32 protein-coding genes and 4 tRNA genes (1 of these 36 cut by a window edge) are annotated in these 40803 nt (G+C 68.2%); 21 read left to right on the top strand and 15 right to left on the bottom strand.

The window, feature by feature from the left end; translation table 11 throughout:
• On the bottom strand, positions 1-163 hold the 5' portion of the coding sequence (locus AC1DGC_RS12615; protein ID WP_394164633.1) for an RNA polymerase sigma factor. Its footprint begins 383 nt before the window's first position; the window shows 163 of its 546 coding nt (coding positions 1-163); the start codon lies at positions 161-163; its stop codon lies beyond the left edge, outside the window.
• Between the two features lie 146 nt (positions 164-309).
• Between AC1DGC_RS12615 and AC1DGC_RS12620 the strand changes: the two genes are divergently transcribed.
• Together AC1DGC_RS12620 and AC1DGC_RS12625 are read left to right on the top strand one after the other, a co-directional pair.
• Positions 310-618 (top strand): NAD(P) transhydrogenase subunit alpha part 2, encoded by a 309-nt coding sequence (locus AC1DGC_RS12620; RefSeq protein WP_394164634.1) that lies wholly within the window; start codon positions 310-312, stop codon positions 616-618.
• Complete coding sequence (locus AC1DGC_RS12625; RefSeq protein ID WP_394164635.1) at positions 615-2069, top strand: NAD(P)(+) transhydrogenase (Re/Si-specific) subunit beta; 1455 nt, start codon at positions 615-617, stop codon at positions 2067-2069. The genes AC1DGC_RS12620 and AC1DGC_RS12625 overlap by 4 nt, the downstream gene beginning before the upstream one ends.
• Before the next feature lie 158 nt (positions 2070-2227).
• On the opposite strand, the gene AC1DGC_RS12630 is transcribed toward AC1DGC_RS12625, so the two are convergent.
• A complete protein-coding gene (locus tag AC1DGC_RS12630; RefSeq protein ID WP_478047987.1) occupies positions 2228-2647 on the bottom strand; it encodes a hypothetical protein in 420 nt (139 codons plus the stop codon).
• Positions 2648-2765: 118 nt separating this feature from the next.
• On the opposite strand from AC1DGC_RS12630, the gene sufT reads away from it, so the two are divergent.
• The 3 genes from sufT to AC1DGC_RS12645 all read left to right on the top strand — a co-directional run bounded on the left by sufT (position 2766) and on the right by AC1DGC_RS12645 (position 6670).
• Positions 2766-3317: a putative Fe-S cluster assembly protein SufT gene (sufT, locus tag AC1DGC_RS12635; RefSeq protein WP_259209034.1), complete on the top strand. Its 552-nt coding sequence runs from the start codon at positions 2766-2768 to the stop codon at positions 3315-3317.
• Positions 3318-3378: 61 nt separating this feature from the next.
• Complete coding sequence (locus AC1DGC_RS12640) at positions 3379-4476, top strand: branched-chain amino acid aminotransferase (RefSeq protein ID WP_259209032.1); 1098 nt, start codon at positions 3379-3381, stop codon at positions 4474-4476.
• A gap of 448 nt (positions 4477-4924) precedes the next feature.
• A complete protein-coding gene (locus tag AC1DGC_RS12645; RefSeq protein ID WP_259209031.1) occupies positions 4925-6670 on the top strand; it encodes a S8 family peptidase in 1746 nt (581 codons plus the stop codon).
• A 522-nt stretch (positions 6671-7192) separates the two neighbouring features.
• Here AC1DGC_RS12645 and AC1DGC_RS12650 read toward each other — a convergent pair.
• The 3 genes from AC1DGC_RS12650 to wrbA form a co-directional block, all read right to left on the bottom strand.
• Entirely contained in the window at positions 7193-7678 is a 486-nt protein-coding gene (locus AC1DGC_RS12650; protein WP_259209029.1) for an asparaginase domain-containing protein, read from the bottom strand.
• A gap of 103 nt (positions 7679-7781) precedes the next feature.
• A complete protein-coding gene (locus AC1DGC_RS12655) occupies positions 7782-8117 on the bottom strand; it encodes a DUF2069 domain-containing protein (RefSeq protein ID WP_259209024.1) in 336 nt (111 codons plus the stop codon).
• Positions 8114-8704, bottom strand: coding sequence for an NAD(P)H:quinone oxidoreductase (wrbA, locus tag AC1DGC_RS12660; protein ID WP_259209022.1), 591 nt, complete (start codon positions 8702-8704; stop codon positions 8114-8116). The genes AC1DGC_RS12655 and wrbA overlap by 4 nt, the downstream gene beginning before the upstream one ends.
• An 87-nt stretch (positions 8705-8791) precedes the next feature.
• Between wrbA and AC1DGC_RS12665 the strand changes: the two genes are divergently transcribed.
• Together AC1DGC_RS12665 and AC1DGC_RS12670 are read left to right on the top strand one after the other, a co-directional pair.
• On the top strand, positions 8792-10066 hold the full coding sequence (locus AC1DGC_RS12665; RefSeq protein WP_259209021.1) for a YihY family inner membrane protein: 1275 nt from the start codon (positions 8792-8794) through the stop codon (positions 10064-10066).
• Positions 10063-10638 (top strand): TlpA family protein disulfide reductase, encoded by a 576-nt coding sequence (locus AC1DGC_RS12670; protein ID WP_259209016.1) that lies wholly within the window; start codon positions 10063-10065, stop codon positions 10636-10638. The genes AC1DGC_RS12665 and AC1DGC_RS12670 overlap by 4 nt, the downstream gene beginning before the upstream one ends.
• A gap of 13 nt (positions 10639-10651) precedes the next feature.
• Here AC1DGC_RS12670 and ppk2 read toward each other — a convergent pair whose 3' ends face one another.
• The 4 genes from ppk2 to hemA are packed head-to-tail and all read right to left on the bottom strand — an operon-like array spanning position 10652 to position 15538.
• Positions 10652-11434, bottom strand: coding sequence for a polyphosphate kinase 2 (gene ppk2, locus AC1DGC_RS12675; RefSeq protein WP_259209304.1), 783 nt, complete (start codon positions 11432-11434; stop codon positions 10652-10654).
• Positions 11435-11485: 51 nt separating this feature from the next.
• The gene (locus tag AC1DGC_RS12680; RefSeq protein ID WP_478047988.1) at positions 11486-13189 is read right to left on the bottom strand and encodes an O-linked N-acetylglucosamine transferase, SPINDLY family protein; all 1704 of its coding nucleotides are present in this window, start codon (positions 13187-13189) and stop codon (positions 11486-11488) included.
• Positions 13190-13191: 2 nt separating this feature from the next.
• A complete protein-coding gene (gene prfA, locus AC1DGC_RS12685) occupies positions 13192-14277 on the bottom strand; it encodes a peptide chain release factor 1 (RefSeq protein ID WP_259209013.1) in 1086 nt (361 codons plus the stop codon).
• Positions 14255-15538, bottom strand: a complete 1284-nt coding sequence (hemA, locus tag AC1DGC_RS12690; protein ID WP_259209011.1) for a glutamyl-tRNA reductase — start codon at positions 15536-15538, stop codon at positions 14255-14257. Before hemA ends, prfA begins: the two co-directional genes overlap by 23 nt.
• Before the next feature lie 64 nt (positions 15539-15602).
• Here hemA and AC1DGC_RS12695 point away from each other — a divergent pair, with 64 nt between their 5' ends.
• From AC1DGC_RS12695 to ychF, 8 genes are all read left to right on the top strand, one after another.
• Positions 15603-17300, top strand: coding sequence for a tetratricopeptide repeat protein (locus AC1DGC_RS12695; protein WP_394164640.1), 1698 nt, complete (start codon positions 15603-15605; stop codon positions 17298-17300).
• Positions 17297-17959: a lipoprotein insertase outer membrane protein LolB gene (gene lolB, locus AC1DGC_RS12700; RefSeq protein WP_478047989.1), complete on the top strand. Its 663-nt coding sequence runs from the start codon at positions 17297-17299 to the stop codon at positions 17957-17959. The genes AC1DGC_RS12695 and lolB overlap by 4 nt, the downstream gene beginning before the upstream one ends.
• Entirely contained in the window at positions 17956-18825 is an 870-nt protein-coding gene (ispE, locus tag AC1DGC_RS12705) for a 4-(cytidine 5'-diphospho)-2-C-methyl-D-erythritol kinase (protein WP_478047990.1), read from the top strand. The genes lolB and ispE overlap by 4 nt, the downstream gene beginning before the upstream one ends.
• Before the next feature lie 9 nt (positions 18826-18834).
• A tRNA-Gln gene (locus AC1DGC_RS12710) sits at positions 18835-18911 on the top strand.
• 133 nt (positions 18912-19044) lie between these two features.
• Positions 19045-20004: a ribose-phosphate diphosphokinase gene (locus AC1DGC_RS12715; protein ID WP_038692467.1), complete on the top strand. Its 960-nt coding sequence runs from the start codon at positions 19045-19047 to the stop codon at positions 20002-20004.
• A gap of 107 nt (positions 20005-20111) precedes the next feature.
• Positions 20112-20726 carry a 50S ribosomal protein L25/general stress protein Ctc gene (locus tag AC1DGC_RS12720; protein ID WP_259208999.1) on the top strand — a complete coding sequence of 205 codons (615 nt, stop codon included), beginning with the start codon at positions 20112-20114 and terminating at the stop codon, positions 20724-20726.
• An 80-nt stretch (positions 20727-20806) separates the two neighbouring features.
• Entirely contained in the window at positions 20807-21385 is a 579-nt protein-coding gene (pth, locus tag AC1DGC_RS12725; protein ID WP_259208997.1) for an aminoacyl-tRNA hydrolase, read from the top strand.
• Between the two features lie 53 nt (positions 21386-21438).
• Positions 21439-22530 carry a redox-regulated ATPase YchF gene (gene ychF, locus AC1DGC_RS12730; protein ID WP_259208995.1) on the top strand — a complete coding sequence of 364 codons (1092 nt, stop codon included), beginning with the start codon at positions 21439-21441 and terminating at the stop codon, positions 22528-22530.
• 546 nt (positions 22531-23076) lie between these two features.
• Here ychF and AC1DGC_RS12735 read toward each other — a convergent pair.
• From AC1DGC_RS12735 to AC1DGC_RS12760, 6 genes are all read right to left on the bottom strand, one after another.
• A complete protein-coding gene (locus AC1DGC_RS12735; protein WP_478047991.1) occupies positions 23077-26262 on the bottom strand; it encodes an autotransporter outer membrane beta-barrel domain-containing protein in 3186 nt (1061 codons plus the stop codon).
• Between the two features lie 430 nt (positions 26263-26692).
• Positions 26693-27334 (bottom strand): response regulator, encoded by a 642-nt coding sequence (locus AC1DGC_RS12740; RefSeq protein ID WP_259208992.1) that lies wholly within the window; start codon positions 27332-27334, stop codon positions 26693-26695.
• A gap of 30 nt (positions 27335-27364) precedes the next feature.
• Positions 27365-30583 carry a hybrid sensor histidine kinase/response regulator gene (locus tag AC1DGC_RS12745; protein ID WP_478047992.1) on the bottom strand — a complete coding sequence of 1073 codons (3219 nt, stop codon included), beginning with the start codon at positions 30581-30583 and terminating at the stop codon, positions 27365-27367.
• A 140-nt stretch (positions 30584-30723) separates the two neighbouring features.
• Positions 30724-31962, bottom strand: coding sequence for an EAL domain-containing response regulator (locus tag AC1DGC_RS12750; protein ID WP_478047993.1), 1239 nt, complete (start codon positions 31960-31962; stop codon positions 30724-30726).
• On the bottom strand, positions 31959-34811 hold the full coding sequence (locus tag AC1DGC_RS12755) for a response regulator (protein WP_478047994.1): 2853 nt from the start codon (positions 34809-34811) through the stop codon (positions 31959-31961). The genes AC1DGC_RS12750 and AC1DGC_RS12755 overlap by 4 nt, the downstream gene beginning before the upstream one ends.
• 153 nt (positions 34812-34964) lie before the next feature.
• Complete coding sequence (locus AC1DGC_RS12760; protein WP_478047995.1) at positions 34965-37715, bottom strand: TonB-dependent receptor plug domain-containing protein; 2751 nt, start codon at positions 37713-37715, stop codon at positions 34965-34967.
• Between the two features lie 168 nt (positions 37716-37883).
• On the opposite strand from AC1DGC_RS12760, the gene AC1DGC_RS12765 reads away from it, so the two are divergent.
• The 6 genes from AC1DGC_RS12765 to AC1DGC_RS12790 all read left to right on the top strand — a co-directional run.
• On the top strand, positions 37884-38897 hold the full coding sequence (locus AC1DGC_RS12765) for a cyanophycinase (protein ID WP_449336104.1): 1014 nt from the start codon (positions 37884-37886) through the stop codon (positions 38895-38897).
• A gap of 125 nt (positions 38898-39022) precedes the next feature.
• A complete protein-coding gene (locus AC1DGC_RS12770) occupies positions 39023-40036 on the top strand; it encodes an isoaspartyl peptidase/L-asparaginase family protein (protein WP_259208983.1) in 1014 nt (337 codons plus the stop codon).
• Positions 40037-40174: 138 nt separating this feature from the next.
• Positions 40175-40260 (top strand) — tRNA-Tyr (locus AC1DGC_RS12775).
• Positions 40261-40288: 28 nt separating this feature from the next.
• Positions 40289-40362, top strand: a tRNA-Gly gene (locus AC1DGC_RS12780).
• 47 nt (positions 40363-40409) lie between these two features.
• A tRNA-Thr gene (locus tag AC1DGC_RS12785) sits at positions 40410-40485 on the top strand.
• Positions 40486-40525: 40 nt separating this feature from the next.
• Positions 40526-40803 (top strand): GTP-binding protein (locus AC1DGC_RS12790; RefSeq protein WP_478047996.1); only part of this gene is annotated, 278 nt, incomplete at its 3' end.

The following is a 40803-nucleotide window of genomic DNA, read 5'->3' on the forward strand; positions in this document are numbered from 1 at the left end:
AGGACAGCATGCGCAGCATGGCGTCCTGCACCGCGTCCAGCGCATCGTCGCGTTGGCGCAGGCCGGCCTCGGCGAAGCGGAAGGCGCGCGGGCCGATCCCGGCCAGGAACGCGTCCAGCGACACCGGCAACGCGGCGTCGGCCTGGTCGGGCAGTGTCTGCAAGGTAGGGCTCACCAGCACAGGGTAGCGCTCGCGCAGGGGGATACGGTGAGAACGCCCCGGTGGCCGATCGGTTGACCGGCCTGCAGAACGGTTCAGCGCATGGTTATGATGGGGGGACGGGATCACCGCCTGGGAGAGTGACTGCAATGAGCGACGGGTTCGTGGCGTTGTACATCTTCATGCTGGCTGCGATCGCCGGCCACGTGATCATTTCACGGGTGCCGGTGATCCTGCATACCCCCCTGATGTCCGGCTCCAACTTCATCCACGGCATCGTACTGATCGGGGCGATGGTAGTGCTGGGGCACGCGCAGACCCCGCTGGAGAAGATCATCGGCTTCATCGCCGTGGTGCTCGGCGCGGGCAACGCGGCCGGCGGCTACGTGGTGACCGAGCGCATGCTGGACATGTTCAAGCCCAGCGCCAAGCGCGAAGCCGGGGAGAAGTCGCCTTGAACGTGAGCACCGCGCAACTGCTGCAGTGGCTGGTGCAGGTGAGCTATCTGGTGGCCGCCACCCTGTTCCTGCTCGGCCTGCAGCGCATGGCCTCGCCGATGACCGCGCGCAGCGGCATCCGCTGGGCCGGGCTGGGCATGCTGATCGCCACGGTGGCCACGTTCTTCCTGCCCGAACTGCACAACATCCCGCTGATCCTGGCGGCGGTGGCGATCGGCACCGGCGTGGCGTGGTGGTCGGCCAAGCGCGTGGCGATCACCGACATGCCGCAGATGGTGGCCCTGTACAACGGCATGGGCGGCGGCTCGGCGGCGGCGATCGGTGCGGTCGAGCTGCTGCGCTTCTCGTTCCTGGCCAACCGCGATACCACCCATTGGAGCGAACAGGCGCTGGCCGACCTGGCCGCACGCCAGCCGTCGGCCACCGTGTTGGCCTTGGCGGTGATCGGCTCGGCGATCGGCGCGGTCTCGCTGTCCGGCTCGATCATCGCCTGGGCCAAGCTGGATGGTCGCCTGGACCGCCGCGTCACCTTCCCGGGACAACAGGCATTCAATCTGCTGGTCGCACTGGCGATGGTGGTGCTGGGGGTCTGGGCGGCGGTCACCCTGAGCCCGGTGGCGATCATCAGCTTCTTCGTGGTGGCGCTGGCGCTGGGCGTGCTGATGACGCTGCCGATCGGCGGCGCCGACATGCCGGTGGTGATCTCGCTGTACAACGCGTTCACCGGCCTGGCGGTGGCCTTCGAAGGCTACGTGCTGGGCAACGAGGCCTTGATCATCGCCGGCATGATGGTCGGCGCGGCCGGCATCCTGCTGACCCGGTTGATGGCCAAGGCGATGAACCGCCCGATCAGCGGCGTGCTGTTCTCCAACTTCGGCGGCGGCGGCGTGGCGCAGGAAATCAGCGGCGCGCAGAAGCCGATCGAGGCCAGCGACGTGGCCGCGATGCTGGCCTTCGCCGAGCGCGTGGTCATCGTGCCCGGCTACGGCATGGCGGTGGCCCAGGCCCAGCACAAGGTGTGGGAACTGGCCCAGCGCCTGCTCGACCGCGGCATCAAGGTGAAGTTCGCCATCCACCCGGTCGCCGGGCGCATGCCCGGGCACATGAACGTGCTGCTGGCCGAGGCTGGCGTGCCCTACGACCTGATCGCCGACATGGACGACATCAACCCGGAGTTCCCCAACACCGACGTGGTGCTGGTGATCGGCGCCAACGACGTGGTCAACCCGGTCGCACGCACCGACCCGGCCAGCCCGATCTACGGCATGCCGATCCTGGACGTGGTCAACGCCCGCAACGTGGTGGTGATCAAGCGCGGCAAGGGCACCGGTTTTGCCGGCATCGAGAATGCGCTGTTCTACGCCGATAACGCGCGCATGCTGTACGGCGATGGTGCCGGCGCGGCCAGCGCGCTGGTCAGTGAACTGAAGGCGCTCGACGGCGGTCATTGAGGTCGCCGCAGGACGGGCACTACCGACGACGTCTCCGACGCGTCGCCCCCTGGGTCAGGGGGCGACGCCGAAGGTGCGGGGGGGCTGGAGGGGCGAGGCCGCGGGGGGTATCCCTTTGCGCGGCACACCGAAGGATGGGGAGCGCCAACGCGCAAGCGTTACCGCGCCAGCCACCCGCCCACGACCAGGGCCACCAGCACCCACAGCGCCTCGGCGACCCCGTTGGCCAGCCCGAACAGGGTCCAGGCCATGAACGGGCCCATCCGCAACGCTGAATCCCACGGCGCCAGGCCCATCGAGCCGCCGACATAGGCCGACGCGATGCCCCAGTTGGCCGCCACCACCACCAGCAGGGTGCCGACCAGGGTCACCGAAACCCGCGCCGAGCCGGCAGGAAAGCGGCTCAGGCGCAGCATGAACACGATCTCCAGGGCCGCCAGGACTGCCATCCAGCCGGTCTGGCGGCCACTGAGGAGGGCAATGAACACCCAAGCCAGGGTGGCCGTGGCAACGCCAATCAGCAACATCGGGGGCCAGAGCCAGTGATGGCCGCGGGCAGGCACGGAGGTGGGCGTCATGCAATCTTCCTGTGAGAGGCCACAGGATACCGACTTGCGCGGTGACCGGCGCGTTGGCGGCCACTGGGCTAAAATGGTCGCCTTGCGGGAATTGGCCGCGACCCCCATATCGATCCACATGTACTCCCGTAGCAGTGAACCCGTCCACTTCGAACGCGACTGCGAGGCCGTCATGGTCCCGCAGGGCGAAACGGTCACGCTGCCCGCCGGCAGCTATGGCTACATCACCCAGGCCCTGGGTGGGAGCTATACCGTGTTCGTCGAAGGCAATCTGTTCCGCATCGCCGGCAAGGACGGCGACGCCATCGGCAAGGAACCGCCGCCGGCGCTGGAACTGCCCGACAACGCCTCCGATGAAGAAGTCGAAAAGCTGGTGTGGCAGCAGTTGCGCACCTGTTTCGATCCCGAGATCCCGGTCAACGTGGTCGAGCTGGGCCTGGTCTACGAGGTGGAGATCAAGCACCTGGATGCGGGCCAGCGCGAGATCGACGTGAAGATGACCCTGACCGCACCCGGCTGCGGCATGGGCGAAATCCTGGTCGACGACGTGCGCAGCAAGCTGGAAATGATCCCGACGGTGGCCGAGGCCGACGTCGAGCTGGTGTTCGACCCGCCGTGGAACCAGCACATGATGTCCGAAGCGGCCCGGCTCGAGACCGGCATGCTGTAATGGCCGGCTGCGGCACGCCGCCGCGGCCAGCGTTCCCCGTAACCAGAACAGGAAATATCCGGTGTCCCAGTCTTCCGTGAGCTTCAACACCACCCGTTCCGCCACGCCGCGCAGCAGCGAGGAGCGCGAGCGCATCCTGGCCGCGCCGGGCTTTGGGCTGCACTTCACCGACCACATGGTGGAAGTGCGCTGGGACAAGGACACCGGCTGGCACAACGCGACTGTGCGCCCGTACGGCCCGCTGCAGCTGGACCCGGCCGCCGCGGTGCTGCATTACGGCCAGGAAATCTTCGAAGGCATCAAGGCCTATCGCCACGCCGACGGCTCGATCTGGACCTTCCGCCCGGACGCCAACGGCCGTCGCCTGCAGCGTTCGGCGCAGCGCCTGGCGCTGCCGGAACTGCCGGTGGACATCTTCGTCGAATCGCTCAAGCAGTTGATCGCCGTGGACGCCAGCTGGGTGCCGTCGGCCGACGAATCCAGCCTTTACTTCCGTCCGTTCATGATCGGCGATGAAGCCTTCCTCGGCGTGCGCGGCGCGCACAAGGCCGGCTACTACGTGATCGCCAGCCCGGCGGGCCCGTACTTCGCCAAGGGCGTGGCCCCGGTGTCGATCTGGCTGTCCACCGAGTACGCGCGTGCGGCCAAGGGTGGCACCGGCGCGGCCAAGTGCGGTGGCAACTATGCCGCCTCGCTGCTGCCGCAGCAGAAGGCGCAGGCACAGGGCTGCTCGCAGGTGCTGTTCCTGGACCCGGTCGAGGGCAAGTACCTGGAAGAACTGGGCGGCATGAATGTGTTCCTGGTCTACAAGGACGGCACCCTGGTGACCCCGGCGCTGTCGGGCAGCATCCTGGAGGGCATCACCCGCGAGAGCATCCTGCAGTTGGCCCGCGACCGGGGCATGAAGGTCGAGGAGCGCAAGGTCACCATCGATGAGTGGAAGCAGGGCGTGGCCTCCGGCGACATCGCCGAAGTGTTCGCCTGCGGTACCGCCGCGGTGGTCACCCCGATCGGCCAGCTCAAGGGCGAGGGGTTCTCGGTGGGCGACCTCAATGCGCCGGCCGGCGAGGTGACGATGTCGCTGCGCAAGGAACTGACCGACATCCAGTACGGCCGCCTGCCGGACCGGCATGGCTGGTTGGTGCGCCTGGACGCGTAAGCGCTCCCGCGCCTCCGCGCCGCAGCAACGCAGAAACCCGCCTGGCGACAGGCGGGTTTTTTCATGCACGTCGGTCTGACGGTGGTGATGTCCAGCGGTGGCAACACCGTGAAGGCCCCGACGCGCAAGGGCTGTCCGGGAATTGACGGCAAAGACAGCCGAAAAAGACTTCGGATGACGCGTGTTGACCGGTTCGGAAACGCGAAGTTCCTTCACTTTCACAAACCTTCGACACGAGAAGTCTCAGATCCGACATTTCATGTCGCTGAAGTGCGGCTGAAACATTGTTGATCGCGCATCAAGCCACTAGCGTCGGCAGGGTCGGTTGATTTCAGGGGAACCGATCCACCCACCGGCTCCGATCCGCGCCATCGCCATCAACAGCCCCCGGATCGGGACTGGACATTCAGCCGCGTTCGCGGCACCCACTGTCTGAAAGGGAAATCCGATGTCTCATGATTCGCAACCCCGTTTGCGTCAACGTGCATTGGTTGTACTGGGCGCGTCCGTACTCTCGACCCTGCTGTTGGCCGCCCCGGCGTTCGCCGGCGATGTGCAGCTGAGCGGCCTGTCGTCGGCCCCGACGCACGAGCGCTTCATCGTCAAGTACAAGGACGGCGCCAGTCTGGTCGCCACGCCGACCGCGTTGGCCAGCTCGCTGAAGGCTGCTGCGGCGGCGGTGCCGGCTGCGCAGGGTCGCGCGCTGGGCCTGCAGAAGCTGCGCCAACTGGCCATCGGCCCGACCGTGGTCAAGGCGGACCGTCCGCTGGATGCCGCCGAAGCGGAGCTGCTGATGCGTCGCCTGGCCGCCGACCCGAACGTGGAATACGTTGAAGTCGATCAGCTGATGCACGCCACGCTGGTGCCCAACGACACGCGGTTGTCCGAGCAGTGGGGTTTCGGCACCAGCAATGCCTCGATCAACGTGCGTCCGGCCTGGGACAAGGCGACCGGTACCGGCGTGGTCCTGGCGGTGATCGATACCGGCATCACCAACCACCCCGATCTCAACGCCAACATTCTGCCCGGCTACGATTTCATCAGTGACGCGGCGATGGCGCGCGACGGCGGCGGCCGCGACAACAATCCCAACGATGAAGGCGACTGGTACGCCGCCAACGAGTGCGGTTCGGGCATCCCGGCGTCCAACTCGAGCTGGCACGGTACCCACGTGGCCGGCACCATCGCGGCGGTAACCAACAACAGCACCGGCGTGGCCGGTACCGCCTTCAATGCCAAGGTCGTGCCGGTGCGCGTGCTCGGCAAGTGCGGCGGCTACACCTCCGATATCGCCGATGCGATCGTGTGGGCCTCGGGCGGCACCGTCAGCGGCGTGCCGGCCAATGCAAACCCGGCCGAAGTGATCAACATGTCGCTCGGCGGCACTGGCACCTGCTCGACCACGTACCAGAATGCGATCAACGGCGCGGTCTCGCGTGGCACCACCGTGGTGGTGGCCGCCGGCAACAGCAACGCCAATGTGTCCACGTCGGTGCCGGCCAACTGCGCCAACGTGATCGCGGTCGCCGCGACCACCTCGGCCGGCGCGCGCGCCAGCTTCTCCAACTACGGTGCGGGCATCGATATCTCGGCGCCGGGCCAGGCGATCCTGTCCACCCTCAACAGCGGCACCACGGTGCCGGGCACGGCGTCCTACGCGTCCTACAACGGCACCTCGATGGCGGCGCCGCACGTGGCCGGCGTGGTCGCGCTGGTGCAGTCGGTGGCACCGACCGCGCTGACCCCGGCGGCGGTGGAAACGCTGCTCAAGAACACCGCACGGGCCTTGCCGGGCGCATGCAGCGGCGGTTGCGGTGCGGGCATCGTGGACGCGGATGCGGCGGTCACGGCGGCGCTGGGCGGGACCAACCCGAACCCGGGCACGGGCACCGTGCTGCAGAACAACGTGCCGGTCACCGGGCTGGGCGCGGCCAGCGGGGCGTCGCTGTCCTACACGGTCACGGTGCCGTCGGGCAGTTCGCAGCTGAAGGTGAGCATCGCCGGCGGCAGCGGTGATGCCGATCTGTACCTGCGCTCGGGCAGTGCCCCGACCGACAGCGCCTACAACTGCCGCCCGTACCTGAGCGGCAACAACGAGACCTGCACGATCACTTCACCGGCGGCCGGTACCTGGTACGTGCGGGTGAAGGGCTATTCGACCTTCTCCGGGGTCACCCTGACCGCGCAGTACTGAGCCCAGATCCCTCTCCAATGGGCACGCCCCGGTTTCGGCCGGGGCGTCTTTTTTTTTGGGGATTGGTTTTTTTAGAAGCTAAAAGCCGAAGCCGAAGCAGGATCAACGGCCGCGAGTTCGTGCCTGGTCTGGCTTGGGCGGGTACGGGTGGGTTGGCGGGACACGCCGCAAGTACGTCCGTGTAGGCTCGCATGCGCCATCCATGGCGCATGACGGTCCCGCCAACCCACCCGTACCCACCCTTTGACAGGGTGCTGGTGCGCAGTGAAAGAGCGGAAGCGGAAGCGGGAAGCGGGAAGCGGGAAGACGAAAGCGGCGGCGCCGGCGTTGTTTTGCCCGCATTGCTTCCACGGCTACCAGCCAACTGTCGAGGGTGGGGGTGTGTGAGATTGCGGACCGTCGTGCGCCATGGATGGCGCACGCGAGCTTCCACGGACGGATTTACGGCGTGTCCCGCACTCTCACACACCCCCGCCCAGCCCAGGACGCTCGAGGCGTGCGGCTTTTAGAAGCCGCAGCCGATCAGGCTTCTTCAAACCGGTTGGCGGCCACGTTCTTGCGCACGTGTTCGGGATTCCAGATGCGGCCGTTCATGGCGATGTACACGCCGCTGGCCAGCGACTGCACCGCGCCGATCGCGCAGCCGATGTTGAACTCCGCGTCCGAGCCGCGGAAACGCGCCGGGCTCAGTGCGCCGGTCATCACGATCGTTTTGTCGGCGATCGACTTCAGTACCTGCCCGGTCTGCACCATCGAGTCGGTGCCGTGGGTGACCAGTACGTGGCGGGTCGGCTGCGCGGCGATGGTCGCGCGGATCAGTTCGCGGTCGTCGTCGGTGATGTGCAGCGAGTCCTTGCGCAGGATCGGGATGACGTTGAAACGGAAGGTCACGCCCAGCTCGCGCAGGATCATCCCGATCTGCGGATCGCCGATCTGGTAGTCCGACTTGTCGTCGAAGTAGATCTTGTCGATCGTGCCACCGGTGGTGATGATCAGTAGTTCTTCCATTGCGGGCATCCTGGATAGCGGTCAGAACCGCGCGGGCAACCCGCGCCGGGATGCAGATGATACGACCGCCGGCGCCGCCCCGCAGCCGTAGCGACGCGTCGGTTCAGCGCTTGCCGAAGCGGCGGCGCAGGCCCGGCGTGCTCGCCACCCCGATCACCGCCAGGGCCAACAGCAGCTCGGCCCAGGCCCAGCCGGCGGTTTCCGGGTGGCTCCAGGCACTCATCACCCCGTGGCTGAACCAGAACAGCGCCAGCACCCCGGCCCAGAAGGCCGCCTTGCCGCGCCGCAGCCACACGCCCAGGGCAAGCAGCAGCGGCGGCAGCGTGAACACCAGTTGCGTGGCCAGCCAGTGCCTGTCGTGGGCGAACCACAGCGCATACACCGCGGCCAGCGCGATCAGCAGCAGGGCCAGCGCCGCATCCTGGGCGCGACCCTTCATGCCAGCCGCCGCGCGATGTCGGCCACACGCCGGCCCAATGCGCGCGCCAGGATCGCCTCGTCCTCGCTCGGCACCGGGTTGTCGTCGGCACCGGCCACATGGCTGGCGCCGTACGGCGTGCCCCCGGTGGTGGTGTGGCTCAGGGCCGGCTCGGTGAAGGGAATGCCCACGATCAGGCAGCCGTGGTGCAGCAGCGGCACCTGCATCGACAGCAGGGTCGATTCCTGCCCCCCGTGCAGCGATGCGGTGGAGGTGAAGACCGCCGCCGGCTTGCCGGCCAGGGTGCCATTGACCCATTCGGCGCCCAGCCCGTCCAGGAAATGCTTGACCGGCGCGGCCATGTTGCCGAAGCGGGTCGGGCTGCCGAGGATCAGCCCGTCGCATTCGGCAAGATCGCCGATCTCCACGTAGGGGGCGCCGTCCTCGGGCACGGGCGGGCGGGCAGTCTGCGTCACCGCCGCCACCGGCGGCACCGTACGCAAGCGCGCGCTCATGCCCGGCACCTCGCCGATGCCGCGCGCGATCTGGCGGGCCAGCCGGGCCACCGATCCGCCACGGCTGTAGTACAGCACCAGGATTTCCGCCATCGCGCCTTCATCTCATCATCGGGACCAGTGGCCAGTATGGCGATGCGATGCGGTCCCGCACACCCCTCTTCAGGTACCCTTGCGCCGATGGAACCCCTCGACACCGTCAATCTCTGGATGGAGCGCGTGCGCGACCGCGCCCGTGCCGCCAGCTTCGGTCGCTTCCTGTGGCGGCGCTTCCTCGACGACCGCCTGTTCCAGGCGGCCGCCTCGCTGGCCTACACCACCGTGTTCGCGCTGGTGCCGCTGGCCATCGTGGTGTTCGGCGTGCTGTCGGCCTTCCCGGTGTTCGACCGCTGGAGCGACCAGCTCAGCGACTACGTGTTCTCCAACTTCGTGCCCAATGCCGCGCGCGCAGCGGAGGGCTACCTGCGGCAGTTCTCGGCCAGCGCCGGCCAGCTCACCGCCGCCGGTTTCATCGCGCTGGTGGTCTCGCTGCTGATCACCCTCAACAGCGTGGAGCAGACCTTCAACCAGATCTGGCGGGTCAGTTCGGCGCGGCCCACGCTGACCCGCTTCCTGGTCTACTGGACCGTACTGACCCTGGGCGCCATGCTGGCGGCCGCCTCGCTGGCCGTATCGGCGCGGGTGTTCGCGCTGCCGCTGTTCGGTACCAGCGAAGGCCGCTGGCTGGCCAATTTCTCGCTGACCGTGGCGCCGTTCCTGATCGAGTTCGTGTGCATCATGCTGGTCTACCGGGTGGTGCCGCACCACGTGGTGAAGTGGCGCCATGCCATTCCCGGCGCGATCCTGGCCGCGGTCATGCTGGAACTGGTGAAGTGGGGCATGGGCGCTTACCTGGGCAGCTTCCAGTCCTACCAGAAGCTGTACGGCACGGTCGCCTTCGTGCCGATCCTGCTGCTGTGGATCTACCTGTGCTGGGTATCGGTGTTGCTGGGGGCCTCGCTGGCGTCCTCGATCGCCGCCTTCCGCTACCAGCCGGCCGACCTGCGCCTGCCCACCGGCTACGAGATCTACGGCCTGCTGCGCCTGATCGGGCGTTTCCAGCAGGCGCGCCGCGACGGGCGCAGCCTGGACGATGACGAGATCCTGCGGCTGGAGCCGATGCTGACCGACTCGCTGCTGCAGACCATGCTCTGCGACCTCGAAGCGATCCGCGTGGTACGCCGCGACGAACGCGGCGAGTGGCTGCTGGCGCGCGACCTGGACAAGCTCACCCTGGCCGACCTCTACGAAACCACGCAGATGCGCATCCCGATCCGCGAGGCCTACCTGCCGTACCGCGACGACAGCCTCGGCCAAGCCTCGGTGCTGGCGCTGGACGCCCTGCGGCTACCGCTGCGCGAACTGCTCAAGCGTCGCGTCAGCGACATCTACACCCTTCCCGGAGACACACCATGACCGCCAAGCCGCTGCTGCTGGCCGTGGGCCTGCTGGCCCTGGCCGCCTGCAACAAGCCCGCCACTCCTCCCCAGGCGGCTGCGCCGGCACCTGCCGCGGCCCCGGCAGTCGTCGCCGCGCCCCAGGCCCCGGCGGCGGCTGACGCCGCACCGACCGACCGCAAGACCGTCGAACGCCCGACCCTGACGCTGCCGGCGCTGGATGGCAGCACCTACGACCTGGCCGCGCATCGCGGCAAGTGGGTGGTGGTCAACTTCTGGGCGACCTGGTGCGCGCCGTGCCGCAAGGAAATGCCGGAACTGTCGGCCCTGCATGCGATGCGCAGCGAGATCGAGGTGGTCGGCCTGGCCTACGAGGACATCGAACCGGCCGAGATGAAGGCCTTCCTCGACAAGCGCCCGGTGACCTATCCGATCGTGATCGTGGACACCTACAACCCGCCGGAGGACTTCGCCATCCCGCGCGGCCTGCCGCTGACCTACCTGATCGCACCGGACGGCAAGGTCGCCAAGGAATTCCTCGGCCCGGTCACCGCGCACGACATCGAAACCCGGATCGCGCAGGGCGGCTGACGCCGCCCCGGGGTCATTCGGCCAGCGGATACGGCTCGATCGGTTTCAACGCATCGAAGTGTTCCTTGTGCAGCTTGCCCTTCAACGGCGGCAGCGCCAACTCCGGTTCGTCCACCCGCGTATCGGGCAGGCGGTCGAGCAGGTTGCGGATCAGTCCCAGCCGACCGCGCTTCTGGTCGTTGAAATCCACCAGCGTCCACGGCGCTTCGTCGCGGTGGGTGGCGCGCAGCATCGCCTCGCGCGCCTCGGTGTAGGCGCTGTACTTGCTGCGTGATTTCAGGTCCACCGGGGACAGCTTCCAGCCCTTGAGCGGGTCGACGTGGCGCTCGGCGAAGCGCTTTTCCTGTTGTGCCTGGTCCACGCTGAGCCAGTACTTGAACAGCAGGATGCCGTCATCGATCAGCAGCTTCTCGAACACCGGGGCCTGCGCCAGGAACGCGTGGTACTCGTTCTCGCTGCAGTACCCCATCACGTGTTCGACGCCGGCGCGGTTGTACCAGCTGCGGTCCATCAGCACGATCTCGCCGGCAGCCGGCAGGTGCGCCACGTAGCGCTGGAAATACCACTGGGTGCTCTCGCGGTCGGTCGGCTTGGGCAGCGCCACCACCCTGCACTGGCGCGGGTTGAGGTGTTCGGCGATGGCCTGGATGGCACCGCCCTTGCCGGCGGTGTCGCGGCCTTCGAACAGCACCAGCACGCGCTGGCCGGTGTGCTGGGCCCAGCGCGCCATGGCGATGAGTTCCAGCTGCATCGGCTCCAGCAGGGCCTGGTACTCCTTGCGTTTGAGCTTGCCCATCGGCGTGCCTCGGTCGTTCACGGGAAAGCCCGAGCCTAGCGCAGCGGTGGGTCAGGGCGTGTGTGCGCCCTGCCAGCCACGTTCGCGCGCCATCGCCTCGACCGCGTCGGTGAGGTCGCTGGCAAAGCCGGCCATGTCGAACAGCCCGCTGTCCACACGGCGCTGGGCCAGTTCCGCGCGCAGTGCCCGTAGCGCCGGCGGGTCGTTGCCGAGTGCGATGGCGGTGGCGACGAACGACGCGTCATCGGCAACGTTCAACCGCGCCAGGCCGAGGTGATGGTTGAGGCTGCCGGCGACGCGCGAGGCAAAGGTCGCCCCCGGGCAGGTCAGCACCGGGCAGCCGGCCCACACCGCATCCGATGCAGTGGTGTGGGCGTTGTAGGGGTGGGTGTCCAGGAACAGGTCGGCATGCTGGTAGCGCGCGAGGTACGCCGGGTGCGGGGCCTTGGGCATGAACACCAGCCGTGCCGGATCCAGCCGGGCCTGGCGCGCCGCACCGCGCAGGCGCGCATCGGCGTTGCCCGGGCCGGACAGCAACCACAGCACGCTGCCGGGCACGCCGTGCAGCACCGCGAACAGGCGCTGCACGCTGCGTGGATTGAGCTTGTAACTGTTGTTGAAGCAGCACAGCACCACGCCGCTGGCCGGCAGCCCGCAGGCCTCGCGCGAGGCCGGCGGTTGCAGCACGCGGGTGGTGTCCGAGGGCTGGAACGCACGCGGCAGCCGGCGCACGGTCTCGCTGAAGCCGGCCTCCAGCGCGGGTGGCAGGACGAACGCGTCCGCCAGCACGTGGTCCATCCATGCCGCGCCGGAGGTGCCGGGATAGGCCAGCCAGTTCACCTGCACCGGCGCCGGGCGCATCGCCAGCACCTGCGGGGTGCCGCCGCCGCCCCAGCCGCGCAGGTCGAACAGCACATCGATGCCGGCGGCGCGGATGCCCTCGGCGATGCGCTGGTGCGGTTGCGCGCTGACGTCATGCCACTGGGTGGCGGCCGCGTGCAGGCGGCTGCGGATGTCGCTGCCATCATCGCCATTGAGGGCGAACAGGTGCAGGTCCAGGGTGCCCAGCGCGCGCAGCTGCTCGAACAACGCCACGGTCAGCAGCCCGGTCGGATGGGCACCGAAGCCGTTGGACAGGAAGCCCACGCGCAGGCGGCCCTGGGGGCGCACCGTGGCGGCGGGCAGCGGCCGCACGCCGACGGCGATGGCGGCCGCGCGTTGCCGCGCGCAGGCCAGCTGTTCGGCCGCGCTGCTGTCTTCGCTGAGGAAGGCGAACGGCTCGACGGCCGCCTGGCCGCGGGCGACGGCCTGCCGCACCTGCGCCGACAGCCGCGCGATATCCCGCCAGTCGCACAGCCGGCGCTGCCAGTTGAGCAGCTGCGCGGTGATGTAGGGCTCGGCCGGCAGCAGCGTGTGCGCGTGGCGATACGCGTCGGCGGCCGCTTCGGGCTGGCCGGCGTCTTCCAGCGCATGGCCCAGCCACAGCGCGATACCCGGATGTTGCGGGGCCAGGTCGGCGGCCTGGCGCAGCGCGGTGGCGGCCTCGGCATGGCGGCCCTGCATCCAGCGCGCGCGGCCCAGCCGGGCCAGCGCTTCGGGGTGCTGCGGGCGCAGTTGCAAGGCGCGCGCGGCCGCCTGCTCGCCGGCCAGCACATCGCCGGCTTCCAGTTCCGCGTCGGCCAGCATCACCCAGGCGATGAAGTCGGCTGGCTGGCGTTGCACCGCCAGTCGCAGCTGCTGCCGATCCGGCTCCATGCTCAGGTGCCTGCCGCCAACTGCGCCAGTTCGTCGGCCTGGTGTTCGTGGATCAGCCGTTCGACCAGAGTGTCCAGCTCGCCGGCGATGATGTTGGGCAGGTCGTACAGGGTGAGGCCCTCCACGCGGTGGTCGGTGATCCGGCCCTGCGGGAAGCTGTAGGTGCGGATGCGCTGGCTGCGGTCGCCACTGCCCACCTGCAGGCGGCGGCTCTCGGCGGTGGCGGCGGCCTGCTTGCCACGCTCGGCATCCAGCAGCTGCGCCTTCAGGCGCTTCATCGCCTTGTCGCGGTTGGCGTGCTGGCTGCGTTCGGTCTGGCATTCCACCACCACCCCCGACGGCACGTGGGTGATGCGGATCGCCGATTCGGTCTTGTTGACGTGCTGGCCACCGGCGCCGGAGGAGCGGAACGTATCCACCTTCAGGTCGGCCGGGTTGATGACGATTTCATCGACCTCGTCGGCCTCGGGGATGATCGCCACGGTGGCCGCCGAGGTATGGATGCGGCCCTGCGACTCGGTGGCGGGCACGCGCTGCACGCGGTGCGTGCCCGACTCGAACTTCAGCTTGGAATAGGCACCACGGCCGACCACCCGGGCCACGATTTCCTTGTAGCCGCCGTGTTCGCCGGGGCTGTCCGACTCGACCTCCACCTTCCAGCCCTGGCGCTCGGCGTAGCGGGCATACATGCGGAACAGGTCGCCGGCGAAGATCGCCGCTTCGTCGCCGCCGGTGCCGGCGCGCACTTCCAGGAACAGGTTGCCGTCGTCGCGCGGATCGCGCGGCACCAGCAGCAGGGCCAGCTCCTGGTCCAGGTGCTGCAATCGCTGCTGGGCGGCGGTGATTTCCTCTTCGGCCAGCTCGCGCAGGTCCGGATCGTTGCGCATGGCTTCGGCGGCGGCCAGGTCGGCCAGCGCACGGGCTTCATCGGCCAGCGCGGTGGCGATCGGCTGCAGCTGCGCGAATTCGCGCGAGAACGCGCGAAAACGGTCGTTGTCGCCGACCACGGCAGGGTCGGCAAGCAGGCGTTCGAGTTCTTCGCGGCGTTCGGCCAGCGCTTCCAGCTTACGGCGCAGGGTCGGCGTCATCAGTCTTCACGGCAGGATGTTGGTAACCCGGCTTGGCCGGGAACAGGCGCTCGGCGGCGCGGGTCAATTCAGTATCGCCGGTCAGCGCGGCCGCGCGCAGCGCGGCGGTAGGCGGGTGCAGCAGCCGGTTGGTCAGGCCGTGCGCGAGCAGCTCCAGCACTTCCTCCGGCGATTTGCCGTGGGCCAGTTGCTGCCGGGCCTTGTCCAGCATTTCCACGCGGGTGGCTTCGCCATAGGCGCGCAGCTGCCGCAACGGGGCCTGGTGCGCGCTGGCCTGCAGCGTTTCCACGAAACGGGCCACCTGCAGCTCGATGATCGCTTCGGCCTCGGCGGCGGCCTCGCGGCGGCTGCGGCGGTTGTCCTCGACCGCGCGCTCCAGGTCGTCCACGGTGTACAGGAAGGCGTCCTGCAGCTCGCCGACGCCCGCCTCGATGTCACGCGGCACGGCCAGGTCGAACAGCAGCATCGGCTTGTGCTTGCGGGTCTTCAGCGCGGCCGCGACATGCGCCCGGGCGATGACCGGCTCGCGTGCCGCGGTGGCGGAGAACACCACGTCGGCCTCGCCCAGGTGGCGCTCCAGCTCGGTCAGCGGCAATGCCACGCCGCCATGGCGGCTGGCCAGGTCCTGCGCATGGGCGAGGGTGCGGTTGGCCACCAGCAGGCGGCGCACCTTGCCTTCGCTCAGGTGCCGGGCGGCCAGCTCGATGGTCTCGCCGGCGCCCACCAGCAGCACCGTGGAGTCTTCCAGGCGGGCGAAGGAGTTCTGCGCCAGGCGCACCGCGGTGGAGGCCACCGACACCGGGTTGGCGCCCACCCGGGTATCGGTGCGGGCGCGCTTGGCCACCGAGAAGGTCTGCTGGAACAGCCGGTCCAGGCGTTGACCGAGCAGGCCGTGGTCGCGCGCGGTCGCCCACGCGTCCTTGACCTGGCCCAGGATCTGCGGCTCGCCCAGCACCATGGAATCCAGCCCGGTGGCCACCCGGAACAGGTGGCGCACCGCGTCGGCGTCGGCGTGCTGGTAGAGGTAGCCGTGCAGCCCGCCGGCATGGGACTCCAACCACTGCGCCAAGGCCTCGCCCGATTCGGCCACCGCGTACAGCTCGGTGCGGTTGCAGGTGGACAGCAGCACCGCCTCGGCTACCTGCGGCGTATCGCGCAACGACGCCAATGCCTGGGGCAGGGCGTCGCCGCCAAAGGAGGCGCGTTCGCGCAGTTCCACTGGCGCGGTCTGGTGATTCAGTCCGAGCACCCACAGGGTCATTGTTCAGTTGCTTGCGATAAGCTGCTGGCCATTCAAGTCGTCATTTTAAGGCCAGAAGCCCCCGATGCCCGCATTGATTCGCATCTCCAGCGTTCTGTTGCTGTCCCTGTCCGCGGCCAGCGCCCTGGCGGCCCCCGCCACGACGCCCGTCGCGCCTGCCCCCGGCAAGGCCAAGGTGGCCGAAACCGCGCCCCTCACCCCGGTGATGGCGGGCGAGTTCGCCCTGCAGGCCGGCAAGCTCGGTGACGCCGCGCGCTGGTACCTGGAGGCAGCCGAGGCCGGCACCGACGATGCCGGGCTGGCCGAGCGCGCCACCCGCATCGCCATGCTGGCCAACGATGACACCCGTGCCGCGCGCGCGCTGGCCCTGTGGGAGAAACGCGCCCCGCGTACGCTGGCCATGCGCAGCGCGGCCGCCGCGCTGGACATGCGCCAGGCCGATGTGAAGGCTGCGCGCGCCGAACTGGGCGTGATGCTCAAGGACCCGGACCCGCGCGGCTGGAAGTTCGCCATCGCCGCGCTGATCGGGGGCGGTCGCGATCCCGCCATCCCGGCGCAGGTGCTGGGCGGGCTGGTGGACGACAACGCCATCCCCGACCAACTCGAGGTCTGGCAGGAGCTGGGCCGGCTGGCCATGCGCATGGACCGGCCCGACCTGGCCAAGCGCATGGTCGATGAAGTCGTCAAACGCTTCCCCAATGAGCCGCGCGTAGCGCTGTTGAATGCCAGCCAGCTGGCCCAGGCCGGCAAGGAAGACGAGGCCCGCGCCCTGCTGGTGGGTGTGGAGCCCAAGAGCCGCCAGGACCCGGAACTGCGCAATGCACTGGCCATCGCCTACGACAGCATGGGCGATGCCCGTTCGGCCGCGCGCGTGCTGGCGGTCGGCCCGCAGGACGTGCAGACCTGGGGCATGCGCGCCTCGCTGCTGGCCAAGCAGAAGGACGATGTCGCGCTGCTGGCCCTGTATACCGAACTGTCCAAACAGGCGGCCAAGCCGGACCCGGCCCAGCGCCTGCTGCTCGGCAAGATCGCCGAATACCTCAAGCGCCCGGCCGAGGCGGTGGACTGGTATCACAGCGTGCCCGGCGGCGAGGAGCTGGATGAGGCGCGCCTGCGCGCGGCCAACGCCCAGTACGATGCCGGTCGCCCGGACAAGGCCTTCGCCGAAGTGCATGCGATCCAGTCCGATGCCAGCGTCGACGACGAAGCGCGCCGCGACGCTTACCTGCTGGAGGCCGAGCTGCGCCAGCGCGGTGATGACCTGCCGGGTGAACTGGACGCGCTCGCACGCGGCCTGGCCGCCTACCCGGATGAGAGCGCCCTGCTGTATGCCCGCGCGCTGGCCTGGGAACGGCGCGACGACGTCCCGCGCGCCGAGGCCGACCTGCGCAAGATCCTGGTGACCGAGCCGGAAAACGTGGCCGCCTTGAATGCGCTGGGCTACACCCTGGCCGACCGCACCCAGCGTTACCAGGAAGCCCTGGAACTGATCGACCGCGCCCGCGTCGCCGAGCCGGACAACGCGGCCATCGTCGACAGCTACGGCTGGGTGCTTTACCGGCTGGGCCGCAATGAAGAAGCGCTGGTACAACTGCGCCGTGCCTGGACCTTGGCCAAGGATGCCGAGATCGCCGCGCATGTCGGCGAAGTCCTGTGGGTGCTGGGACGCAAGGACGAGGCGCGGCGCTTCTTCGACGAGGCACGCAAGCTGGATCCTGACAACCGCGCCCTGCAGCGCGTGATCGAGAAGCACGGCGTATGAAGGTGACCCTGTTCAAGGCCGGCACCGCGCTGGCGATGGCCCTGGCGTTGGCTGGCTGCGTGTCGCTGGACGAGCGCAAGGCACCGGCCGCGCCGGCGGTGGTCAGCACCGTGTCGGCCGCGGCGGAGCGGGCGGAAGCTGCCCGCGTGGCCGCCGTTCGCGCGCAGTCGCAGTGGGCGTTCCAGGGCCGGGTCGCGGTCAACAAGGGCCGCAATGGCGGCAATGGCCGGATCGACTGGCAGCAGCAGGACCGCCAGTACGAGGTCGAGCTGAGCGCACCGGTAACCCGGCAAAGCTGGAAGCTCACCGGCGACAGCCACCACGAGGGCGGGCGCCTGGAAGGCATGGAGGGCGGCACCCGCGAGGGCGAGGACGCCCAGCAGCTCCTGCTCGAGGCCACCGGCTGGGACATCCCGGTCAACCAGTTGCCCGACTGGGTGCGCGGCCTGGTCGCCGGCGACACCGCCGCGGCCGCGCGCATCGAGCGCGACGGCGAGGGCCGCCCGCGCCGGGTCGAGCAGATGGGCTGGCAGGTCCAGTACCTGGACTGGTTCCCGGCCGAGGGCGATCGCCCGGTGCTGCCGCGCCGGATCGAGGCGGTCAACGGGGATGCCAAGGTGCGCCTGGTGGTCGACAGCTGGGTGCTGGGCCGCCCATGAGTGGCACGGACCTGAACGCGGGCTGGTCGACATGGCCGGCCCCGGCCAAGCTGAACCTGTTCCTGCACATCACCGGCCGGCGCGCCGACGGTTACCACCAGCTGCAGACCGTGTTCCGGCTGCTGGACTGGGGCGACCGGATCGGCCTGCGGGTGCGGGAGGATGGCGTCATTCACCGCGACGGACCGTCCGTGGCGGGCGTGGACGCGGCCGACGACCTGGCCGTACGTGCCGCCGTGCTGTTGAAAAATGCCACCAATGTCGCCCAAGGCGCTGACATCCGCGTCGAAAAGGTGATTCCGGCTGGAGGTGGGTTCGGCGGCGGTTCCTCCGACGCCGCGACCGTCCTGGTTGGTCTCAACACGCTGTGGAACGCCGGTCTGGACGTGGATGCGCTGGCGGCATTGGGCCTGCAACTGGGCGCGGACGTGCCGGTGTTCGTACGCGGCCACAATGCCTGGGCCGAAGGCGTGGGCGAGCAGCTCACGGCAATCGCGCTGGCGCCGGCCTGGTTCGTGCTCGCCGATCCGGGCGTGCACGTGCCCACCCCGCGACTTTTTGCAGATCCGGATTTGACGCGAGACGCCCCAGTGGCGAAAATAGCGGACTTCGCTTCCGGGTCTTTGCTCGGGAATGCGTTCGAGCCGGTACTGCGCCGCCGCGAGCCTGCCGTAGAGGCAGTGCTTGCAACGTTGAGCAGGATCGGCCGGGCACGACTCACCGGGTCGGGAAGCGGTTGTTTCGTCGAGTTCGCCACGCGCGCTGCTGCAGAGCAGGGCCTGGCGCGGTTGCCGAAGGAACTGCGGGCATGGGTGGCTGCGGGCGTGGAGCGTTCGCCGTTGCTCGATGTACTCGAGCGTTATTGATTTTGATGCAGGGGCGTCGCCAAGAGGCCCAAGGCACCAGGTTTTGATCCTGGCATTCGGAGGTTCGAATCCTCCCGCCCCTGCCACTAGCGGATGTCAGCCGCGTTCCCATGCGCATGCCTGCGCGGGCACGGCCGATGTCTCGCGGTGTTGTCACCGCAGACACTCCAGGGTGCCGGCGGCCGAGTTCTCCAATCGCTCCCGCCCGAGACCGTCATGATGCAAGATCACCCCAACCTGCTGGTATTTTCCGGCAACGCCAACAAGCGCCTTGCGCAGAGCATCTGCAAGGAACTGGGGGTGCGGCCTGGCAAGGCGTTGGTGTCGCGCTTCTCCGATGGTGAAGTGCAGGTCGAGATCGAAGAAAACGTCCGCAAGCAGGACGTGTTCGTGATCCAGCCGACCTGCGCGCCCAGCGCGGAAAACCTGATGGAGCTGCTGGTGCTGATCGATGCGCTCAAGCGCGCCTCGGTCAACAGCGTCACCGCGGTGGTGCCGTATTTCGGCTACTCGCGCCAGGATCGCCGCATGCGCTCCTCGCGCGTGCCGATCACCGCCAAGGTGGCCGCCAAGATGTTCAGCGCCGTCGGCGCCGACCGGGTACTGACGGTGGACCTGCATGCCGACCAGATCCAGGGCTTCTTCGACATGCCGGTGGACAACGTGTATGCCTCGCCGCTGCTGCTCGCCGATATCTGGCGCGCTTACGGCACCGAGAACCTGATCGTGGTGTCGCCGGACGTGGGTGGCGTGGTGCGTGCGCGTGCGGTGGCCAAGCGCCTGGACGATGCCGACCTGGCGATCATCGACAAGCGCCGGCCGCGCGCCAACGTCTCCACCGTGATGAACATCATCGGTGACGTCGAAGGCAAGACCTGCGTGATGGTCGATGACATCGTCGACACCGCCGGCACCCTGTGTGCGGCTGCCGCAGCGCTGAAGGCGCGCGGCGCCCTCAAGGTGGCCGCGTACTGCACCCACGCCGTGCTCTCGGGCCCGGCGGTGGACAACATCAACAACTCCCAGCTCGACGAGCTGGTGGTGACCGACACCATCCCGCTGCGTGAAGAGGCGCGGGTGTGCAGCAAGATCCGCCAGCTCAGCGTGGCGGAAATGCTGGCCGAGACGATGCGCCGCATCGCCTTCGGCGAGTCGGTCAGCTCGCTGTACGTGGATTGATTTTTTCCGGCCACCGGCAACGGTGACCGGGTCCCGGGTACGTCTGGTCGCGGACGTGCCCTCAATCGCCAAGCCCTCCGGCAAGGCATCAACTGGTAGTAAATACAATGTCCAAGACCCATGAAATCAAGGTCACCGCTCGTGACGTGCAGGGCAAGGGTGCGAGCCGCCGCCTGCGTCACGCCGGCGTGATCCCGGCCGTCGTGTACGGCGGCGAAGCCGCGCCGATCAACATCAACCTGGACCACAACCAGATCTGGCTGGCCCAGCAGAACGAGTGGTTCTACTCGTCCATCCTGGACCTGAACCTGGACGGCCAGGTCACCAAGGTGCTGCTGCGTGACATGCAGCGCCATCCGTTCAAGCAGCTGATCATCCACCTGGATTTCCTGCGCGTGAACGAGAACGAGGCCCTGACCGCCAACGTCCCGCTGCACTTCGTCAACGAAGACACCTCGCCGGCTGGCAAGGCTGCCGACGTCGTGGTCACCCACGAACTGAAGGAAGTGACCGTTTCCTGCCTGCCGAAGGACCTGCCGGAGTCGATCGACGTCGACCTGGGCGAGCTGAAGGCTGGCGACGTGATCTACCTGTCGGACATCAAGCTGCCGAAGGGCGTTGAAATCCCGGCCCTGGCCCAGGGCAAGGACCATGACGACGCGATCGTCACCGCCAAGCACGGCAAGGAAGACGCTGCCGACGAAGCACCGGCTGCCGAGTAAGCGATTGCGGCGCCTGTCCCCCGGGGCAGGCGCCGTTTCTGTATGTGCCGGCACAGGGCCGGTACCGACGAAGAAGAGTGATGACAGGATTGCGATTGATCGTTGGTCTGGGCAACCCCGGACCCGAGCACGCCCAGACCCGGCACAATGCCGGGTTTCGTTTCATTGACGCCCTGGTCGCACAGGCCGGCGCGCGCTGGAGCGTGGACAGCAAGCTGTTCGGTGAGACCGCCAAGGTCGATATCGCCGGGCAGGCGGTGTGGCTGCTCAAGCCCGCCACCTTCATGAATCTCAGTGGCAAGTCGGTCACTGCCGCGCAGCGTTTCTGGAAGATCGAGCCGGAAGAAACCTTGCTGGCGCACGACGAACTGGACCTGCCGCCCGGCGTGGCACGGCTCAAGTTCGACGGCGGCCACGGCGGCCAGAACGGCCTGCGCGACACCATCCGCCTGCTGGGCCATGGCAGGTTCCACCGCCTGCGCATCGGCATCGGCCATCCCGGTCACAAGGACCGCGTGGTGCCGTGGGTGCTGGGCCGCGCGAGCAAGGATGACGATGTGCTGATCGGCCAGGCCATCGACGATGCGATCGACGTGCTGCCACTGGCAGTGGGCGGCGATTACAGTGAGGCGATGAAGCGCCTGCACACCCCGAAATAACCACGGTGTACCGACCCACGGTCGGTACCTACCACCCCCAGAGGCTGTCAAAGATGGGTATCAAATGCGGCATCGTCGGTCTGCCCAACGTCGGCAAATCGACCCTGTTCAACGCGCTGACCAAGGCGGGCATCGCCGCGGCCAACTTCCCGTTCTGCACGATTGAACCGAACGTCGGCATCGTGCCGGTGCCGGATCCGCGCCTGAACGAGCTGGCCGCGATCATCAACCCGCAGAAGGTCATCCCGACCGCGGTGGAGTTCGTCGACATCGCCGGCCTCGTTGCCGGTGCCGCCAGCGGTGAAGGCCTGGGCAACAAGTTCCTGGCCCACATCCGCGAAGTGGATGCGATCACCCACGTGGTGCGCTGCTTCGAGAACGCCGACGTCATCCACGTCAACAACAAGGTCGACCCGATCTCGGATATCGACACCATCGATACCGAGCTGGCCCTGGCCGATCTGGACAGCGTCGAGAAGGCGTTGAACCGCGCCGAACGCGCCGCCAAGGGCGGCGACAAGGAAGCGGCCGCACGCAAGCCGGTGCTGGCCAAGCTGCAGGCCGCCCTGGCCGACGGCAAGGCCGGCCGCAGTGCCGGCCTGGACGAGGAAGAGAAGGCCCTGGTCCGCGACCTGTTCCTGCTCACCCTCAAGCCGGTGATGTACATCGCCAACGTGCTGGAAGACGGCTTCGAGAACAACCCGCACCTGGACGCCGTGCGCGCCCGCGCTGCCACCGAAGGCGCGCAGGTGGTGCCGGTGTCGGCGGCGATCGAGGAAGAGCTGTCCCAGCTCGACGACGAAGACCGCGACACCTTCCTGGCCGACCTCGGCCTGTCCGAGCCGGGCTTGAACCGCGTGATCTACGCCGCGTACCAGCTGCTGGGCCTGCAGACCTACTTCACCGCTGGCGTGAAGGAAGTCCGTGCCTGGACCGTGCGCAAGGGCGCCACCGCCCCGCAGGCCGCCGCGGTGATCCACACCGACTTCGAGAAGGGCTTCATCCGCGCCGAAACCATCGCGTACGACGACTTCATCAAGTACAAGGGCGAAGCCGGTGCCAAGGAAGCCGGGCGCCTGCGCCTGGAAGGCAAGGAATACCGCGTCCAGGAAGGCGACATCCTGCACTTCCGCTTCAACGTCTGATCGCATCGCCTGTTGATGCCCGCAACGCCCCGCCTCGAGCGGGGCGTTTGCGTTTGTGGCGCGCGATCCCCTGCGCTGGATAAAAAATCACCACTGCGGAAAACGCCCGGCAGGTGGGACTCTGCGCCACTTGTCCACAACAAATGCCCATCGCTCTCCACGCCCCATGTGGAAAACCCCGCCCGGTAGTGCCGACCGTTGGCCGGCAACCACGCGATGCTCCGCCGCAGACGAACTGGACAATAATTGACCAGACGTGGAAACCCTTGCCACGTACCGCTTACGCACGGTTGTCCACAACAAACCCCCATCGCTTTGCACGCGTGCTGTGGAAAACCGCATCCACGCCTGGACAAAAAAACGCCACGCCCCGAAAACGTTGGCGTGGCTGGCTTGCACCGACTTGTCCACATCAAACCCCCACGGCTTTCCACGCGCGATGTGGAAAAGCCGGTCGGGGGCGTTCGGCGTTGTGCCGCGCCGACCTTGGGCCGGCACCACCGGTGGCGCCCGCTGCCGGCCACATGGCCGGAAGCGGGCACGTCCTCACCAGCGGTAGGAAACGCCCAGTTGCGCGCTGGTATCGCGGTAACCCTGGCTGCCGGTCTGATGACCCAACTCGCCCCAGCCGCGCCAGCCACCGGCAAGGTTTACCTGCACGCCTGCCTTGGCCTCGTAGATGTCATCGGGCAGGTCGCGGCGGATCGACACGCCGTCCACCGCGATTGCCGACGCAGTGCCGCCGGACCACCAGTTGATCGCGACGAACGGATGCACATTGCCCTGCCGCTGGGTCAGCGCACGGGTATACAGGCGCGCCCCCAGCCGGGTGCTGGTGCCGCCGGCGCGACGGCTTTCCACCCGCGTGCCATTGGCTTCGATGACCTGGTCGGCGTCGTAATGGTTGTGGACGACCTGCAACTGCGGTTCCAGGTACAGGCCCCGATCGACGTTGCGCTGCAGCGGCAGGACGTAGCCCGCTTCCACCGAGCCACTCCAGTTGCGCGAACGATAGCGTTCCTCGGCCAGCCCCTCACCCTGCACCCGGTTGCGGAAGCGGCTGTACTGCACCCAGCTGTCCACATACGCGCCGCGCTGCATGTCGGCATCCTGCAGCCAGGTACCGTACGCGCCGACGCTGCTACCGGTGACCACGCCGCGCGCGGTGTACCCGGTCACCGTCGATACGGCATCACTGCTGGCGCGCCCGTGGCCTCCCATCAGCCCCAGTTGCAGCTGGCCGCCCGCATTGGCGGCAAGGTCGTGGCCAACGCCGACCATCAGGTTGTCGACGCGGCTGTCCACGCGGATCTGCTCGCCGCCGGCGTGGCGGTCCAGGTGGCCGCTGCGTACACGTGCCCACGCCAGCGCGCCGCGCGACCCAGCGGCGTCGACACGGGTACCCGGATCGCCGGCACGGTCGTGCAGGCTGTGCTGGAACATGCGCAGGGCGGCCGACTGGTTGGCCAGATAGATGGCCGGCTCCGGGCGTTCGACCTTGGGGCCCGGATCCACCGGATCAAGCGGATCGACCGGATCGACCGGTGGATCCACCGGCGCCACATATTCCGAGCGCAGGTACCAGTTGCCGTCATCCGGCGTGCGCACCCCGCCCTTGTAGAGGAAGTAGTCGTAGGCACCGGCCACGGCGCGGCCCTGCAGTGCGAACTGCGCGTCGGACTGCCCGGCCACGCTGATCAGGCGGATACCTTCGCTGGTGAGCGCCCCGGCGCCACCGGCATTGTCCACCCGCACGGTCGCGGTGCCGCTGCTGTTGCCCTGGATCACCAGCGCATCGCCCGCCGAGCCGTCATCGCCCAGCTGGCGATTCATCACCCACGTGCCGCCATTGCCGACGTAGTCGCCGGTGATGGTCAGGGTCTTGAAGTCGCCCTGCGTGGGTGCGACGAACGCAATGGTGCCCCCGTGCTGCAGCGTACCCACGGTGGAGTCGCCGCGCAGGTTCCAGCGGCTGCTGTCATCCAGCGACAGCGACGCCACGTGGAAGCCGCTGTCGCCGCGCAATGCGCCGGTCAGCACGCTGGCGTTGGCCAGCGTCATCTCCATGTTGGCGGTGGCGCTGTCCACCACGACATCGCCGGTCAGGCGGCTGTTGTCGGCGTTGAAAAGAATGTCGGAGGTCGCCACCGAGCTGCCATCGGTGAACACGGTATCGCTGACCCGCAACAGCCGGCCATCGTCCACGCTGCCGGCCTGTCGCGCGACCACGTCGGTGTTGACGAGCGTCAGCGCGTGATTGCTGCCCTGCAGCCACAGCGCGGGACCGTCTTCGGTCTGCAGCTGGCTGTTGTTGAAGGTCAGGCGGTCCCAGTGCGGGCCGAACACGGTGATGTAGGAGCGGTAGGCACCGCTGCCTGCGCCCTTGGCATGGATGCTCAGGGTGTCCGCAGTGAGCTGTGCGGTGTTCATCTGCACGATACCGAACGCCGCATTGCCCAGCACGGTGATGTGGCCGCCCTCGAGCTGCGCGTCGGCCGTGCTGCCACCCAGGAACACGCCGCCACCGCCGTTGCCGTAGGTGGTGATGTCCAAGCCCTTGGCGCGGATGCGCGAATACGCCGTGGGCGGATTGCTGCCCGACGCACGCAGGCCGTAGACGCCGTCACCGTGTGTGTCGATGCTGCCGCCGGTCATTGTCGCGGTGCCGCCCCAGACGTCCACGCCATGGCCGTAGCCGTTGGTGCCATAGGTGCTGATCACCGTATCGGTCAGATCGGCCAACGAGGCGGCGCTGGACAACCACAGCCCCGACTGGCCATCGCGCACGGTGAAATGTGCGCCGTTGGCGGTGAGCCTGCCCCAGTCGTTGACGTTGACGCCGTAGCCGCCGGTGGTCTCGAACGTTCCGCCGGTTATCTCGGCCGATGCGTAAATCCCCTTGGTCCGGTTGCCGACCAGGCGGACGCTGCCGCCGTTGGTGGTGGCGCTGCCGCCGTTGATGCGCAGCAGGCCACCTTCGCTGATGTCGAAGTAGCCGTTGACCACGTCCACATCGGTCAGGGACAGCACGCTGCCGGTGCCGCTGGACGACAGGCGGCCGCTGTAACCGTTGTTGCCCGGGGCAAAACCGAGCTGCAGCGATTCCATCGCCAGCAGCGCGCCGCCTTCGGCATACACCGCGCTGTTGCCACCGTTGTTGATCTCGGTGCCGGTGACGTGCAGCTCGCTGCCGCTGCCGGTGGCGTACAGCGCATGCCCGCCGCTGCTGACGCGGCCGCCGGTCAGCCAGACCTTGCCGCCGCTGGTGGCATTGACCGTGCCGTAACCGGAGCCGTTGCGATATGCATCGATGACCAGGTTGTTGGCGCGGATCACGCTGCCCGCGCCGCTGGCATTCAAGGCATAGCCTACGCTGGCGCTACCGTCGCCCAGTTGGATGTGGCCGCCCTCGATCTGCACGCTGCCGCCGGCCAGGGCACCGATTCCGCTGCCATTGCCGGTCACGCGCAGGTCCAGGTCGGTGGCGTGCAGCGTGGCGTCCCGACCCGTTACGGTCACCGCGTAGCTGCTGCCGGTGTGCAGCACGCTGTCGCCGCTGGCCAGGTCGAGCGACTCGCCTGCGTTGACCGTGATCGGCGCGGTGTAGTCCAGCGCGCTGGCAGGCAGGGCCGCCAGCAGTGCCGCGCCGAGCGCGATCCGGGTCGGCAGTCCGGCGCGGACCGCGGGCGTCGTCACGGACACCGTGCCACGCTGCCGTGCAAGTTCGGACACCACCTTGCAGCGTCCATTCACGGGGTCCCGCACCAACCGGTAGATTCTGTTCATCCTGCTTCTTCTCGTCGCAAGGCAGCCGTCCGGCGTGGGCCAGACGGATCTGCAGACCATGTCGATCGCCGTCGGCGACCACCGTCGCGGCGTCAACGGCACAGGCCGGCAACGCCGCATGGCGACAAGGCGCGGGGGAGGGGGCAGATGGCAGCGCCATCGCCGCGACACGCGGGGGCGTGCATCTGGGGCGTCCTTGAAGCCATACCGGCGCGACCACTGCGCTGCCGGTATGCACAGGCTAGGCAGTGGCCGCCACGGGCGACATCAGGCGATCCCTAAAATGGGCGGCGGCCGGCGGCTGGTTGGCCCGGCAGTCAGTGAACGCGGCAGGCGGCCGCGGTGCCCGCCGGCCCCGGGCAGGCCCTGCGCCTGCTCAGTTGAACAGGTCCGAGGACAGGCAGAAGGTGATCAGCTCCTGGTCGGTCTTGACGCCGAGCTTGCGCATCGCGTTGACCTTCTGGGTGCTGACGGTCTTGCCGCTGCGGTTCAGGCGCCTGGCGATGTCGCCCACGCTCTGGCCGTTGGCGAACAGCCGGATCACCTCGAACTCGCGCGGGGACAGCAGCGAGGCCGAAGAGGCGTCGCCGGCCTCGGGCAGGGCCTCCTCGCGGGGCAGGTCCGGCGAGCGGTACACGCGCTGGGCCAGCAACGCGGACAGGGCCACGTTGAGTTCCTTGAGGTCCCCGCTCTTGCGCACCACGCCGCTGGCGCCGGCCCGGTACATCTCGGCGATGATCGACGGATTGGAGACCATGGTCAGAATCAACACCTGCACATCGGGGAAGTTGCGCAGCAGGTAGGAGATCAGCTTGATGCCATCGCCGAGGGCGTCATCGCCGGGCATGTTGTAGTCGGTGATGACGATGTCCGGTGCCAGCGTCTGCATCAACTCGACCAGCGCCGCCGGGCTCTGCGCCTGGCCGACCACCTCCAGGCGCGAGTCGCCGTCGATGACATCGCGGATGCCGGCCAGCACGATCGGGTGGTCATCGGCAATGACGATCTTGGTCTTCATGCGTGTTCTCGGCACCGGCAGGAGCAAAACTCAGGGAACATCGGTGGCCTCCGGCGGCGAGCGTTCCAGCCGCACCAGCGCCCGTTCCAGTTCAACCAGGAAGGCCTCCGCTGCCGCGCTGCACGCCGTTACCGTTGCGCCGGCGGCGATTCTATCTTCGATCACCTGGGCGACGTCGACCAGGCGTTGCGCCGAGACCATCACCAACGCCCCGCGGATGCGATGCAGCATCTGCCGCACCTCGTTGGCCTGGTTGCGCTCAACGGCCGCCGACAGACCCTGCAGGTCGTTGCGCATGGTGGTCAGGAACAGCGCGCGCAGGTGGTCGGAGACGACAAGCGTATCGACCGGCACATCGCGGGGCGGTGAAAGGTCCACCGCGATCGGGGCGATCGGTCCGGCCAACCCACTGAGCTGGCGGTACAGCGCCTGCAGCGAGATTGGCTTGACCAGGCAACTGTCCATGCCGGCGCTGCGACAGCGCTCGCGCTCTTCCGGTGCGGCATTGGCGGTGGCGCCGATGATCGGCACGCGCACGCCGTCCGCACGCAGCAGGCGGGTGAGGGCATAGCCATCGATGTGCGGCATGTTGACGTCGGTAAGCACCGCGTCGAAGCGGCGTTGTGCCCAGTAGCCCAGTGCTTCGTCGCCATCGCTGGCCACCACCGCATGGCAGCCCAGCTGTTCCAGCTGTTCGCGCAGGATCATCTGGTTGATCGGGTTGTCCTCGGCGACCAGAACGTGCAGCCCGAGCCGACGGAACTGCGGCGCCGCGGTCGGCGCCTGCCGAGGCGCATCGCCCCCCATCGCCATCAGCAGTGCGTCCACCATGGCATCCAGGTTGTGCATGGACACTTCCCAGCGCCCGTCGATCCGCTCGGGATGGTCACCACCATCGGTCCTGGCCACCACGTGCGGCCCGCTCCAGCCCGGGTCGTGTTCGTCCAGCAGCACGTCCAGCAAGGGGGTATGCGTGCTGAAGTTCTGCGCCGATTCGCTGTGGTAGACCTGTGCGGCGGCGCCACGCTGACGCAGGCGCTCGCACAGGTTGTCGGCCAGTTCGCGCGATGGCGAGCGCACGTAGACCACGTCGTGCCCGTCGAAGCCCGGACGCTGCTCGGCGAGGGCGGGGCTTTCGTCCAGCGGCAGGTCGAAGCTGAAACTGCTGCCCAGCCCGCTGTCGCTGACCACCCGCAGTTCACCGCCCATCAACTCCACCAGGTGCGCGCTGATCGCCAGCCCCAGGCCAGTGCCGCGCATGGCATCGGTGCCCGGATTGGCCTGGTAGAACGGCTCGAACAGCCGCGCCTGGTGTTCCTGCTGGATGCCGATGCCGGTGTCGGCCACCTGCCAGCTCAGCCGCGGCAATGCCCCTGTCGCGTCCACCGCACGCAGGCGCACGACGATACGGCCGGCGTCGGTGAACTTGATCGCGTTGCTGATCAGGTTGTTGAGCACCTGCCGGATGCGCGCGGCATCGCCGATCACCAGTGCTGGCACATTGCCGTCGATGCAGGCATACAGCTGCAGGCGCTTGCGCGTGGCCGAACCGGCATACGAGCGCAGTACTTCCTCGGTCAATCCGGCCGGACAGAACGCGACCGGTTCCAGGACCAGCTGCCCGGCCTCGGCCTTGGATACGTCCAGGATGTCGCTGATCAACTGCATCAGCGTGGAGGAAGAGCGCTGGATGGTGCCCACGTATTCCTGCTGGCGGCTGTCCAGCGGGGTCAGTCCGAGCAGCTCCAGCGTGCCCAGCACACCGTACAGCGGCGTGCGGATTTCATGGCTCATGGTGGCCAGGAACAGACTCTTGGCCCGGTTTGCCTGGTCGGCGGCCACGCGCGCCTGCTGCAGCACCCGCTCGGCGTCGTGCTGGGCGGTGAGGTCGATGAACAGGCACAGCATCACCGGCTCGCGGCGGTAGCGTGCAGCGGTGACGGTCACCAGGAGGTGGCGTCCGTCGGGCGTGGTGTAGGGCCGCGTGGCCGGACGCTGGGTCTCCGCGTCGGCCCACGCATCGTCGCGCCAGCCGCCATGCCAGCCGGGTGCGTCGGGCGACTCGCCCAGCCAGTTGCGCGCCAGGGCATTCTCCAGGATCACCTGGCCGTCGCGCTGGCGCAGCAGACACAGACCGATGGGGGCCGCGTCCAGCACGGTGCGGCTGAACGCTTCGCTCTCCAGCAGACGCTCATGATTCTCGCGCAGCGGGACCAGCACCGAGCGCCGATAGCTGCGCAGCACCAGCACGCCCCCGAGCGCCAGCAGCAGCGCGGCGATCACGCTGCCGATCAGCGGCCCGCGGGGATGGCTGAGAAGACGGGCCCAGCGCACCTGGTACACGGCCTGCCAGCCGTCGCTGGTTCGCATGCGGTAGACCACGCCGTCACGGGTGAAGCTGCGCTGCGCGCCGCTGCCCTCCAGGTGTGGGCCGTGCACCGGTCGACCGTTCGGGTCGATGATGGACAACTGGTCGTAGATCGTCTCGCCCAGCAGCTGACGACGGTCGTCCAGGCGCGTCAGGTCCAGCAGGCAGGCGATCGCCGGCATGGCCCGGGCGTCCGTATCGCCCCATGCGCCGATGTCCTGCGGTGCCTGCGCGATCGACAGCAGGCGGTTGTTGCCATCGCCGGGATCGCGCTGGAACCAGCGCACATCGCCACGCTGCAGCGAGACACTGGCTGCCACCGCGTGGATGTAGTGCAGGAGCGCCTGCATCGATGCCGAGGCGGGCCGCACCGGATCGATGTCGTCCACCGTGAGCGGCACCAGCAATCCCGCCGTGCCCTCGCCGCTGACCAGCAGGCAGCGCGGCGAGGGATACAGCGATTCCGCCCAGAACGCGCCGTAGAACCCCGAGAATCGCCCGCCCAGCGCCGATGCCGTGGGCGGTGGCGGCGTCTGGTCGTGCAGTACCGAGAACGGGATATAGGCCCGTGCCGGATTGGCGGCCTCCACGCTGCCCGACAGTGGCTGGCCGTGGACGGTTCCCGGTGGACCGCCGGGCAGCGCTGCGCGCTCGTGATCATGGGCGCGCCAGCGCCGCATGAAGCGCTCCTGTTCCTGCAGCGCGCCATCCAGGCGGCGGAAGTGGAACTCGATCTTGTCCTGTTCTTCGCGCAGCAACTGCAGCGTGGTCGACAGCACCAGCCCGGCCTGGATCGTGGCCAGGACGATCACGCCGATCAGCAGCGCATGGACGCGCAGCGAACGGCGGGCGAGCTGGCGGATGGGTGCGGCCTCGGGCATGGAATCCCCTTCTGGTGGTGGCAGCGTAGCGCGGGGGCAGCGCGATGCTGCATGCCCCCGCGATCGTCGACCGCTGCGTCCGGATGCGCAAGGATGCGGGGCCGCGCTGGATGGCGTGGTGAATGCCGGCCGGCGACGGCTCAGCGCGTGGCGCGGGTTTCCGGGTGGCCCAGGTCGGTGTGCCGGTGCGCGGCCTTTTCCTGGTCCAGCAATGCACCAAAGGTTTCGGCGGGAATCGCACGCGAAATCAGGAACCCCTGGACCTGGTTGCAGCCCAGCCTGCGCAGGGTGGCCAGCTCGGCATCGGTCTCCACCCCCTCGGCGACGATGTTCAGGCCCAGCTTGCTGCCCAGCGCGATCACCGTGGCCAGCGCGCTGTGCAGCGCCGGGTCGCGCGCGCAGCCGCGCACCAGCGCACGGTCGATCTTGACCTCGGTGAAGGGGGTGCTGACCAGGTTGTGCACCGAGCTCAGGCCCTGACCGAAATCGTCCTGGGCCAGCCCGAAGCCCTTCATGCGCAACCGGCAGGCGCCAGCGTAGTAGTCGCTGACGTGGTGGGTGGTGCTGCTTTCCATCAGCTCGAAGCACAGATCGGCAGGAACACCGCCATGCGTGAGGGTCAGCTCCAGCAGTTCATCGGGCAGGCTGCTGCGCTCCAGCAGGTGCGGCGGCAGGTTGATCGACACCGGGATACGGAAGCCCTGTTCGCGCCAACGCGCCTGTGCCTGCACGCTGGCCTTGAGGATATGCCGCAGCAGCGCCGGCTCCAGTCCATGCTGTTGGATCAGCGGCAGGAAGCGACCGGCCTGCAGCGTGCCGTGCTCGGGATGACGCCAGCGCACCAGCGCCTCGGCGGCCACCACCAGGCCCGAGTCCAGCGACTTCTTCGGCTGGAACCAGGCGGTGATCTGGCCCCCGCTGATCGCCTCGCACAGGCGCTCGCGGCTGGCCACGATCGGCGCCTCGGCCGCTGTGCTCGCCGGCGCGGCGTCGGCGCTCGCCAGTTCAAGCTGGGCCAGCAGTTCGCCGACGTCGGCGGGGGCGACGGGCTTGGGCAGGATACCGAGCACGGTGATGCCCAGCGATTCGGCCATGAGGCGTGCCGAGGCCATCATCCGTTGCGACGCCGAACTGACCAGCGCCAGCATCGGCCGATGCTCCTGCGCGGCCAGCGCCTGGATGAACTGGATGCCATCCACGCCCGGCATCATCAGGTCGGTCACGACCAGGTCGTAGCGGCGCCAGTGGCACATCTCCACCGCATGCGCCGCATCACCGCAGGTGTCGGTGGCGATGCCGGGCGCGGCATTGAACATGTTGGCCAGGAAGCCGCGCTGGAACGGCTGGTCTTCCAGGATCAGTACACGGTGGTTGCTCACGTCGGGGCTCCTGCGGTCAATCCGCCCAGCGCATGGCGGAGGGTGCCGATGTCGATCGGCTTCACCAGGTAATCGGTCATGCCGCCGGCCAGGCAGCGCTCGCGTTCTTCGGGGGTGGCATTGGCGGTGGCGCCGATCACCGGCATCGCATGGCCCTGCTGACGCAGGTGCCGGGCCAGCGCGTGGCCGCCCAGGCCGGGCATGTTGATGTCGGTCAGCACCACATCGAACACCTCGGCAGTGCAGCGGGCCAGCGCTTCATGCCCGTCGCAGGCGGTGACCACGCTGCAGCCCAGCGTCTCCAGCTGTTCCTTCAGGATCAGCCGGTTGATCGGGTTGTCCTCGGCCACCAGTACGTGCAGCCCCAGGTACGCGCGCGGGGCACGCGTTGCCAGGGCCGGTGGTGCCTGGTTGCCCTGCTGCAGGCGGAACACCGCATCGGCGATGGCCCGGATGCTGAGCGTGGTGACCGTCAACTGGTCCGGCTGCGTCGGGTCCTCGCAGACCGGGTCGCCGGCATCAGCCAGTGCGACCACCCGCGGGCCGGGCCATTCAATCGGCGTCATGTCGCGCGGATCGCTGTCCACCAGGATCGCGCCCGGCTCTCTGGGCACCGGCAGGTCGGCATTGTAGCGGCGCGCGCTGGCGCCCCAGCGCTGCAGCCATTGGCACGCGCTGTCGGTGAGCTCGGCCAGGGCGGCGCGCACGTAGACGGGCGGGTGGGGGAGCAGGTGCGGGCCATCGGTACACGCGTCGGTATCGGCCAACACGCCTGCGTCGACGCCCAGCGGCAGGATCACGGTGAAGCTGCTGCCGAGCCCGGGCTCGCTGACCAGGCGCATCTCGCCGTTCATCAGCCGCACCAGATGGTCGCTGATCGACAGCCCCAGTCCGGTGCCGTCGGCGCGACCATGGCCGCTGGCCTGTCGGAAGGGCTCGAACAGCCGCGCATGCTCGGCGGCGGCGATCCCGATGCCGGTATCGGTGACCTGCCAGCTGACCGTGGCGGTGCCGCCTTCGCACGCGAGCAGCTTCACCCGCAGCACGATGCGGCCGCTGTCGGTGAACTTGATCGCGTTGCTGAGCAGGTTGCCCAGTACCTGGCGGATGCGGTCGGCATCGCCGGCCACCTGCGCGGGCAGGCGCGGATCGGTGCAGACCACGATCTGCAGCTGCTTGCGGGCGGCAGCGGCCGCATAGGCGCGCAGCGTGGTTTCGGCCAGGTCCAGCGGCGAAAAGGTGGAACTGGCCAGGGTGAGCTGGCCCGACTCGATCTTGGAGACATCCAGGATGTCGCTGATCAGTTGCAGCAGCACCGACGAGGAGTGCTGGATCGTCTTGAGATACTGCGCCTGGCGTGGATCCAGGGCGGTGTTGCCCAGCAGTTCAAGCGTGCCGAGCACGCCGTACAACGGCGTGCGGATCTCATGGCTCATGGTCGCCACGAACGCGCTCTTGGCCTGGCTGGCCTCGTCGGCGGCCTGCTTGGCCGCCGACAGTGCCGCCTGGATCTGGCGGTGCCGGCTGATGTCGTTGAACACGCACAGCAGCACGTCGTCGCCGTGGTACCGCGTGGATGCGTACAGCACCTGCAATTGACGGCCATCGGCGGTGGTGAAGTCGACCGCGCGGCGGCCGCGCGCAGTGCATTGGGCAAGGGCACCGGTGCGACGCCACGCCCCGGTCCAGTCGCCGGTGCCGGTATCGCGGCCCAGCCAGTCCCGCGCGAGCTGGTTTTCCAGCATCACCCGGGCATCGTGGCAGCGCAGCACGCACATGCCCACCGGCGCCATTTCGATCACCGTGCTGCCAAAATCGACGCTCTCCAGCAGCTGAAGGTGCTGGCGATGGGCCGGCTGGATGAGTTGGCGGTCGATACGTCGGATCAGCAGCCGCAACGCCGCGATCGCGGCAAGGCATACCAGCAGCGACACCGTGATGTGCACGGCCATGTCGCGCAGCAGCAGCGACGAGGGAAGGTGGTAGACAAGCCGCCAGCCGTCCTGGCCGATGCTCTTGACCAGGGCCAGCCCCTTGGGCAGCCCGTGTGCCCAGACGAAGGCGAAGGCATCCGCGTGCTGGCCGCGCAGCCAGGTCATGGGCGGATCGGTGGCCGATGGGCTGGACAGCACCGGCTGTCCGCGCTGGTCCAGCAGCAGGAACTCGCCGATGCCCTTGCCGTTGACCGTGCGTGCCACCGCCGCCGGATCCAGCGCCAACACCAGCCAATGGGCCGGGTCAGGGCCGTCCTCGGCTGCGCGATACAGGTAGACGCCGCCCTCCGGCCGGCGTGAGGGCAGCCAGTACACCTCGGTACCGGGTGCGGCGCGGGCGGCGTGTGTGCGCAGCGCTGGCGCGGTCAGTTCGTCCGGCGGCGGTGTCGCCGGCGTGTGCCGACCCTGCAGCCACTGCCGCGGCGCCTGCGGATCGTTGCTCACGTGGATCAGGCGCGCGCCGAAGTCGGCCAGGGTCTGCTCGGCGCGCGCGGACAGCAGCAGACTGAGCTGCCGGCCGTCGTGGCCCATCCCCAGCGGCAGCCGCCGTATCTCGCTGTCTTCGCCATCATCCGGCCGGGCAGGGGCGGTCGCGGCCCGCGGCGATTCCACCACCGAATCCACCAGGTAGTTCAACAGCGCTTCCCGATGGTCGAAATACACCTGCGCACGGTAGGCGGCAGCGTTCATGTCGCGGCGATGCACCGACACATCCTCGCTCAGCTGTGCCAGCAGGTAGAACCCGGCCGTGCCCAGCAGGCAGAACAGCACGCACAGCGACAACCAGCGCAGCAGCACGTTGGCCGCCACAACCGGGGCGTCAAGGGTGGAACGTCGGGGCAGGAGACGATGCATGCGCGCATGCTAGGAAGCGCGGCTGCCCGGGCACATCAGCCGATCCCTAAAACCGGCGCTGTCGGGATCGCCCCACGGACGCCGTTCAGCTGGATGAAAACGGACGGGACCGCACAGTGGCGGGCCCGTCCGGTGCTGCGTGCAGGGAGCCGCTTACAGCGCGCTGCCACCAAACTTGTGCGTGTACTGCAGGTTCACCGTCCGGCCCACGGTATCGAACCAGGACACGTCGTAGTACGGGTACGACGTATACGTCACGTCCTTGGGCGGCATCTTGTTGGCCACGTTCACCACCGACAACGACAGGCGCGAGTGGTCGTCGAACCGGTACTGCAGCGACACGTTGTAGCGGTACGTGGCGCCGATCCAGGGGCTGTCGCCGCTGTCCGGGTCGAAGCTCTGGTCGTAGCTGTCGTAGGTCGGCAGCCTGCCCAGCCGCGAGCCGTACACGGTGGCCGACCAGGCCTCTTTCTCCCAGGTGATGCTCGCACTGGTCTTGGTGCGCGGGATGTCGAAGCCGCTGTTGACCGCGAACTGGTCTTCGACCACATCGCCCTCGAACTGCTGGAAGTCGTGCGTCTTCACCCAGGTGTGGTTGCCACTCAGGATGAAGTCGCCAACCCCGGTGCTCAGCCGGTAACGCAGGCCCACATCGATGCCACGGGTGGTCTCGCGCGCGATGTTGATCGGGTTGACGTGCACCCCGTACAGGCGGCCATCGCTGGTGCGGCTGACGCGGCTGATCGCATCGACACAGGTCGGCGAGTTGGCATCGGCGTTGCCCAGCCGGCACGCCGCTTCATCGCGCAGGATGGTGCCCACGTCCATGTCCTGCACCTGGTCGCGCATGTCGATGTCGAACCAGTCCACCGACAGGTCCAGCCCGATCGCCGGCGACCAGACGAAGCCGGCACTCCAGGACGTGCTGGTCTCCGGATCGAGCTTGCGGTTGCCTTCGCGCGTGCGGATCAGGTTTTCCTCGTAATCCGAGCAGTCCTCGGCCTGGTCCAGCTGGCAGGTGTAGTAGTCGTTGTTGCTGGTCTCGTCGTTGCCCGGGCCGGCATACACGTAGTGCAGGTCCGGCGCGCGGAACGCGGTGCCGTAGGAACCGCGCACCAGCAGGGTGTCGATCGGGCGCCATTCGATGCCGCCGCTCCAGGTCGCCTTGCCGATGCTGTTGCCCGAATAGCGGTACTGGTCGTAGCGACCGGCCACGCTCACGTTGAGGGTGTCGTGCAGCGGCAGGCGCAGTTCGGCGGCGGTGGCCCAGCGGTTGCGGCTGCCGTGGCCGTCCGAATCCTTCCAGCTGTAGTAGTAGTACTCGGTCGCCAGCGGATCGGGATTGAGCGCGTAGGACTGGTTGCCGAACTCGGCAGTGGCGGCGAAGCCGGCCTTGCCGCCGGGCAGCGAGAACAGCTCGCCGTTGGTCAGGGTCAGCGCGGCGGTATCGGTGCGCGACTTCGGGGTGTAGGTGGTCTTCGCGGCGATCGCATCGTATTCGCTGCGGCTCAGCGGCCGGTACAGGCGCGCCGGGTCGGCATTGAAGACCGGGAACACGTTGTCGTCGTCATCGGTGTACTCGCCCAGCTGCTCGCCCAGGAACAGCGCGTTGGCCTTGGCGGCGATGATCTGCGGCCAGCGGATCGACGACTGGTACTGCGAGTGGCTCAGCGACGCCTCGTAGTCCCAGTTCGCGTCCAGGCTGCCCTTGAAGCCGGTGGTGACGCTGAAGGTCTTCTGCGTGCTGCGGATCATGCCGTTGCGCAGCCCGCCCATCTCTTCCGGCGAGAACTGGCGCTGCCAGAACTCCACCTGGTCGGTGGCCTGGTTGTAGAAATAGCCGTCCTCGTTGCCGTCGGCGGCCATCCGGCCCCACTGGGTCACATCGCGCATCAGCGCGATGTCGTGGTAGCCCATCTGCACATCGGCGAACCAGCTGGCGCCGTTGTCGAAGGCATAGTTCAGGGAGGCGTAGCCGTTCACGCCACGGCGCTTGCTGAGGATCGTGCCGTAGCCGATCGACGTGTCGCTGCCGCAGTAGAAGCCGTAGCGCGCGCGCTCGGCATAGCCGGTGCTGCCGCGGTTCTGGCCGGCCAGCGCGTCGCAGGTGGCCTGGCCCGGGTCGAGGTAGTCGTCGTTGTAGTCGGTGCGCAGGTAGGCGCGCCGCGCCGCGCGGGCGCTCTCGGTCGGTGCGTCCAGGGTGGAGTCCTGCTGGCCGCGCTCATACGCCCACAGCGGGGTCTGCGACTGCAGTTCCAGGCTGTACACCGCGCTGAAGCGGCCGGCGTCGAAGCCACTGGCCAGGCTGATATCGAAGGAATCGGCGCCGCCTTCGGTGGCCGTGCCCATGCGCACGTCCACGGTGGTGCCATCGACATGCTTCTTCAGGATGAAGTTGACCACGCCGGCGATCGCATCCGAGCCATAGATCGCCGAGGCGCTGCCGGTCAGCACTTCGATCCGCTCGATCATCCCGATCGGGATGTTGGAGACATCGGTGAAGTTGCTGCGGCCCTGGAACGGCATCGGGAAGTCGGCGATGCGGCGGCCGTTGACCAGCACCAGGGTGTGGTTCGGGCCCAGCCCGCGCAGGTCCACCTGCTGCGCACCCGGGGAGAAGTCGGCGCCGCTGGAGGACTGCTGGCTCTGGGTCTCACCGCCGTTCTGGGTCATCGAGCGCAACACGTCCGGCACGCTGGTGAAGCCGCTGGCCTGGATCTGCTCGGCGGTGATCACCGTGACCGGGGCCGGGCCTTCCACCTGCGCGCGCGGAATCCGCGAGCCGGTGACCTGCACCGTGTCCAGCTGCTGCACTCCGGAAGCGGCCGGAGACTGTGCGCCTGCGGTCGCGGCCACACCCATCAACGCCAGCTGGATCGACCACGCCATCGCCTGTTTACGCATGAGAATTCTCGAGAAGAAAGAGTCGGCCTCGAGGGAGGCCCGTCCCCCATTCACATTTCGCGAATGGACGGCGCGCATTTAACGCCTTTTTTACGGGGTTGACCACTGCCATGTTCTCTGGCAAAGAGTGAAAGCGGTTCCACCCCGATTTCATTCAGGGAGATCTACGTGCACAAGGCTTTCCGCCGGTTCGGCCGGACCCTCGGCCTGCTGCTCACAGCCGCGCTGCTGCCCGTCCACGCCCAGTCCCTGCAGGACCCCGGCTTCCGCTATTACGAGGTCGGCGACCTGGACGCCGCGCCGGCCCCGCACACCGAGCCGGCGATGATGCTGATGGGCGGTGGCGAGTGGGTGCCCGCCGCCTTCCAGTGGTGGCTGCAGCGTGCCGGGCATGGCCGCGTGGTGATCCTGCGCGCCTCCGGTGCCGACGACCTGCAGGACCGCCTGTACCGCGACATCGGCGGGGCCGCGTCGGTGCAGACCCTGGTGTTCGACAGTCGCCGCGCCGCCGAGGACCCGGCGGTGCTGCGGGTGGTGGCCGCGGCCGATGCGATCTTCATCGCCGGTGGCGACCAGTCGCGCTACATCCGCTTCTGGAAGGGCACCGCGCTCAACGACGCGCTCAACGCGCACGTGCGCGCCGGCCGGCCGATCGCCGGCACCAGCGCCGGCCTGGCCATCCTGGGCGGTTACAGCTACGGCGCCCTGGACGGTGGCAGCGTCACCTCCGAACGCGCGCTGCGCGACCCGATGGGCAGCGCGGTCACCCTGGACAACGATTTCCTGGCCATGCCCTACCTGGCCAACGTCATCACCGACACCCACTTCGGCAAGCGCGATCGGCTGGGCCGGCTGATCGTGTTCGTCGCCCGCGCCGCCCAGCAGGCCGGCCGCGTGGACATGGTCGGCATCGGCGTGGACGAGGACACCGCGCTATGCGTGGAGGCCGATGGCCGCGGGCGCGTGCTCAGCAATGACGAGGGCTACGCCTGGCTGGTCATGCCGCGGCATACCGCCGAGCGCCTGCGTGACGGCGAGCCACTGGACTTCCACGCGATCCCGGTCACCGGGGTCGGCAGCGGCAGCCTGCTGCACCTGGACGGGTTCCGCGTAGAGGATGCCGCGTTCCGGATGACCGCCGATATCCGCGAGGGGGGCCTGGAACTGGCGCCAGGCCCGTAGGTCCACGCCGGGCGTGGAGGCGTCTGGCGTGGCGCGGAGCCAGCGTCATGGGGGTGTCCTAGCGGCGCAGGGGGTCTGGCCGCGCATGCCATGATGGCGCCCTGTCCCCGACGCGGTGCCTGCCCATGTCACGTCCTGCCGGTGTGTTGTTGACGTTGTGCCTGTCCATGCCGTTGCTGGCTGCCGGCGCCGAACCGGTCCTGGTCCTGCACGGCGGGGCGGGCGTGGAGCGCAAGGATCTGTCCCCGGCCGAAGAAACGGCCGCGCGCGCCGCCCTGCGCCAGGCGCTGCTCAGCGGCCACCGGGCGCTGGCCGCCGGCAAGCCGGCGCTGGAGGCGGTGACCGCCGCGATCACCGTGCTGGAGGACGATCCCACCTTCAACGCCGGCAAGGGTGCCGTGTTCACCCACGACGGGCGCAACGAACTCGATGCCTCCCTGATGGATGGCGCCAGCCTGAAGGCCGGTGCGGTGGCCGGCGTGCAGCGCGTGCGCAATCCGATCCTGCTGGCCGAGGCGGTCATGCAGCATTCGCCGCACGTGATGATGGTGGGGCAGGGCGCGGAGGCGTTCGCCGCGACCCAGGGCATTTCCCTGGTCGATCCGTCCTACTTCCGCACCGAGAAGCGCTGGCAGCAGTTGCAGCGCGCATTGAAGGAGGAGGCCGCTGGCCAGGCCCATGCGGACCTGGAGACCGCGCGGCACTTCGGCACGGTCGGTGCCGTCGCCCTGGACGCGCAGGGCCATCTCGCCGCCGGCACCTCCACCGGTGGCATGACCAACAAGCGCTACGGCCGGGTCGGCGACTCCCCGATCATCGGCGCCGGCACCTATGCCAACGCCACCTGTGCGGTGTCGGGCACCGGCTGGGGCGAGTACTACATCCGCACCGCAGCGGCGTACGACATCTGCGCGCGCATGCAGTACCTCAAGCAGGGCCCGGTCGAAGCCGGCCGCGCGGTGATCAACGAGCGCATTCCCGCCCTTGGCGGCGATGGCGGGGCGATCGTGCTCTCCGCCGATGGCCGCGCCGCGACGCCGTTCAACACGCAGGGCATGTATCGCGGCTGGATCGGCGCCGATGGCGTGCCTCACGTGGCGATCTTCGCCGACGAGCCGCTGCCGCTTCCTGGCCAATAGCCTGCGCCCACAAGGCAAATTGCGATTCGCGTGAAAAAGTTGAAAAAGAGTGTTGACAGAACCCGTCTTCACCCCCAAAATTCACGGCTCTTCCACCCCACACCGAAAACGCTTCGGCGCCACGGGACGGGGTGGTAAGGAGGGATACCCAAGCGGCCAACGGGGGCAGACTGTAAATCTGCTGGCTTACGCCTTCGGTGGTTCGAATCCACCTCCCTCCACCAGTTTCATGTTGTGGCAAGAGCTTCCGATGCGGGAGTAGTTCAATGGTAGAACCTCAGCCTTCCAAGCTGATGGTGCGGGTTCGATCCCCGTCTCCCGCTCCATTGAATGAGTTTGAATATATTCAAATTCGTGCCATAATTCAAAACTCGCTCACGTAGCTCAGTCGGTAGAGCACCTCCTTGGTAAGGAGGAGGTCGAAGGTTCGATTCCTTTCGTGAGCACCATCTAAGTGCCACCATTCAGACGATTTCGAGATAAGCAGCCATGGCCAAGGGTAAGTTCGAGCGCACCAAGCCGCACGTCAACGTCGGCACCATCGGTCACGTCGACCACGGCAAGACCACGCTGACCGCCGCACTGACCAAGATCGGTGCTGAGCGCTTCGGTGGCGAGTTCAAGGATTACTCCGCGATCGACGCCGCGCCGGAAGAAAAGGCCCGTGGCATCACGATCTCGACCGCGCACGTCGAATACGAATCCACCGAGCGTCATTACGCCCACGTGGATTGCCCGGGCCATGCTGACTACGTCAAGAACATGAT

The organism is Stenotrophomonas sp. 05N37 (assembly GCF_056397365.1).

Excerpts from the sequence above, each read along its gene's own strand:
- AC1DGC_RS12620 (WP_394164634.1), top strand. The coding sequence starts at position 310 with ATGAGCGACGGGTTCGTGGCGTTGTACATCTTCATGCTGGCTGCGATC.
- AC1DGC_RS12630 (WP_478047987.1), bottom strand. The coding sequence starts at position 2,647 with ATGACGCCCACCTCCGTGCCTGCCCGCGGCCATCACTGGCTCTGGCCC.
- sufT (WP_259209034.1), top strand. The coding sequence starts at position 2,766 with ATGTACTCCCGTAGCAGTGAACCCGTCCACTTCGAACGCGACTGCGAG.
- AC1DGC_RS12645 (WP_259209031.1), top strand. The coding sequence starts at position 4,925 with ATGTCTCATGATTCGCAACCCCGTTTGCGTCAACGTGCATTGGTTGTA.
- AC1DGC_RS12650 (WP_259209029.1), bottom strand. The coding sequence starts at position 7,678 with ATGGAAGAACTACTGATCATCACCACCGGTGGCACGATCGACAAGATC.
- AC1DGC_RS12655 (WP_259209024.1), bottom strand. The coding sequence starts at position 8,117 with ATGAAGGGTCGCGCCCAGGATGCGGCGCTGGCCCTGCTGCTGATCGCG.
- wrbA (WP_259209022.1), bottom strand. The coding sequence starts at position 8,704 with ATGGCGGAAATCCTGGTGCTGTACTACAGCCGTGGCGGATCGGTGGCC.
- AC1DGC_RS12665 (WP_259209021.1), top strand. The coding sequence starts at position 8,792 with ATGGAACCCCTCGACACCGTCAATCTCTGGATGGAGCGCGTGCGCGAC.
- AC1DGC_RS12670 (WP_259209016.1), top strand. The coding sequence starts at position 10,063 with ATGACCGCCAAGCCGCTGCTGCTGGCCGTGGGCCTGCTGGCCCTGGCC.
- ppk2 (WP_259209304.1), bottom strand. The coding sequence starts at position 11,434 with ATGGGCAAGCTCAAACGCAAGGAGTACCAGGCCCTGCTGGAGCCGATG.
- AC1DGC_RS12680 (WP_478047988.1), bottom strand. The coding sequence starts at position 13,189 with ATGGAGCCGGATCGGCAGCAGCTGCGACTGGCGGTGCAACGCCAGCCA.
- prfA (WP_259209013.1), bottom strand. The coding sequence starts at position 14,277 with ATGACGCCGACCCTGCGCCGTAAGCTGGAAGCGCTGGCCGAACGCCGC.
- hemA (WP_259209011.1), bottom strand. The coding sequence starts at position 15,538 with ATGACCCTGTGGGTGCTCGGACTGAATCACCAGACCGCGCCAGTGGAA.
- AC1DGC_RS12695 (WP_394164640.1), top strand. The coding sequence starts at position 15,603 with ATGCCCGCATTGATTCGCATCTCCAGCGTTCTGTTGCTGTCCCTGTCC.
- lolB (WP_478047989.1), top strand. The coding sequence starts at position 17,297 with ATGAAGGTGACCCTGTTCAAGGCCGGCACCGCGCTGGCGATGGCCCTG.
- ispE (WP_478047990.1), top strand. The coding sequence starts at position 17,956 with ATGAGTGGCACGGACCTGAACGCGGGCTGGTCGACATGGCCGGCCCCG.
- AC1DGC_RS12715 (WP_038692467.1), top strand. The coding sequence starts at position 19,045 with ATGCAAGATCACCCCAACCTGCTGGTATTTTCCGGCAACGCCAACAAG.
- AC1DGC_RS12720 (WP_259208999.1), top strand. The coding sequence starts at position 20,112 with ATGTCCAAGACCCATGAAATCAAGGTCACCGCTCGTGACGTGCAGGGC.
- pth (WP_259208997.1), top strand. The coding sequence starts at position 20,807 with ATGACAGGATTGCGATTGATCGTTGGTCTGGGCAACCCCGGACCCGAG.
- ychF (WP_259208995.1), top strand. The coding sequence starts at position 21,439 with ATGGGTATCAAATGCGGCATCGTCGGTCTGCCCAACGTCGGCAAATCG.
- AC1DGC_RS12740 (WP_259208992.1), bottom strand. The coding sequence starts at position 27,334 with ATGAAGACCAAGATCGTCATTGCCGATGACCACCCGATCGTGCTGGCC.
- AC1DGC_RS12745 (WP_478047992.1), bottom strand. The coding sequence starts at position 30,583 with ATGCCCGAGGCCGCACCCATCCGCCAGCTCGCCCGCCGTTCGCTGCGC.
- AC1DGC_RS12755 (WP_478047994.1), bottom strand. The coding sequence starts at position 34,811 with ATGCATCGTCTCCTGCCCCGACGTTCCACCCTTGACGCCCCGGTTGTG.
- AC1DGC_RS12760 (WP_478047995.1), bottom strand. The coding sequence starts at position 37,715 with ATGCGTAAACAGGCGATGGCGTGGTCGATCCAGCTGGCGTTGATGGGT.
- AC1DGC_RS12770 (WP_259208983.1), top strand. The coding sequence starts at position 39,023 with ATGTCACGTCCTGCCGGTGTGTTGTTGACGTTGTGCCTGTCCATGCCG.